Origin of the sequence: Glaciimonas sp. Gout2, assembly GCF_035018905.1 — a bacterium.
Taxonomy (GTDB): Bacteria; Pseudomonadota; Gammaproteobacteria; order Burkholderiales; family Burkholderiaceae_D; genus Glaciimonas.
In genome coordinates this window covers 1-57,671 of record NZ_JASJXA010000012.1, presented here as the reverse complement: position 1 = coordinate 57,671, position 57,671 = coordinate 1, and the positions used below count along the sequence as shown (strand labels likewise).

At 50.0% G+C, this 57,671-nt stretch carries 46 protein-coding genes (1 of these 46 running past the window's edge); 21 read left to right on the top strand and 25 right to left on the bottom strand.

Annotation, left to right across the window (positions count from 1 at the left end; genetic code table 11):
* On the top strand, positions 1-678 hold the 3' end of the coding sequence (gene glp / locus QN379_RS10690) for a gephyrin-like molybdotransferase Glp (protein WP_323506638.1). The gene continues 705 nt to the left of window position 1, outside the view; the window shows 678 of its 1,383 coding nt (coding positions 706-1,383); its start codon lies beyond the left edge, outside the window; its stop codon occupies positions 676-678.
* A 211-nt stretch (positions 679-889) separates the two neighbouring features.
* On the opposite strand, the gene QN379_RS10685 is transcribed toward glp, so the two are convergent.
* The 11 genes from QN379_RS10685 to QN379_RS10635 all read right to left on the bottom strand — a co-directional run bounded on the left by QN379_RS10685 (position 890) and on the right by QN379_RS10635 (position 14,008).
* Positions 890-2,365, bottom strand: coding sequence for a DNA recombination protein RmuC (locus QN379_RS10685; RefSeq protein WP_323506637.1), 1,476 nt, complete (start codon positions 2,363-2,365; stop codon positions 890-892).
* A gap of 63 nt (positions 2,366-2,428) precedes the next feature.
* On the bottom strand, positions 2,429-2,863 hold the full coding sequence (locus QN379_RS10680) for a group II truncated hemoglobin (RefSeq protein WP_323506636.1): 435 nt from the start codon (positions 2,861-2,863) through the stop codon (positions 2,429-2,431).
* Positions 2,864-2,896: 33 nt separating this feature from the next.
* A complete protein-coding gene (locus QN379_RS10675) occupies positions 2,897-5,398 on the bottom strand; it encodes an ABC transporter permease (RefSeq protein WP_323506635.1) in 2,502 nt (833 codons plus the stop codon).
* A complete protein-coding gene (locus QN379_RS10670) occupies positions 5,395-5,979 on the bottom strand; it encodes a DUF4126 domain-containing protein (RefSeq protein ID WP_322232549.1) in 585 nt (194 codons plus the stop codon). Before QN379_RS10670 ends, QN379_RS10675 begins: the two co-directional genes overlap by 4 nt.
* A gap of 171 nt (positions 5,980-6,150) precedes the next feature.
* Complete coding sequence (locus tag QN379_RS10665) at positions 6,151-6,912, bottom strand: sulfite exporter TauE/SafE family protein (RefSeq protein WP_322232550.1); 762 nt, start codon at positions 6,910-6,912, stop codon at positions 6,151-6,153.
* A 392-nt stretch (positions 6,913-7,304) separates the two neighbouring features.
* On the bottom strand, positions 7,305-8,396 hold the full coding sequence (aroC, locus tag QN379_RS10660; RefSeq protein WP_323506634.1) for a chorismate synthase: 1,092 nt from the start codon (positions 8,394-8,396) through the stop codon (positions 7,305-7,307).
* 70 nt (positions 8,397-8,466) lie between these two features.
* The gene (locus QN379_RS10655) at positions 8,467-9,039 is read right to left on the bottom strand and encodes a GDYXXLXY domain-containing protein (RefSeq protein ID WP_322232552.1); all 573 of its coding nucleotides are present in this window, start codon (positions 9,037-9,039) and stop codon (positions 8,467-8,469) included.
* On the bottom strand, positions 9,032-10,162 hold the full coding sequence (locus QN379_RS10650) for a DUF4401 domain-containing protein (protein WP_323506633.1): 1,131 nt from the start codon (positions 10,160-10,162) through the stop codon (positions 9,032-9,034). The genes QN379_RS10655 and QN379_RS10650 overlap by 8 nt, the downstream gene beginning before the upstream one ends.
* Positions 10,159-11,259 (bottom strand): DUF2157 domain-containing protein, encoded by a 1,101-nt coding sequence (locus QN379_RS10645; RefSeq protein ID WP_322232554.1) that lies wholly within the window; start codon positions 11,257-11,259, stop codon positions 10,159-10,161. The genes QN379_RS10650 and QN379_RS10645 overlap by 4 nt, the downstream gene beginning before the upstream one ends.
* Before the next feature lie 2 nt (positions 11,260-11,261).
* Positions 11,262-13,157: an MFS transporter gene (locus QN379_RS10640; protein ID WP_323506632.1), complete on the bottom strand. Its 1,896-nt coding sequence runs from the start codon at positions 13,155-13,157 to the stop codon at positions 11,262-11,264.
* A gap of 395 nt (positions 13,158-13,552) precedes the next feature.
* Positions 13,553-14,008: a CBS domain-containing protein gene (locus QN379_RS10635; RefSeq protein ID WP_322232556.1), complete on the bottom strand. Its 456-nt coding sequence runs from the start codon at positions 14,006-14,008 to the stop codon at positions 13,553-13,555.
* Positions 14,009-14,332: 324 nt separating this feature from the next.
* On the opposite strand from QN379_RS10635, the gene QN379_RS10630 reads away from it, so the two are divergent.
* From QN379_RS10630 to QN379_RS10615, 4 genes are all read left to right on the top strand, one after another.
* Positions 14,333-15,664, top strand: a complete 1,332-nt coding sequence (locus QN379_RS10630) for an O-acetylhomoserine aminocarboxypropyltransferase (RefSeq protein WP_322232557.1) — start codon at positions 14,333-14,335, stop codon at positions 15,662-15,664.
* A 1-nt stretch (position 15,665) separates the two neighbouring features.
* On the top strand, positions 15,666-16,544 hold the full coding sequence (locus QN379_RS10625; protein ID WP_323506631.1) for an alpha/beta hydrolase: 879 nt from the start codon (positions 15,666-15,668) through the stop codon (positions 16,542-16,544).
* A 101-nt stretch (positions 16,545-16,645) separates the two neighbouring features.
* Positions 16,646-16,981 carry a DUF962 domain-containing protein gene (locus tag QN379_RS10620; protein WP_323506630.1) on the top strand — a complete coding sequence of 112 codons (336 nt, stop codon included), beginning with the start codon at positions 16,646-16,648 and terminating at the stop codon, positions 16,979-16,981.
* Between the two features lie 302 nt (positions 16,982-17,283).
* Positions 17,284-17,751: a DUF3761 domain-containing protein gene (locus QN379_RS10615; protein WP_323506629.1), complete on the top strand. Its 468-nt coding sequence runs from the start codon at positions 17,284-17,286 to the stop codon at positions 17,749-17,751.
* A gap of 138 nt (positions 17,752-17,889) precedes the next feature.
* Here the strand turns inward: QN379_RS10615 and QN379_RS10610 are convergent, their stop codons facing one another.
* A complete protein-coding gene (locus QN379_RS10610; RefSeq protein ID WP_322232561.1) occupies positions 17,890-19,173 on the bottom strand; it encodes a YihY family inner membrane protein in 1,284 nt (427 codons plus the stop codon).
* Between the two features lie 112 nt (positions 19,174-19,285).
* Here QN379_RS10610 and wrbA point away from each other — a divergent pair, with 112 nt between their 5' ends.
* The 6 genes from wrbA to QN379_RS10580 all read left to right on the top strand — a co-directional run bounded on the left by wrbA (position 19,286) and on the right by QN379_RS10580 (position 27,956).
* On the top strand, positions 19,286-19,918 hold the full coding sequence (gene wrbA / locus QN379_RS10605; protein ID WP_322232562.1) for an NAD(P)H:quinone oxidoreductase: 633 nt from the start codon (positions 19,286-19,288) through the stop codon (positions 19,916-19,918).
* Positions 19,919-20,006: 88 nt separating this feature from the next.
* The gene (locus QN379_RS10600; RefSeq protein WP_322240165.1) at positions 20,007-20,435 is read left to right on the top strand and encodes a DUF2069 domain-containing protein; all 429 of its coding nucleotides are present in this window, start codon (positions 20,007-20,009) and stop codon (positions 20,433-20,435) included.
* 36 nt (positions 20,436-20,471) lie between these two features.
* Complete coding sequence (locus tag QN379_RS10595) at positions 20,472-21,887, top strand: FAD-binding oxidoreductase (protein ID WP_322232563.1); 1,416 nt, start codon at positions 20,472-20,474, stop codon at positions 21,885-21,887.
* Positions 21,888-22,113: 226 nt separating this feature from the next.
* Positions 22,114-23,775: a DUF1800 domain-containing protein gene (locus QN379_RS10590; RefSeq protein WP_323506628.1), complete on the top strand. Its 1,662-nt coding sequence runs from the start codon at positions 22,114-22,116 to the stop codon at positions 23,773-23,775.
* A 3-nt stretch (positions 23,776-23,778) separates the two neighbouring features.
* Complete coding sequence (locus QN379_RS10585) at positions 23,779-25,116, top strand: DUF1501 domain-containing protein (RefSeq protein ID WP_322232565.1); 1,338 nt, start codon at positions 23,779-23,781, stop codon at positions 25,114-25,116.
* A gap of 410 nt (positions 25,117-25,526) precedes the next feature.
* Positions 25,527-27,956 (top strand): catalase, encoded by a 2,430-nt coding sequence (locus QN379_RS10580; protein WP_323506627.1) that lies wholly within the window; start codon positions 25,527-25,529, stop codon positions 27,954-27,956.
* Positions 27,957-28,491: 535 nt separating this feature from the next.
* Here QN379_RS10580 and QN379_RS10575 read toward each other — a convergent pair.
* Positions 28,492-29,412, bottom strand: a complete 921-nt coding sequence (locus QN379_RS10575) for a LytTR family DNA-binding domain-containing protein (protein WP_322232567.1) — start codon at positions 29,410-29,412, stop codon at positions 28,492-28,494.
* A 138-nt stretch (positions 29,413-29,550) separates the two neighbouring features.
* Positions 29,551-30,696 (bottom strand): sensor histidine kinase, encoded by a 1,146-nt coding sequence (locus tag QN379_RS10570; RefSeq protein ID WP_322232568.1) that lies wholly within the window; start codon positions 30,694-30,696, stop codon positions 29,551-29,553.
* Positions 30,697-30,991: 295 nt separating this feature from the next.
* Between QN379_RS10570 and argH the strand changes: the two genes are divergently transcribed.
* The 6 genes from argH to QN379_RS10540 all read left to right on the top strand — a co-directional run bounded on the left by argH (position 30,992) and on the right by QN379_RS10540 (position 37,436).
* Entirely contained in the window at positions 30,992-32,386 is a 1,395-nt protein-coding gene (argH, locus tag QN379_RS10565) for an argininosuccinate lyase (protein WP_322232569.1), read from the top strand.
* A gap of 334 nt (positions 32,387-32,720) precedes the next feature.
* Entirely contained in the window at positions 32,721-33,878 is a 1,158-nt protein-coding gene (locus tag QN379_RS10560; RefSeq protein ID WP_322232570.1) for an ABC transporter substrate-binding protein, read from the top strand.
* Between the two features lie 311 nt (positions 33,879-34,189).
* Positions 34,190-35,071 (top strand): branched-chain amino acid ABC transporter permease, encoded by an 882-nt coding sequence (locus tag QN379_RS10555; protein ID WP_322232571.1) that lies wholly within the window; start codon positions 34,190-34,192, stop codon positions 35,069-35,071.
* Between the two features lie 3 nt (positions 35,072-35,074).
* Positions 35,075-35,965 (top strand): branched-chain amino acid ABC transporter permease, encoded by an 891-nt coding sequence (locus QN379_RS10550; RefSeq protein ID WP_416348543.1) that lies wholly within the window; start codon positions 35,075-35,077, stop codon positions 35,963-35,965.
* Positions 35,965-36,726 (top strand): ABC transporter ATP-binding protein, encoded by a 762-nt coding sequence (locus QN379_RS10545; protein ID WP_322232572.1) that lies wholly within the window; start codon positions 35,965-35,967, stop codon positions 36,724-36,726. The genes QN379_RS10550 and QN379_RS10545 overlap by 1 nt, the downstream gene beginning before the upstream one ends.
* The gene (locus QN379_RS10540) at positions 36,723-37,436 is read left to right on the top strand and encodes an ABC transporter ATP-binding protein (RefSeq protein WP_322232573.1); all 714 of its coding nucleotides are present in this window, start codon (positions 36,723-36,725) and stop codon (positions 37,434-37,436) included. Before QN379_RS10545 ends, QN379_RS10540 begins: the two co-directional genes overlap by 4 nt.
* A gap of 100 nt (positions 37,437-37,536) precedes the next feature.
* Here the strand turns inward: QN379_RS10540 and lpdA are convergent, their stop codons facing one another.
* From lpdA to QN379_RS10490, 10 genes are all read right to left on the bottom strand, one after another.
* Positions 37,537-39,318 carry a dihydrolipoyl dehydrogenase gene (gene lpdA, locus QN379_RS10535; protein ID WP_323506626.1) on the bottom strand — a complete coding sequence of 594 codons (1,782 nt, stop codon included), beginning with the start codon at positions 39,316-39,318 and terminating at the stop codon, positions 37,537-37,539.
* A gap of 257 nt (positions 39,319-39,575) precedes the next feature.
* Complete coding sequence (locus QN379_RS10530) at positions 39,576-40,145, bottom strand: MFS transporter (protein WP_323506625.1); 570 nt, start codon at positions 40,143-40,145, stop codon at positions 39,576-39,578.
* Positions 40,146-40,343: 198 nt separating this feature from the next.
* Positions 40,344-41,996 carry a dihydrolipoyllysine-residue acetyltransferase gene (gene aceF / locus QN379_RS10525; protein WP_323506624.1) on the bottom strand — a complete coding sequence of 551 codons (1,653 nt, stop codon included), beginning with the start codon at positions 41,994-41,996 and terminating at the stop codon, positions 40,344-40,346.
* 203 nt (positions 41,997-42,199) lie between these two features.
* Positions 42,200-44,896 carry a pyruvate dehydrogenase (acetyl-transferring), homodimeric type gene (aceE, locus tag QN379_RS10520; RefSeq protein ID WP_323506623.1) on the bottom strand — a complete coding sequence of 899 codons (2,697 nt, stop codon included), beginning with the start codon at positions 44,894-44,896 and terminating at the stop codon, positions 42,200-42,202.
* A gap of 409 nt (positions 44,897-45,305) precedes the next feature.
* Complete coding sequence (plsY, locus tag QN379_RS10515) at positions 45,306-45,932, bottom strand: glycerol-3-phosphate 1-O-acyltransferase PlsY (protein ID WP_322232578.1); 627 nt, start codon at positions 45,930-45,932, stop codon at positions 45,306-45,308.
* Between the two features lie 123 nt (positions 45,933-46,055).
* Complete coding sequence (locus tag QN379_RS10510; RefSeq protein ID WP_323506622.1) at positions 46,056-46,547, bottom strand: aminoacyl-tRNA deacylase; 492 nt, start codon at positions 46,545-46,547, stop codon at positions 46,056-46,058.
* A 386-nt stretch (positions 46,548-46,933) separates the two neighbouring features.
* The gene (locus tag QN379_RS10505; RefSeq protein WP_322232580.1) at positions 46,934-47,143 is read right to left on the bottom strand and encodes a hypothetical protein; all 210 of its coding nucleotides are present in this window, start codon (positions 47,141-47,143) and stop codon (positions 46,934-46,936) included.
* Positions 47,144-47,323: 180 nt separating this feature from the next.
* Positions 47,324-48,250: a site-specific tyrosine recombinase XerD gene (gene xerD / locus QN379_RS10500; RefSeq protein ID WP_323506667.1), complete on the bottom strand. Its 927-nt coding sequence runs from the start codon at positions 48,248-48,250 to the stop codon at positions 47,324-47,326.
* Between the two features lie 5 nt (positions 48,251-48,255).
* The gene (locus QN379_RS10495; protein ID WP_322232581.1) at positions 48,256-48,777 is read right to left on the bottom strand and encodes a methylated-DNA--[protein]-cysteine S-methyltransferase; all 522 of its coding nucleotides are present in this window, start codon (positions 48,775-48,777) and stop codon (positions 48,256-48,258) included.
* Positions 48,778-49,579: 802 nt separating this feature from the next.
* Positions 49,580-50,605, bottom strand: coding sequence for a TRAP transporter substrate-binding protein (locus tag QN379_RS10490; RefSeq protein ID WP_323506621.1), 1,026 nt, complete (start codon positions 50,603-50,605; stop codon positions 49,580-49,582).
* A 226-nt stretch (positions 50,606-50,831) separates the two neighbouring features.
* Between QN379_RS10490 and QN379_RS10485 the strand changes: the two genes are divergently transcribed.
* The 4 genes from QN379_RS10485 to QN379_RS10470 all read left to right on the top strand — a co-directional run bounded on the left by QN379_RS10485 (position 50,832) and on the right by QN379_RS10470 (position 54,363).
* Positions 50,832-52,841 carry a PAS domain S-box protein gene (locus tag QN379_RS10485; RefSeq protein WP_322232583.1) on the top strand — a complete coding sequence of 670 codons (2,010 nt, stop codon included), beginning with the start codon at positions 50,832-50,834 and terminating at the stop codon, positions 52,839-52,841.
* 169 nt (positions 52,842-53,010) lie between these two features.
* Positions 53,011-53,289, top strand: coding sequence for a type II toxin-antitoxin system RelE/ParE family toxin (locus tag QN379_RS10480; protein ID WP_323506620.1), 279 nt, complete (start codon positions 53,011-53,013; stop codon positions 53,287-53,289).
* A gap of 17 nt (positions 53,290-53,306) precedes the next feature.
* Positions 53,307-53,582 (top strand): HigA family addiction module antitoxin, encoded by a 276-nt coding sequence (locus QN379_RS10475; RefSeq protein WP_322232585.1) that lies wholly within the window; start codon positions 53,307-53,309, stop codon positions 53,580-53,582.
* Between the two features lie 109 nt (positions 53,583-53,691).
* Positions 53,692-54,363 carry a response regulator transcription factor gene (locus QN379_RS10470; protein WP_322232586.1) on the top strand — a complete coding sequence of 224 codons (672 nt, stop codon included), beginning with the start codon at positions 53,692-53,694 and terminating at the stop codon, positions 54,361-54,363.
* Positions 54,364-54,425: 62 nt separating this feature from the next.
* Here QN379_RS10470 and QN379_RS10465 read toward each other — a convergent pair.
* Positions 54,426-57,671, bottom strand: a 3,246-nt coding sequence (locus tag QN379_RS10465) for a calcium-binding protein (protein WP_323506619.1), incomplete at its 5' end; no start/stop codon positions are given.

The following is a 57,671-nucleotide window of genomic DNA, read 5'->3' as shown; positions in this document are numbered from 1 at the left end:
GATGAATTACGTTCAGTTGGAGAGGCGCTTGATCCCGGCTGCGTTTATGACTCCAATCGCTACACACTATATGGCATGTTACGCCGACTAGGTTGCGACATCATCGATCTCGGCGTGGTTGCCGACGATCCCGCAGCATTAGAAATCGCGTTCAAAAGTGCGGCAGAAAATGCAGACGCCATTATCACTTCCGGCGGTGTGTCTGTCGGTGACGCTGACCATACACGACAGATGATGGCGCAGTTAGGCGAGGTAGCGTTCTGGAAACTCGGGATGCGCCCAGGTCGCCCCCTCGCATTCGGTACAATTAACAGCTCCAACAAACCGGCCGTCTTTTTTGGACTTCCTGGCAATCCGGTAGCCGTCATGGTGTCGTTTTATTTTTTTGCGCGTGATGCGCTTTTGCACATGATGGGAGCACAACCAGCACCGCTTCCTCTTATGCAGGTAACGTCCGCATCGATCATTCGAAAAAAACCGGGACGCACCGAATATCAGCGCGGCATATTGATCCGTCACGAAAGTGGCGGATGGTCGGTGCGGCCAACTGGTGCGCAGGGTTCTGGGATCCTGCGTTCGATGACTGAAGCCGATTGCATGATCGTTTTAGCACACGATCAAAGGGACGTCGCCATCGGCGATCAGGTTGAGGTCATTCTATTTAATGGCCTGATTTAAAGCGACTTCCAGACGGTGCCTGCCCGAATCAATTTCGCATTGCCGATGCACCGCACCGTCGTACAAATTCGTATTCTCAAGCCCGCTGGCTAAGATTTTTAGAGCTTGCCTGAGCGGTCGCATTACGTGGTTAAGCGGATAACCCAGGTAGCGTACCGATAGAGGTATCGGTGCTTCCGACAGTCTTATATCTCGTCAACAATTGATAAAATCAACTTTCTTCGTCTTGTAATTGTTCTGGCTCCTTCCCCAGCACCAATTGCGCTGCCTCGCTAGGTAGCGCCTCAACCGACTTCAATTTACGCGCCATCTGCCGACTACGAACCTCGGCCTGATCGATGTTTTTTGCTGCCCGCTCAAGAGCCAACTTGGTCGCTGCCAACACGTCACCAAACTTGGTGAACTCGGTCTTCACTGCGCCCAGGACTTGCCAGACTTCGGAAGAGCGTTTCTCAAGCGCTAAGGTTCTGAAACCCATTTGTAGGCTGTTTAATAATGCCGACAAGGTCGATGGGCCAGCGATGCTGATGCGATGGAGTCGTTGCAAGTCATCGGCCAAACCTGGACGCCGCATCACTTCTGAGTACAGACCTTCAGTAGGCAAAAAGAGAATCGCAAAATCGGTAGTAAGCGGTGGTGATAAATATTTTTCCGCGATGGTTTTCGCCTCGCCCCGCACGGCACGCTCCAACTCACGGCCTGCCAAGGCAACGCCATCGGCATCTGCGCGATCAGCGGCCTCGGACAATCTTTCATACTGCTCTTTAGGAAACTTTGCATCAATCGGCATCCACACCGGCGTATTACCGTCATCATGGCCTGGCAACTTAATCGCAAACTCAACACGCTCGCCACTACCGGGAACCGTCTCCACATTTTTAGCATATTGTTCGGGCGTCAAAACTTGCTCCAACAACATTTCCAGCTGCACTTCGCCCCAAGTACCACGCGTTTTAACGTTGGTAAGAACGCGTTTCAAGTCGCCGACGCCAATTGCCAGTTGCTGCATCTCACCCAAACCTTGATGCACTTTTTCCAGCCGGTCCGAGACAATCTGGAAGGACTCACCCAAACGTTTTTCTAACGTTGCGTGCAGTTTTTCATCCACGGTCTTGCGCATCTCTTCAAGGCGCAGACCATTATCATTTTGCAGATCCTTAATTTTTGCTTCCAGCGTGGTACGAATTTCTGTCATCCGCTGCGCGTTCGACTCAGTCAGCGTGGCCAGGGTCTGATTAAGTGTATCGCCAAAACGTTGCAGAGAAAGTGCCTGCTCTTCACGACTGGTCTGCGCCTGTTGATTCATGGCCAGGCGCATGCTGTCGAGTTGCTGTGCATTGGTCTCATTGAGTCGCACCAATTGTTGGGCAAACGCATCGATCTGACTATTCTGCAATGTCGCCACACTGGTCATTTGGGCTAATACGGTCTGTTGCAATTGCCCAAAACTCGCACCGATTTCCTGACGCGTACTCTGGGCACTACCTTGCACCTGATCGCGAAGCTCTCGCTCATTACGATCACCGATATCTTGTTGACTACGCAACAAATCGTCTTTGATTTGCGTCAATTGCGCCTGCTGCGCATCACCTTTTCCAGAGTGACCGGACCGCCAGATCGACACAACCTGAAGCGCTATGATGATCGCGGCAATAATGAGCAAAACAAATAATTCAGATAACGTCATGATGTCAGTTCAAAAAAAAGGGGCTGCATCCGCAACCCAGTAAAAAAATCCACGTCTGATAAACTACGCTTGCGTATCCACGTTATCGGGCTTATTACGCATCCAGTCAGCGGTATCAAAGAAAGAACTCATCAAACGCTCCTGCAATTGTTCCTCTAACCCGACATCCTGCATCGCCAGCGCCATACACCGCAGCCATTGATCCCGCTCCGGCGTCGAAATCGCATACGGCAAGTGCCGTGCGCGCAAGCGCGGATGACCAAATCGCTCAACAAACAAGTCCGGGCCACCACTCCAACCCGACAAGAACCAATAGAATTTGTCCCGCGACCCATCCAGCGAAGTGGGATGCAAAATCCGCACACCAGAAAATGCAGGCTCCAGATCCATCAAATCATAAAAGCGATCAACCAATTCACGCAAACGCTCAGCGCCACCAATCAATTCAAAGGTAGAAGGGGGCGTCAGTTCAACAGAAGAATTTTTATCAATAGTCATAGATCGGAATGATAACGCAAACACCCCCTAAATTCATGCCTCTCGCAAAGTCTCCAAAGGTGGCCGAGACAAAACCCCTCTCAACCCAATCCACCCACCCACAAACGTACAAACCGCCCCAATCACCATCCCGGCAACCCAAATCAACGGACTAAACGCCCAGGTAAAACTAAACACATAATGCGCTAACGCCCATCCTGTGGCCGCCGCGCCGGTTGCCGCCAAAAATCCCGCCAAACTGCCAATCAATGCAAATTCAATCCACTGCGCATGCGACAACTGCGTGCGCGTAGCGCCCAAAGCCCGCAATAAACCCGCCTCCCGCGTGCGCTCCCCTTGCGAACTCAACAACGCTGCATACAAGACCAAGCCACCGGACGCCAACGTAAACAGGAACAAAAATTCAACCGCCGCCACGACCTGATCGACCACGTCCTGCAATTGCTGAATAATACTGCCAATATCAACAATGGTCAGATTCGGGAAGTCACGCGTCAACTGGTTACCAAGATTGCTGTGCGCAGGCGGTAAGCGGAACGCCGTAATCCAGGTTTGCGGTGTATTCACCATGGCCTTCGGATTTAAAATGACAAAGAAATTGACCTGCATCGAGCCCCATTCCAACTTACGCAAGCTGGTAATCGGTGCACTGACGGTCTGACCAGCGATATCAAATGTGAGTTTGTCACCTAACTTCAGGTTCAACGTTTTTGCCAGCCCTTCTTCAACCGAGGCTTCCGGCTGATCGTCTTTATACCAATTACCGGCGACTATCTCATTTTTCAGTGGCACAGCCACCATGGTCGACAAATTGAATTCGCGCTCTACCAATCGTTTAGCACGGTCTTCCTGATACGTTTCCGGCTTGATAACATTGCCATTAATTTCAGTCAAGCGACCACGAATCATCGGATAGAGGTTCGGTTGCGTAATACCAGCTGCAACAAGTCGTCGATTGATATCGGCAAGTTGGTCGGGCTGAATATTAATCACAAACCGGTTTGGCGCATCGGCAGGCGTCGATTGCCGCCATGCGCCGATAAGGTCACCGCGGATCACCGTTAGCAATAGTAACGCCATCAAACCAAGCGCCAACGCGACAATCTGCACAATTGTGGCTCCTGGTCGGCGTTGCAATCCGGTCAGGGCAAAGCGCCAACTTGGATGTTTGAAAGCGCCGCGCACGGTCCGCAACGACTTCAGTGCTAACCACGAGATCAGCCCAAACATCGCAAAACAACCCAAAAATCCAAGCGCCGTCAGCAAACCCAACTTAACGTCACCAGCTTGCCAGAGCAACAAGCCGATAAAGGTGAACGTTCCCAAACCATAGGTTGCCACGACCGCCACCTGCGGTGCATCTTGCTCGCGTCGTATGACCCGATTATGTGGCACGTTGCGCAGCTGCAAGATCGGTGGCAGGGCAAATCCAACTAATAATAGCAATCCGGTCACAATTCCCTGCAAGCCAGGGATAACACTCGGAGGTGGCAAATCATGGGCGACGAACTTACCAAGTGTCTCAAGCAACACAAAATGTGCGCCAAATCCGACTAAGGCACCGAGTACACTTCCAATCAGGCCAATCATTAAGAATTCGTATAGATATAGCTGTGTGACCTGATTTTGGGTCAAGCCGAGACAACGCAACATCGCACACGCATCAAGATGACGTAACATGAAGCGCCGCGCTGCCATCGCTACAGCCACAGCGGCCAACATCGCTGACAACAGACCCACCAACGATAAAAACTGCTGCGCCCGATCCAGCGTAGCGCGCATTTCGGGGCGTCCGGTCTCTAACGACTCTATGCGCACGCCCTTAACGTTATCCCGCGCAATCTCAGCTTCTACCCACCCCTGAAATGCCTGAACTTGCGGGGCCGCGCCGGCCAATAATAAACGGTAAGTAACGCGAGAACCGTCTTGCACTAAATGCGTCGATGCCAGATCAGCGAGTGACAGCATCACGCGCGGCGAAAAGTTGACAAAGCCACTACCGCGATCCGGCTCGACCGAGAGAATGTGTGCAATCGTGAAGGTGCGATCACCGAGCTTAAGCGGTGCGCCGACGCTGATGTTTAATGCGGTCAGGATATTCGGATCAACCCAGACCGTACCGGCAGCGGGAACGGCGCGGGTGATGGTGTCTGGCGTTCCTGGCTTATCGGTAATACTTAAATTGCCACGCAAAGGATAGGCGGCGGAGACGGCTTTTAACGAGGCTAACTGAGATTTGGAATCATCGCCCTCGCCTGATAATGCCATGCTAGGGAATACTACGGTGTCGGCAATGGTCAATCCACGCCGCTGTGCCTCGGCGCGCCAATTCGGGTTGACCGGTTGGTCAGCTCCGATCAATAAGTCGGCACCCAACAATTGGTGGGCATCACGCGCTAATCCCGCGCGCATCCGATCAACAAAAAATCCGACCGAAGACAATGCCGCCACCGCCACAATTAACGCCACCAACAAGAATCGTAACTCACCCGCCCGCCAATCGCGTTGGGTCATGCGCAGAGACTGCAAAATCATGTACTAAGCCTTTGAAAAACCCAGCGCAGACTACGCCACAACTTGGGCAACAACCAGATTGCAAAAATAAAGAATACCAGCAAAAATCCGAATAGGACCCAAGGGTGGTAAAACGCTGCCCATAAAGCGCCCAATACGGTGACATCTTCGGAAAATGAGGCCGCCCAATTACTTAATGGTTCTGGTGAAGTATTGATCATGGCGCGACTACCCGCCTTGGTAGCATGGGCACTGGCGGCAAAAGTGCCACCGACCAGCGCGGCAGCCGTCGTCACTGCAGGGTCCATATGTCCCATCGCGGCGGCGCTTAATACAGCACCGGCAGGAATGCGGATAAACGTCTGGACCGCATCCCAGATTGAATCGAGACCCGGTATTTTATCGGCTAAAAATTCGACCAGCATCAACAAGCCGGTAATACCCAAAATCCAGGGAGACTGCAATACTTCAAGCGTGTGCGGAAGGGTGATCCAACCCAAGCGTCCGAATAGTCCGGCGACGAATAACGCCATATACAGGCGAATGCCGCTGGCCCAGGAAAGGCCTGCTGCCATCGCGGCAGTCGAAAGTGTATCCACCATATCGGCTCCCCACAGGATTCTGCTTCACCATCAATCAAGTCGATCGAGAAGCTAATTACATCGGTTAAATGAGAAAAACCTCGCTAAAACAACGTTTTTATACGATATTCCAACTTTGAAAGGTCGGCAAGCATTGCGTGAGCCGTCCGATAGCGCCAACGGCAATCACTATCAACCACGCAACATTAACCGTCCAGCCAACACAATCAAAGCCAGGCTGAAGCACAATCTCAAGCGACGTTCAGGCAACTGATGCGCCAGCGCCACGCCGGATGACACACTCACTATCCCGCCAATAGCCAGCGGAATTCCCACAATCCAGTTGACATGACTGGCGTAGGCAAACGTGCATAAAGCCACCACCGCGCCAGGCGACACCAGGGCGAGGGCCATTCCCTGAGCCGCGGTTTGCGTCGTACCGAAAAAGGCCACCAGTGCAGGCGGAGCAACGACACCGCCGCCTACGCCAAAAAATCCGGAGACCGCTCCGCCGACAACACCGACCACGGGTAAATAATTCAAACCCAAGACCTTTTTCGTACGGGCCAACGATTTTTTACGCAACAAATTCCATAACAAATAGCAACCCAACACTTCCATAAACACCGCAAATGCAAAATGCAACGTATTAGCGGCAATCACGGTGGCGTACCATGCAGTCGCATACGTCACTAAAACGGCTGAACCACCAAGCATGCTTGCCGCCCGCAAATCCAGGCTATTGCGCTGGCGGTAACGCCAAAATCCAATCAAAACGTTCGGCACCACCATGACCAACGCCGTGCCTTGCGACAATTGTTGATCCATACCGTAAAACATACCGAGGACGGGAATCGCTATAAGGCCGCCGCCTATTCCAAATAACCCGCCCACGCCGCCCAAAACAGCACCTAACAGGAGGTTTCCACAAAAATATATCAATACGTCGCACATACTTTAGTGCTAATAAGCAACAATATAATAGTGAACTTGAAGAAATTTTAAAAATATACTTATACAACTACAGTAGATATCAATAAAACACTGAACTCACACTGTATTTGGTGGCCCACCTTGGTTCTCAACAAAATGAAAAAGCACAACACGTTAACATTACAACGCTGAAAAAATAATCGAAGCCCGAAAAAGATGTAAGTGAAGCGATATTATTTACAGGTAAAACAATGGAGCGTTGCGGGTGGTTAAGCGATTAATCCGTGACGCCGAATCCAAAAAACCGAGACGTAGCCCGGTTTTGGTGGTGTACATCACAATCCAACACGACTTACAACTAAAAAATATATCGACCGCAATTTCGCGCTAACGAGAATAATTAATCAGAGTAGTTATTCCGGATTGACCAGACGCGGAACTTTTACATCACCACACTGAGCACGGTCACGCAAAGCATGATCCATCAATACTAGCGCCAACATCGCCTCAGCAATCGGCGTGGCGCGAATCCCAACGCAAGGATCGTGACGTCCGAACGTTTCCACAATTGTTGGCACACCTTGTTTGTCAATCGACTGACGTGGCGTGCGAATACTCGATGTCGGCTTAATCGCAATGGTCACGGTAATATCCTGGCCGGTTGAAATCCCGCCCAGAATACCGCCGGCGTTATTTGTCAGGAATCCTGTTGGTGTGATTTCGTCACCATGGACTGAACCTTTTTGTACGACGGACGCAAACCCCGCACCAATTTCAACCGCTTTGACGGCATTGATACCCATCATCGCGTATGCAATATCAGCATCGAGCCGGTCATACAATGGTTCGCCCAAGCCGACCGGGACATTGGAAGCAACAACGTTGATGCGCGCTCCGCAAGAATCGCCATCTTTGCGTAAAGCATCCATGTACGCTTCCAGCTCAGGAATCTGCGTCGTGTTCGGCGCAAAAAAAGGATTTTGGGGAACATGTTCCAAGGACTCGAAAATAATCGGAATCTCGCCCAATTGGCTCATATAGCCCTTAATGACAGTACCGTATTTCTGCATTAACCATTTCTTGGCAATCGCCGCGGCCGCTACCGATGGCGCGGTCAACCGGGCAGACGAACGGCCACCGCCACGAGGATCACGGATGCCGTATTTTTGCCAATAAGTGTAATCTGCGTGACCAGGGCGAAAGGTTTCGACAATGTTGCCGTAATCTTTGCTGCGCTGATCTTGATTGCGAATCAACAACATGATTGGAGTGCCAGTCGTTTTACCCTCGTACACACCAGAGAGAATTTCAACGGTATCCGGCTCTTGTCGCTGAGTAACGTGACGCGACGTGCCCGGTTTGCGTCGGTCCAAATCCGTTTGCAGGTCGGCTTCCGATAATTCCAGACCCGGAGGACAACCATCCACGACGCAGCCAATGGCTGGGCCATGAGATTCACCAAAATTGGTAACGGTAAATAATGAACCGAAGGTATTGCCGGGCATGGTGATCCTGATTAATTAAACGTTAAAGGATAATTTTACCAGTGCCAATGACACAGCAGTTATTCCGGTGTCAGTTCTGAGGGTTTTTCACGGTTTCTGAAGGTTTTTGGGCCGGTCTTTGCACAGAAGGGTGGATGAGGCGCATCTGGTCGTCCTGCAAACCGACTAATAAAGCCTGTCCGTCCGAAGCGACGCGGAATTGCCCATACCGTGCGTTCGCAAAAGCCGCACCTTGTCCTTCCTGAAAAAAATAAGCATCAGAAACTACTCTCACCCGTCCATTGCGCAGCCGATATTCAATCAGTGCCTCATTCGCCGCTAACGGCTTGCCGTTGTCGATCCGAACAAATTTTGCCGGTATTTGACCCGACTCATCCGGTACGGATATAACTGCCTTGCCAGTGATTGGCAGAGACAAGGAGGATGCCATGATATCTCTGGATAATTGCCAATCCAGCGCCATGTAATCGCCTTGCATCAACGAGCGCGGATCCACCGGCGCCATCGCCAACGATACACTCCGGCCGTATTTGAGCACCTCTTCTTTATGCCAGATAGCTTGATTGATCGCCGCCAGAATCAGCATTAATCCAATCAATATCAATCCTCCCCGATTACTTTTTACGATGCTGCGATCAAACATTCTTCATCTCCGCAGGCAGGCGACTTAAAAAGAAATAGCCAAGTAATAAGAGGCCGCCGGTGACTATTAGACCAATCGATTTCACCAACAAAGTAAAGTCCAAAGAATAATAAAACCATGACAAATAGCACAGCGAGGCGACAATTCCGAGGGTAATTAACCACCGTCGCCCTCTCGCAAAGCCTAGCAATATCAACATCCCACCCAGTACGAGACCAACCACCCAAACGCCGAGAATGGAAAACACCAATCCGCATGTAAGCGCGACACGCCGCCACGCTACCGATAAGGTAGAGGACAACCGGACAACCAGCTCAAAAAATACAATGCCAACAATCGCCGGATCGAGCAGATATAACCATCGATACAAACTGTCACCCAATCCATCATTGCGGTGTCCGTCGGCAACTTGCGTTAACAACCAGGCAGGGAACCATACCGATGTTAGTCCCAGACACAACAGCGCAACCGTCAGTCCCACGGCGATTGGTAGAAATGTATGTCGCAATCGCATCAGCCAATAAGACTCATCCAACCAAAGTAGCGCAACCAACGCGGCACAAATCGGCAGAATAGGGCTTGGCCCCAGCCACATCAAGAATCCCATATGCAATGCCAGCACAGACAATATGGTGCACAGCAAACGATGTAAAAAATCAGGGTTCAGCACGAACAACAAACATTGGACCAATGCAATACAAAACAACGGCCATGCAACATCCACACCATAAGTCGCAAATAACCAAAATCCCGCCATGCCCTGCCCCGCCAAACTCAAGGCCAGCGCTAACTGTTGCCATAGTTCCGTATGGCCAATTCTATTAATGCCGCATGCCATGCCAATCAGTACCAGCCCCACGACAAGTAACGCGCCATCCTCATGCTGTAACTGATCGATTAAGAAAAAGCCACAAAACGCCATGAGGAACAAACCACCCAACCAGCCGCAAACGCCGAGCATCAAACGTATAAACCAAGGAGCGGACGGTTCTGGGTTCAACCAGACTGGTGTTTCGTTTGTCGTTACTTGACCTTCTGCATGCAGTTGCTGCCAGAGGCGCGAACATCCTACTGAAGAATTATCGGAGTCTTGCATTTCAGCTAAAGGCGCGCCAATTTTCATTGCCGTTCCTGAATCCAGCCACGCTGCACCCTACGCAGCCAAAGCGCTGCCATGCTTGAAGCAATCACTAAAAATAATCCTATCACTATCAAGCCAACCAGCCATGTAGGTCTATGCCCGAAAAAAAGTATCCCAACCAATTGCCCCGTCCCTCCCGCTATCAGCGCAAAACAGCATCCAGTTAATATGACCACCTCGCGACGTCGACGATAAAGTACAAAAAATCCCGACAATACGATCAGCATGACAATAGAACTTAACTGAATCCAATCTGGATGAGCAATGAGGCGACCCGGTAAAAATATAATATGGTAAGTGGCTGAGGCCAATGTCAGCAATGCGGCAAAGCGGATAAAGAATCTGTATCTATACACATTGTCGGCAGCTGCAGATTGAGGATGACTACGATGCAAAACAATTTCAGTGCAAGCCCATATCAAACCATTCAGCCAAAATAACGACACGGATAAAGTATTACCGCCTTCATTACCACCGAACAGGCTAAACAATGCACTACCGGGATACAGCGTCAAGGCCACGTTCAATAAACCCAACCAAAGACACCATGCAATATTTAACCGTGAGACCAACACCCAAGGAAATATCAAAATACTCCAGGTTAAAAATAATTGATAAGGATCTGCACCGGTTTGATAAGTCTGCCCAAAGTAGGCCAGCAGCGCTCCGCATAGCAACATCGCCGCCAGCAATGCCGTTTGCCCCTTTAAAGTATCTAGCGTAAAACGCCTGGCAAGTAACGCAGCGCTAATCAATAGTCCCTGCAATAAAATGAATTTAGCAAATCGTGGCAACGCTTCCCAATTAAATGCAAAGAAGAAAATAACGCCAACAGTCAAAAACAAAATGCCGCCAAACAAACAAACATTCTTCAGAAAATATTTCCAATCGGACCGGCCCGGCAACTCGCCAGACAACTGCCAAGCACGCTCAGCCGCCATCGGGGTTATTTGTTTTTCTTGTAGCCAATGCGTGATGGCAGGACGTACTGAATATGTTTGACATGTCCGTACGAAATCGGATTCAGAATGTAATTTCGGGCTGAGTGGTGTTGGTGGTGTTAATGGGATTGGTGGCATCGTCACTTCCACGCACCCCGCAAATTCTGGACTTGTTGCTGAAGATATTCAGGTGTCGCATCAGCTGGCATAACGGCCTTTCCTACTGCCAGCTCAAGCACCGACAACGGGCCACGTTTAAACGAGCGCCCAAAAGGATTACCGTTGCCATGTGTCCACATACTGCCCCACAATCCGCGCAAAGCCATCGGAATGACAGGAACAGGCGTGCGTTCGATAATTTTACTGATCCCACCGCGAAACGCATTGATATGGCCGTCAGTCGTCAATTTACCTTCAGGGAAGATACAGATCAGGTCGCCATCCTCAAGTGCCCTGGCAATATCGGCAAAGCCTTTTTCCATCAACACCGAATCTTCTTTCGCAGATGCGATTGGGATCGCTTTACTATTTCTAAACAGCCACGCGAGAACCGGCATTTTAAAAATTCGATGATCCATCACAAACCGAATCGGCCGCGGGCTGGCTGCCATGATCACAATGGCATCCACAAAACTAACATGGTTGCAGACCAATACCGCTGCGCCGTCCTCTGGAATTCTACTGATATCAACAGTGCGTACGCGATGTATCGTATGGATCAATATCCACGCCAGGAAACGCACCAGATATTCTGGTACTACCGAAAAAATGTAGCCAGCAACGACAGCGTTAAGAATCGCTGTGACCATAAAAATTCGCGGAATCGTGAGTCCCATTTTTAGCAGCACCATCGCCAGTAAAGCGGCGACCACCATAAACAAAGCGTTCATGATATTCATCCCGGCTATCGTGCGCGATAAATGCGCTGGATCACACCGCGTCTGAATCACCGCAAACAGCGGGACGATATAAAAACCGCCAAACAATCCTATCATCAGGCAATCAAACAAGATGCGTATGCTGCTCTGCTGTGCGAAAAACCCAATGAAATCAACCGAACTCGTATTCGTATATCCCTGACTGGCAAGAAACAGATCAAAACCAAACACCGATAATCCAATCGACCCGAAGGGGACCAACCCGATTTCGACCTTGTGGCCGGAAAGCCGTTCACACAGCAGCGAGCCACCACCGACGCCGAGCGAAAATACTGTCAGCAATAAAACAAAAACACTATGATCTCCGTGCAAATAATTTTTGGCATACAGCGGAAATTGCGCCAACATAATCGCACCGTAAAACCAGAACCATGAGTTGCCCATCATCGCCAGAAATACAGGACGATTTTGATGGGAAAAACGCAAATTCCGAACTGTTTCGGTAATTGGATTCCAATTAATGATCAGGTCCGGTTCTGGTGCTGGCGTGAGTGGAATCCGGCGACTAAAAAGCCAACCGACGATTGCAATCAAAATTGTGCCGCCCGCTACGAGCTCGATGCCCCAGGATTGATGAACAACCAGCACCGCGCCAAGAATTTCGCCGACAAGAATACCCACAAAGGTACCCATCTCAATGACGCCATTACCGCCGACTAGCTCGTCTTTTTTTAATTGTTGTGGCAAATAAGCGTATTTGACGGGACCAAATACCGTCGAATGTAATCCCATACCAACTATCGCGCCGACTAAAATCCATAGGTTACGCGTCATCCAGCCGTATGCTGCCAACGCCATAATGGCGATTTCAAACACTTTTACAAGGCGTGCGATACGGGACTTTTCAAATTTGTCTGCGAACTGGCCGGAGGTAGCCGAAAACAGCAAAAACGGCAAAATAAACAATCCAGGGATGAGATTATTTAAAAACCCGGGATCCACGCTAGTCCAGCTTAGTGCGTCATAAGTCAGAATCGTCAGCAACGCTGTCTTAAAGACATTATCATTGAAAGCACCAAAAAACTGCGTCCAGAAAAACGGTGCAAAACGGCTTTGGCGCAGCAGAGAAAATTGATTTGGTCGGTTTGATGGTTGCATGGGCGATCAATAAGCGAAAATTACACTATGAAAATGATGACGTCGACAATTGTACGTGGGCTCCATTAGATTGAGAAATAGGCGCTTTCTCTAAGTTTGGATTTACGTTTGAATTTACGTTTGAATCAACGTTCTAATTGATGTTTTTTTGCCTTAGCTTTACCTTCCAGACGTATCGCCTGTTGATGGTGCAAGGCGTTTAATATTCGTCACCAATTCTTAGTGACTCTCCAGCGCTCCCAGTATATTCAGAATCCCGGCAACCCATCATAGATACAAAAAAACCGTCAGCAGCGAATGTTTGCCACTAACGGTTTTTTTCTCATGCTCGACCATTCTTAACTGAAATAGGCACATAAGTGCGGCAATGTCATATTAAGAACCATGCTGACCGATCAATCATCCGGTGACGGCGTACTGATTGGCCAATCCCGAATGTAAGCTTTGAGCATCTTGTTTTCAAAACCTTGCGCATCCAGCACCGCCTTTGCGACATCATAAAATGACATAACACCCAGCAATGTATTCGCATCCATTACGGGAACATAGCGCGCATGACGCTCTAGCATAATACGGCGCACTTCATTCACCTCCGTGTCGGGTGTGATCGTGATCGGGCTGTCATCCATGTGCTTTCGCACGGTATTGGTCCCAACTTCGCCGCCATTTTCATGGATTGCTTTCAGCACTTCGCGAAACGTCAGCATCCCCACCAACGTGCCGAATTCCATCACCACGAGCGAACCGATGTCCTTTTCGGCCATCGTGTTAGTCGCCTCTAGTAGCGGTGTCTCCGGTGTCACCGTATAGAGGATGTTGCCTTTGACTTTGAGTATTTCAGAAACTTTCATTGGGTCATCCTGCCTTTGCTTGTTATGCTTGTATTGAGAAACCTGCGAATCTCTGCAGCCGGTAGAAAAAGCCTCCGAAAGTTTCATTTTTGACTGATCTTATTATCAAATAGTCCCAATATTGGGGCAATTGACACAAAAAAATCAAAAAATGTATTCGCTTAGCTACTTTTTGCTTCGACTCACTAAAACCTTCAGATGCCTTGAATGTAGCGTAAGCCCGTCGAAAAATCTAGCACTGACTGAAGCACTGGAAATACGCCTTAAGAAAAACGTTCCGGGTTCAATAATAAAACAAACAGATTAATAGGAGAAATCGTCGTCATGAGCAAGCCAACATCCCCTGGTTTTGATACCTTATCACTCCACGCGGGCGCTATCCCGGATCCCACTACCGGGGCTAGAGCGACACCGATTTATCTCAGCTCCGCCTTCGTCTTCAAAGACTCAGATCACGCTGCCTCATTATTTAATATGGAACGTGCAGGACACGTTTATTCACGCATTTCGAACCCTACCAATGCCGTTTTGGAAGAGCGCATCGCAGCGCTCGAAGGTGGAGTTGCAGGAATTGCGGTCGCCAGCGGTCAGGCAGCACTACACCTTGGACTAGCAACCATTGCTGGCGCAGGATCACACGTCGTCGCATCCCGTGCCCTGTACGGCGGTTCGCATAACCTGCTGGCATACACCATGAAACGTTTCGGCATCGATACCACCTTCGTCGATCCACGCGATCTGGATGCCTGGCGCGCCGCGATCCAACCAAATACAAAGGTATTATTTGGTGAGACTCTGGGTAATCCAGGCCTAGACGTACTCGATATTGGGCGAGTAGCCGCAATCGCACACGAGCACTATCTGCCATTGTTGGTCGATTCAACCTTCACCACACCCTATTTGCTGCGCCCGTTCGACCATGGAGCCGATCTGGTTTTTCACTCGGCGACCAAATTTCTTTGCGGTCATGGCACCGCTATTGGCGGTCTGCTGGTAGATGGGGGCACCTTTGACTGGCAACAAGCATACGAAAAGACTGGCCATTTCGCCGAACTTTGCGCACCCTACGACGGTTTTCACGGCATGGTATTTTCGGAAGAGTCAACGGTCGCGCCGTTCTCTCTGCGCGCCCGCCGCGAAGGTTTGCGTGACTTCGGCGCAGCCATGAGTCCGCACAATGCTTTTGCCATATTGCAAGGCGTAGAGACGCTCGCCTTAAGAATGGAAAAGCATGTCGCAAACACGCGCAAAGTGGTCGAATTTTTAACACGGCAAGACGCCGTAGAGTCGGTCGCCTATCCCGAACTTTCATCCCATCCCGATTATGCGCTGGCGAAAGAACTTCTCCCGAAAGGCTGCGGCGCAGTATTTTCCTTCAACCTGAAGGGTGATCGCGCTGCGGGTCGCCGCATGGTGGAGTCATTAAAAATATTTTCCCACCTGGCCAACGTCGGTGATGCCAAGTCATTGGTAATCCATCCTGCATCAACCACCCATTTCCGCGTACCAAGTGACCAGCTGGCCGCATCCGGGATTGGCGAAGGCACACTCAGATTATCTGTCGGACTAGAGAATGTCGACGATCTGATAGAGGATCTGGCTTACGGCTTGAAAGCCGCGCACCGAACCTCAATTCAACCGAATACGGGAGCTTGAAATGCTGATAAATGTTCAGGGGCATGATGCTTATTGCTACACGGGCGGCAAACCGTTTGACGCTACATTACCGACCGCGGTGTTCATTCACGGGGCACAAAACGATCATTCGGTCTGGATTTTACAAACCCGCTATTTTGCTCACCACGGATTTAGCGTGCTTGCGGTTGATTTGCCAGGACACGGACGAAGTCAGGGCGCGCCACTAACAACCGTTGAGTCGATGTCCGACTGGCTTTTGGCTCTGCTCAAGGCCGCCAATGTCACCAAGGCGCTATTAGTCGGACACAGCATGGGTTCGCTCATTGCATTGGAAACCGCCGGCCGAACACCTTCGTCGGTCTTGATCGGCGGCATCGCCATGGTCGCAAGCGCCTATCCGATGAAAGTATCCGAAGTGTTGCTGGAAGCGGCGAATAGTGACCAGCCGACAGCCATCGCAATGGTCAACAAGTGGTCGCATGCGAGTTTTGTCCAGAAACCGTCCAACCCCGGTCCCGGTTTCTATGTTTTGGGCGGCAGCCAGCGCTTAATGGAACACATCGCAACACGCGATGAACGCAATGTCGCCAAAGCGACGGATCTGCCGAGCACAGAAAATATACGCAGCGGAGACACCGTTTTTTATACTGATTTCATGACCTGCAATACTTATCAGCATGGCGATGCTGCAGCTTCGGCAATCCGCTGTCCAGCCCTGTTTCTATTAGGAAAACGCGATGCCATGACGCCGCCCAAAGCGGCGAAAACCATCATCAGCAACATTCCGCATGCGAAAGTCGCGCTGATAGACAGCGGACATGCGCTAATGGCAGAGCAACCGGATGCCGTGCTCGATGAATTATTTCATTTCGCAACTGGCATCGACTGGCTAGAATAAATTTCTGCCCCCCTAACAAGCTGTATCAAAACTGAGTTGATGTATTTTGTTATGGCATTGAAAACATTTCACGCCCATAAGGCTTCTGAAGGGAGTTCTACATGCCTAAATATATAAAGGATACGGAGGGCAAGAAAGAAAATTTTGCCTCCTTTGCGCAGTTCTATCCCATGTATCTTAACCAACACGCTAACCGCATTTGTCGCCGATTGCACTTTATTGGATCGACCTTCGCCCTTTTATCGTTCATCGCCCTCCTGTTTACCGGAAATGGATGGTGGCTATTGAGCGGCGTTCTGAGTGGATATGGCTTTGCGTGGATCGGCCACTTCTTCATCGAAAAGAACCGGCCAGCGACGTTTCGCTATCCGCTCTATTCATTCATTGGTGATTGGGTGATGTACGGTCAAATGCTGACTGGCAAAGTAACTTTCTAAATATATTTATTTTATTTCAACATTCCCTGCAAGAAAGGATTATTATTTCTCCGGTAAAAGAATACATTTTACTTTTTAGCAGTATCGGTCCTCGAAAAAACGTAATCAAGCGTTAATGGTCAGGCACACAACGCTATCGACATCAAAGCTGCACGCCACGTTATACGTTGGTCAGTTAATACGCGTTAATGACACATTCGACGTCTAAGCACTAAGAAAACAAGCAGGTAGCACGACTCTCAATGTAATCCATGTGGAAATTGTATTTTGAATGATATTCAAACATCTTTTGGAGAAACACGATGAAAATTACGCTCGCGATGATCACTTTGACCGCAGGATTAACCTTTGCTGCCAGTGGGTTCGCCCAAACTGCGCCTGCTGCCGCGCCAGCCGGTACTTCTGGAATGTGCAAAGATGGCTCCTACTCTTCGGGCGCCACAAAAAAGGGCGCTTGCTCAAAACATGGGGGAGTCAAAGATTGGTATGTGAAGGCTGCTGACAGCCCTGCCGCAATGGCTGCCGCACCTGCCGCACCAGCGCCCGCCGTCGCAGCCGCTGCAGCATCTCCCATGAAAACGCCCGCCCTTCCGGCGGCGACCCCAGCCGCAGGTGGTGGCGCTGGTAAAGTCTGGGTAAATGCCAGCTCCAAGACCTATCATTGCTCCGGTTCCAAATGGTACGGAACAACTAAAGCAGGTTCGTATATGACGGAAGCCGCAGCGAAAGCCGCCGGTAACCACGCTGATCATGGCAAAGCATGTACTTAAGATGATTTTGTAGATAATTTTTTTGGTTGACCTTTTTGGCCGAATGCAAAAGCGCCCCTTTTTTGGGGCGCTTTTTCTTTCATGCGGTTACTTTTAGACGTCTTTTTAGAATATCTGGGTAAGTTCTGTAGGAAGGAGTTACAACGACTCTTGCGAGGATTGACCAAAATAACGCGCCAAAGACTGGTCCAATCCCAACTCAATCGTTTCTTCTACCCGCTTCGCCAACGGTGGCGCATCAACGGCATACGAAGCAGTATTGAAGACGAACAGGCGATAGATCTCCGCTAATTTTAAGCTATCAGGATTAGCCAGTAAGGTCCACTGATCCAGGTGCGACAACGCATGACGGTTCCAGCGCAAGCGTTTTGGCAGCGCTTTGCTAATCCGCCCGACCCATCCTGCCTCGAGCATTTGTTGCAACAAATTTTCCGACTCATCAAAACCTAATCGCGTCGCACGTCGAATCTGAGTTGCACTCACTGCAGAAGAGCTATTCGCTATTCTAGCCTCATGCAATACCTGCAAAACCGCCATGGCATCAACAAACGCGCTGCCGGGCGTCGGCACGTGCCACCATCGTTCGTGCTTGATCACCGGTAGCGCCGCCACTACCAGCGCGCCGACCAGCGTGATCATCCATAGCATATAAATCCATAGCAGAAAAATTGGCAATGCTGCCAACGCACCGTAAATGATCGTATAAGTCGGGAATTTGATCACATATGCAGCAAAAATCCGTTTAGCAACTTCAATGGCTATCCCCGCGAAGAGTCCGCCCCACACCGCATCGCGCCAATTGACGAACCGATTCGGTACAACTACATACAATAAGGTGAATGCCGCTGTCGTCAAAGAAACCGATACCACTGTGTAAAACCATTTTCCTAACCAGCTGATGACCAGACCGTTGGTGGCTTCTGTCAGATAGGAGGTAGCCGTAATCGAGATACCGATCAGCAATGGTCCTAATGTTACTAGCGCCCAATATACAAGCGCCCGTTGAATAAAGGGACGCTGGGTTTTGACCCTCCAGATGCTATTGAAAACCTGATCTACGGTCGACATCGTCATACCGGTTGTCACAATAAGGGCAACACCACCGACTGCCGACAGGCTTGCAGATTTGCTGGCAAACTGATTCAGGTTACTCAAAATTGTATTGGCAATCCCCTTAGGCATCAGGTTATGCACGAAGTATGCTTCCAGCGATGCACGGAAGGTACTAAAGAGCGGAAAAGCGGTGAAAATTGCCAACGCAATGGTCAGCATGGGAACCAACGCCAAAATAGTCATAAACGTCAAACTACTGGCAACTTGCGGTAAACGCTCCTCGCTCAGGCGGCGACCCGCAAAACGAAATAAGTCGCGCAACTCATCCAATGACAAACCGCGCAAGTGGGAAAATTTAAATGGAAACATATTTTTGTTGTGACCTTTACAGCACGACAGCAAAGTCGGACGCATTTTTAGATGCTTACAAGCGCTATCGGTCAGCGTAAAGTATTGATAAAGCGCCCTATAATACCAACCTATGAGCTCAACCCACACATCCCACAGTATCAACCGCAAAATCGTCATTCTGGTTTTGTATTACTCGCGCCATGGCGCAACCAGAAAACTTGCCGAATTAATCGCGCAAGGTATTGACGCAACACCGGGCTGCGAAGCCCGTTTGCGCACGGTACCAGCGGTGTCCACTGTCACCGAAGCGACCGAATCAAGCATTCCGGAGCAAGGTGCGCCTTACGTTGAATTAATGGATCTGGAGCAATGCGCCGGATTGGCACTAGGCTCACCAACACGGTTTGGCAACATGGCGTCGGCCATGAAATATTTTTGGGATGGTACCAGCGCCCAATGGCTCGGCGGTGCTTTAGCCGGCAAACCGGGTTGCGTATTCACGTCCACAGGCAGTCTGCATGGTGGCCAGGAAACCACATTGATGTCCATGATGACACCGCTATTTCATCACGGTATGTTGATGATGGGTCTGCCTTATACGCTGCCGGAATTGATGACCACCAGTAGCGGCGGCACACCTTACGGTGCCAGCCACTGGGCGGGAATGAATGGCAATCAGCCCATTTCGGCGGAAAGCCGTATTTTGGCAATCGCGCAAGGTAGTCGCCTGGCTGAGACCGCGCGCAAACTGCAAGGAGCATGACATGACAAAAGACGCGAGGAAAGAAGTCAAAAAAGACGTCAAAAAAGACGCCGAAAATAACCTCATCACCAACCCAGCCGGGGCAACCATGGTCGAAGCCCAAACTTCTGCACAACTACGTCCATGCCAGTGGTTTTACTTCGGCACTTCCGGTACGTTGCTGATTCTGATCGCTCTGTGTGTTGCCTGGGAATTATTTTTAGCACCGTTGCGCCCGGGTGGATCATGGATGGTATTGAAGGTTATCCCACTTTTGCTCCCCTTACGTGGCATTCTGAAGCGCGATATCTACACGATGCAATGGTCGTCCATGCTCATTCTGATTTACTTTGCAGAGGGCATCGTGCGCGCTACCAGCGACAGCAATCATCTCTCGGCGATGCTGGGATGGGCCGAAGTGGCGTTGACCTGCCTCTTTTTTGTTTGCTCGATCATGTATTTGCAGCCCTACAAAAAAGTGGCGAAAGCGCTCGCCAAAGCAGCCATCGAAAAAGCTTCCCGATCCCGATCGACGTAACTTCATTCCCACACGCGGTTTCACAATCATCCAGACATGACCAACTCAGCTGACTTTATAAACGCCTGTAAAAAAACCATCGGTGACGCTTACGTGCTGACCGCCAACGATGACAAGGCGTCTTATTTGACAGACCAGCGTCAACGCTTCACAGGTCAGGCAATAGCGGTAGTCAAGCCGGGTAATACTGCCGAGGTCGCGGCAATTGTGCGCCTGTGCAATCAATACAACGTACCGCTCGTTCCGCAAGGCGGCAATACCGGACTCGTTTTAGGCAGTGTTCCCGACACCAGCGGCGTCGCGATTGTGTTATCGCTGACGCGCCTTAGCCGGATTCGATCAGTCGATCCGGTCAACCATACCATCACCGTAGAAGCGGGTTGCATCTTGCAGCACGTGCAAGATGCCGCATTCGCAGCCGAGCGTTTGCTCCCCTTATCGTTAGCTGCCGAAGGCAGTTGCACCATTGGCGGCAATCTCGCAACGAATGCAGGCGGCACGGCTGTTTTGCGCTATGGCAACACGCGTGAGTTATGCCTGGGACTCGAAGTCGTGACCGCACAGGGCGACATCATGGAGGGGCTACGCGGCTTGCGTAAAGATAACACCGGCTATGATTTACGTGACCTATTTATAGGAGCTGAAGGCACACTTGGGATTATTACTGCTGCAGTAATGAAAATATTTCCATTGCCAAAATCGCAATTAACCGCACTGGTTGCGTTACAAACGCCAGTTCAAGCTTTACGTCTGCTGACCTTAGCGCAAGGCCATTGCGGAGCCACGCTAACCGGTTTCGAATTAATGTCCGATCTGTGTTTACAATTGGTAGCCAAACACATGCCGCACCTGACTTTTCCATTCTCGATGCACCATCCGCACTATGTACTGCTTGAACTATCCGACAGCGAATCAGAAGCCCATGCCAGCGCCTTGCTGGAATCCTTACTGGCGAGCGCTCTGGAACACGACATTTGTCAGGATGCTGTCCTGGCGTCCTCTTCCGCGCAGTCAAAAACATTATGGAACTGGCGAGAAAGTATCTCATCGGCGCAAGCTAAAGAAGGCAAAAACATCAAACATGACATCTCTTTGCCGATTTCGCGTATTGCTGAATTCATTACGGTCACCGACGCCCTGTTACAGCAACATTTTCCCGCATGCCGCAATGTCACTTTCGGCCATTTGGGCGACGGAAATTTACATTACAACGTTTCACCAGCCATCGGCTATTCCGCTGACCTGTTCCTCGCGCAACAATCCAATATCAATCTTGTCGTACACGACAGCGTACACAAATTTGGGGGTTCAATTTCAGCGGAACATGGCATCGGCGTCCTAAAGCGTGAGGAGTTACTACGTTACAAATCACCGGTAGAAATTTCCTTGATGAAAACAATTAAACAAGCATTAGACCCACTCAATCTAATGAATCCCGGGAAAGTCATCTAGGACCGCTCAGTTACAAAGCGCGAACCTCTTAATTATTTACGTTCTTTGTCTCTGGTTTCATACTTCGTGGTTCGCACAACCCATTCTACAAACCTTGGCTTACACACTGTTACACAGAGTTTGTCTACCAAAAAGCAATCGCCACGTTATCCTCTGAAGAACCACGGTCACCATCGCAATTAGCTGGTGTAGTCACAACGAGCTTCTTCACCTTAAGCGGAATAAGATGTTGCCGACCATTCAAAAATCTCGCTTCAACTTGCCATTGGTTACGATCTCATTTTTGTTCAGCGTAGGACTCGGCACACTGAATCCGCTCAGCGCGATTGCTGCGCCAGCATCACCGACACGCACTCCCGACTTCACTCCCCCACTCGCTCCAACCATTGCTCCCACGCCGTCGTCCACCGCACCGTTATGGGAAAACGAAAAAGCACTGCATGTGTTGAATCGTCTGGCGTATGGTCCACGTCCGGGTGATGTGGATGCAATCAAAAAAATGGGCGTAAAACGCTACATTGACCTGCAATTAAATCCCGAACGTATTCCGCTTCCCCAAACGCTAATCGACCAGTTGGCTAGCCTTCCTACCTATCAACTCAGCACCACGCAGCTTTATCAACAATACGGCCCGCCCTCTTTCCCCCCCAATACTGCAACCCCGGAAGAGAAAAATCAGGCACGTCAGCGCGCCAACAAAGAAATCACATTGCAAGCGCATCAGGCCCGATTATGGGAGGCGACTGAAAGCCCGCGTCAGTTGCAGGAAATCATGACCGAATTCTGGTTCAACCACTTCAATGTTTTTGAAGGTAAAGAATGGGTTCGCTACTGGAACGGCGAGTATGAAAAAAATGTGTTGCGTCCCAATGCATTGGGTAATTTCAGGCAATTGTTAGGATCGGTGGCGCATCATCCAGCCATGCTGTATTACCTCGATAACTGGTTGAGTAGTGGCGTCAATACGCCGGAGGCCCGCGGTCGATTTAAAGGTTTAAACGAAAACTATGGACGTGAATTACTCGAACTGCATACACTAGGTATCAATGGTGGCTATACCCAAGCCGACGTGATTGCATTAGCACGCATTTTGAGTGGCTGGACTATTGATGTAAAAGACATGAAAAATGGAGCCAATAACAGCTCCAGTGGCGGCTACAGTTCAGACCAGCCCACCTTCATTTTCAATCCACGCCGCCATGACACCGGTGACAAAATTTTTCTCGGTCAGACCATCAAAGGACTCGCCGGTCAGGACGGTGAACAGGAAGGTGAGCAAGCGCTTGACATCGTAGCGCGGCAACCTGCCACGGCACGGTTTATTTCCACCAAATTAGTCCAATATTTTGTTAGCGACAAACCCGATCCGGCATTAGTTGAAAAGCTGGCGCAGCGGTTCCTGAGCACCAATGGGGATATCAAAGCGGTGCTGCACACCTTATTTGATAGCCAGCAATTTTGGTCTCGTGCCAATTATCAAACCCAGTTCAAGACACCTTATCAGTACATCGTTTCCGCTTTGCGGGCCAGTGACATTCCGGTCATGAATGTCAGGCCGGTTGATAACGCGTTGAATCAATTGGGTCAACCTTTATATGGTTGGCTGACGCCGGAAGGGTATAAATTTTCCGAAGAAGCGTGGCTCAATCCGGATGCGCTATTACGCCGAATCAATTTTGTCAGCAGCCTTGGTAATGGCAAATCGCCGATTGGATTTCCGCCACCGCCGCCCGGACCACCTTCTAATGCAGTCCCATTAGACCCGCAGCAGTTGATAAAAACACTGTCGCCGTTACTCGATCAACGCAGCATCGATACCATCACAACCGCACCCGCCAACTTGCAAGCCAGCATGATTCTGGGTAGCCCCGATTTTATGAGGAGGTAAATCATGAAACGCCGCGATTTTATCCGCAGCATTAGTCAACTTGGCATCGTCGGCAGCGGTGCGATTCTGATTCCGATCGGATTGTCCGGTTGTGTCGTTGCGCCGCCCAACAAGCCAAATACCGCTAACCTGCAAAAGAGCAATCGAGAACCGGCACCACTCGCCTACGGCACACCGCCGAAGCGTGACCGTCTGGCGGGTGACGGCACGCCGCGCATGGTTGTAGTTTTTTTACGCGGAGCGGTGGATGGCCTTAATGTTGTTGTACCGCATGGCGACCAGCATTATTATCAGGCCCGCCCTACCATCGCAGTGGCACGTCCTGGCGACAACAATGGTGCAATCGATTTAACCGGATATTTCGGGCTTCATCCGGCATTGCAACCGCTCAAGCCTTATTGGGATAACGGCCAACTGGCGTTCATTCATGCATCCGGCTCGCCCGATATGTCGCGTTCGCATTTTGAGGCGCAGGACTATATGGAAACCGGTACACCCGGTCAACACAACACACACGACGGCTGGATGAATCGCCTGCTGGGCACTATGCCGCCCAAAGAAGCGCCCATGCAAGCACTGACACTAGGCGAGTCGATACCACGCATCCTGACCGGCCGTGCCGTCGTCGCCAATATGCCGACCGGGCGCGATGCCACCCGACCAACGCAGATCGACAAACCGGACGTCAATCTTGCCTTCAACGCGTTATATCAACAGGATCCAACGTTAGGAAAAGCATTTCGGGATGGCCTTGCAGCGCGTAAGGAAATGATGATGGACCTGAATAGCACGGAACAACGCGCCGCCAATAACGGTGCGCCACTTCCAAACGGACTCTCCATTGATACGACAAGACTAGGCCGTCTTATGCGCAGCAACCCCGCGATCCGGCTTGGCTTTGTCGCCGTGGGCGGATGGGATACGCACGCCAATCAAGGTAACGGTACGGGCCAGTTAGCCAACAGACTGCGCCCTTTGGCCGATGGCTTAACCACGCTCGCGACAGAACTCGGTCCAGCCTTTAACGACACCGTGATCGTCGTCATGTCGGAATTTGGCCGAACCTTCCGCGAGAACGGCAATGGTGGAACCGACCATGGACACGGCAATGTGATGTGGCTGCTCGGCGGCAATGTACGTGGCCGCACGATATACGGCAACTGGCCTGGCATCGATGACAAATCTCTCAACGAAGGTCGCGACCTGGCAATCACCACAGACTTTCGCACCGTATTAGCGACGCTGGCAGAAAAGCACATGCGCGTCGGAGATACCGCGCTCCAACGTGTCTTCCCGCAATTTCCTGGCGCTAATAATCAAAAATTAAACTTCCTGATATAACAAAATTTTTGGGCTCAAGGACGGGCCTCAAAACCAACATAAAAAGGCTCCGTCATCTGCTGTAACATCTCCGTCTATTGCCTATCATCATCTTCAATCGCGTTCACTTTCGACATCAATTCGACATAAATTCGTCATGCGTTGACGGAAACGCCGCCACGCGCATCTGTGCGCGTGGCTATTTCCTACACAAAAATCAGGTTTCTTCCTATACCAATTTCGGCCCGGAAGTCTAAGCTACTTCAATCGGGCAACATCTTGCGCGCGCGTTTTTGCGCCTTTCCAGAATCGAAAAGTCCGCTGCACAAGGTGAGTAACTGTGCCGCTTCACCCCAGGGTGGTCGTTTAATTGACGTACTTTTTCCTATGCCTACTTCTATTTCCCTACTTTTTATTGCGAGGTAAAACTAATGGTGACGCGCAAAAAAAATCCGTCTTCAGTGGACGGTGCCGGATCGATTTTCAGTACAATTTCAGGGCCATCAGACGCCGCACCGCCGAGCAGCGTTGGTAGTAAAGATGGTTTACCGAATAAATTACGCGAAAAGGTGATTAGCGGACAAGCTCTATCCGCGCAAATGCCCTACAACGATAGCAAGCCAGGCGAATATGGAACCGGCGAAAGTGGCGCACCCGACCCGCAAACCGGTTCAGTTGGCAAGCCTGCGGGCGAACTAGCTACCGCGAGCACCACAACCGAAAACACTGTATCGCCCAAGGTGGGAGAGGGTCACCCACAAATCGGCGGTAATCCGACCTCCGGTCCTCTCGATCGCGTCCGCGTCGACGCGGGCAATCAAGCGCTCACCACCAATCAGGGCGTGCCGGTTGCGGACAACCAAAGCTCTCTTAAAATTGGATTGCGTGGCCCGACTGCATTAGAAGATTTTATTTTGCGCGAGAAAATTACCCATTTTGACCATGAGCGGATTCCTGAAAGAGTCGTCCACGCACGCGGCACGGCGGCGCATGGCTATTTTGAATCTTATAATGACTTAAGTGATTTAACTCGCGCCGCACCTTTTGCGCAAGCCGGTAAACGCACGCCGGTTTTCGTCCGCTTTTCGACTGTCGCTGGCGAACGTGGCTCCGCGGATACGGCCCGTGACGTGCGTGGATTCGCAGTCAAATTTTATACAGATGAAGGCAACTGGGATCTGGTCGGCAATAACATGCCGGTCTTTTTTATCCAGGACGCGATGAAATTTCCGGATCTGGTTCACGCGGTGAAGCCCGAGGCGCACAACGGCATTCCGCAAGCATCAAGCGCTCACGATACCTTTTGGGATTTTGTGTCGTTAATGCCCGAATCAACACATATGTTGATGTGGGTTATGTCAGACCGGGCGATTCCGCGCAGTTTGCGCATGATGCAAGGCTTTGGCGTGCATACATTCAGGTTGGTGAATGTTGAAGGTGAATCAGTATTCTGCAAGTTTCATTGGGAACCCGTTGCTGGGACGCATTCCCTGGCATGGGACGAAGCGGTAAAGATTGCTGGTGCTGACGCCGATTTTCATCGCCGTGATTTGTGGGAAGCAATCGAAGCTGGCGCCTATCCCGAATGGGAGCTTGGCCTGCAAGTATTCACTGAGGAAGAAGCCGAACAGTTTGGGTTTGACGTACTCGATCCAACCAAGCTTATTCCTGAAGAAATGGTCAAAGTCATTCCCGTCGGAAAAATGACGCTCAATCGCAATCCTGATAATTTTTTCGCTGAAACTGAGCAAGTGGCCTTCTGCACTGCGCACGTCGTGCCTGGAATTGACTTCAGCAACGACCCATTATTGCAAGGTCGCATTCACTCCTATATTGATACACAAATCAGTCGCCTTGGCGGCCCCAACTTTCATGAAATCCCCATCAACGCACCGCTAGCGCCGGTCTATAATAATCAGCGTGACGGAATGCATCGCCAGGCAATACATCGTGGTCGCGCCAGTTACGAACCCAACTCTTTAGGCGGCGGTTGCCCGTTCCAGGCCGGGGCACGTGGCTTTACAAGCTTCCCGCAGCCGGTCGCCGCCGATAAAGTGCGCGGAAAAGCGGAGCTGTTTGCTGACCACTATTCCCAAGCCCGATTATTCTGGAATAGTCAGACACCAGCCGAACAAGCACACATTGCCTCAGCTTTCCGCTTCGAATTGACGCGCGTACAAACACCCGCAGTGCGCGTGCGCGTGATATCGATGCTAGTGAACGTTGATCCAATACTTGCGGACGCAGTCGCACATGGCTTGGGTTTAGAATTGCCACCAGCAATGCCGCTGGCGTCTGATTTGCCGATACCTGAGTATGCGCTTTCTCCAGCTTTATCTCTGACGTTTCGGCCCGGTGAACTTGGCATCAAAACACGCAGAGTCGCCATCCTGATTACCACAGGCGTAGAAGGTGCAACTGTGAGAACAATCTACGCCTCATTACTTGCTGACGGCGCAGTACCAAGGCTGGTTGGAGCACAACTAGGCAAAGTGGCGACTAGTGATGGCGATTTTCTAAACGTGGAAATTTCACTGGAAGCCGCACCGTCAGTGCTTTACGACGCCGTGGTCATCGACGCCAATAGCACTGATATCGCCGCAAAATGGACGAAGAACATGCAAGCGATGGATTTCCTTCGGGACCAATATCGCCATTGCAAACAAATAATGGTAGTGGGTAACGGCGCTGCTTTATTTGAGGCCGCAGGTGTCACGTTGGCACCAGTACCGCAACACGATCCTTCTTTCATCGATACCAACGCGCACACTTTAACGCAGGCAATTGACGCCTTTAAACTGGCATTAGCTAGCCCACGTGAATTGATGCGGGAATCCGAATCACTACCTATTGCAAATTAAAAATAGGCTCATCTCCCCGACTAGATAGCTCGTGTCAGGGGAGATGGGTTACGTCCTTTTATTTCGTCCGACGTTTTTCATGACGCCGCCACCTTGCTCAGATCAAGTCCGAAGGGGAATGTGTTGGCCGCCTGGAACAGGATCGCCAACCGGCGGTGGAGATGTGGGAACGGGTTGTGTGGGTGGAATTTCCACCGGTGGTGGCTCTTGATGCATCAGCATATTTACTCCTTCGCGATTGTGATTTCAATGAACAGCTGCAGCTGGTCTTTACCAAGACACCTTTACGGCATTCCTGATCAACCATGAATGTAGTAACGAAATAGCTGGAGTAAAGATATCCCACATCAAGCTATAAGATTTTGCCGCCATACACAATTTAAAATCCAGGCAAATAGATGCCTATCAGCGGAACGCTGATTCAAGTGTAGGGAAGAAGGCGCTTTGAAGTTGGCCGATGAAGTTAGCTTACGAAATTAGCTTATTAAGCGATGTCGTAAAGGGCGTTTTACGATGATGAAAATTGATTTATCTTTTAGCATCGTACCAACGCCCGAATAATGCTCCACTGCCGTCGGGATATCGGCAGTTTTTGCTCTACATCGCGCAAAATAACATTCCACGTTTGCTGCAATACCGGCAACAATTTTTTCTCTGATCCATCGTCGTCATTTTTATCAAACGTAAGGCTGCCACGCTCCACACCGACGATCGCGTTTCTCGCGACCAAAGTATTCCGATGAACCCGAACGAACTGCGCACGTAATTCTTCCTCTATCGACATCAACGAATCTTCGATTAAATATTCCTTCGATTTGGTACGCAAGATAACGTACTTCAATTCTGCTTTTAAAAATCGTACTTCATCTATCGGAACAAGTAATACCCGACCGCGCTCCTGAACCGAAAAATGCGTCCGCACCGCTGCTGATCGGGTTACCGGATCGGAACCTGGAAGAGAAATGTTTTCCTGTATTTTTGTTGCACTCGGAAAGCGCAATTGCGTCGCGCGCAGCAGCGCCTGTTGCAGCCGCACTGCGCGCACAGGCTTCAACAGATAATCAAACGCGTGCACATCGAAGGCGTTCACGGCATAGTGTTCATACGCCGTGACAAAAATAATGATCGGCATTTCCGCCGCGATAGAAAAATTCGCGTTACCGTCCTTAACAAGACCTGCATAACCGGCATAGCCCTGCTTCAGTTGCTGCACCAATTGCAACCCCGTTACTTCTGGCATCTGAACATCCACTAACACCACATCAGGTGCCGTCGCCGCAATACCTTCCAACGCAGCTTGCGCATGCTCGGCCTCGCCAACAAGAATATGTGGACAAGCTTCGGCGATGTCAGACAATACAGTGCGCAGACGCGCACGCGCTGGCGCTTCGTCATCAACTATATAAATGCGAGGAATCATGCCATTGATGGTCTGGTAATCCAGCAGTGTAGTCATGCCTGTTAATAAAAAATGTTAACTTCCATCGAGAATCAAACCCGTTACTTCAACCTGCTTAGGACATTTTGTAAGGACTAATCCTCACTCTCCACTCACTTCGTAAGATCGTAGCGTCGTGAAAACTACCCTCACATTTCAAACAATTTTTTTATCCAACTTCCCTGTTGCGGCGTCGCTTATAGACGTTTTCACATAAGGGAATCGCACACGCACCTCAAACTGTCCATTAACGACCGCTGTTGTCAACTGTCCCTCAACGTCATATAACAATGCAAGGCGCTCACGAATATTATTTAACGCCATTTGATTGCCATCCGACAACACCAATCCAGTCTGCGCATAATAAGGATTAATCACCGCGATCTCGATCCGCTCCACGGTCTTCTTTAATTGAATACGTATGATCGATTCTGTGGTGCTTGGCTCGACCCCATAATGCACCGCGTTTTCTACCAGCGGCTGCAATAACAAGGTAGGGATTTGCGTCCTATGCACCACTTCATCGTCAATTCCTTCGCGCTCCCATTGCACCTTCAAACGGTCACCGAGACGAATTTTTTCAATTGATAGGTATTGCCGACATAACTGGCATTCGTTTTCCAGCGTCGTCATTGCGCGAGGATCACGCATCAACACGCGAATTAAATCGGCCAGATCCTCCAGCGCCGTTTCTGCACGCCTCGGCTCGGTACGAATGAGCGCCAGGACCGCATTTAAACTATTAAACAGAAAATGCGGCCGTATCCGCGCCTGTAACGCCTGCAATCGCGCCTCAACCAACACTGGTGAAAAAGCACGTCCGCGCAACTCAAAATAGTGCTGCAAAGAAATGCCGAATAATGCGGCAATTAACATCGGACCGATGATCGACAAATCCACAAAGCTTTGAAGAAACCAATCATAACTCGACAGCAAAAGTATCACCAGACCGGTGACGCCAGCGGGAATCACTGCGCACAACAAACGCTGCCCCCAAAACGGAAATCGATAACTAATCCTTCGCATCCCGCACAAAAAAAACAGTGACAAAAAACACGTCAATTCAACCAGCATGGATGACTCAACAAATTTCATCACCATGGATATCAGTCCATCCACCCGCAGTAAAGTCGTCGCCAACAAAGCGACATTGACCACAATTAAGGTCCGCGCTACCACACCCAAATTACAGCAATCGGGAATAACAGACTGACCGGATAGGTCTTTGGCAACTTGCTGCATGCTATCGATTGGACTGATTGGGTTATTTTTACGCATTCTCAGTACTGGGTTGGATGCCATGAAAAATGGACCGGTACGCGCGAACCCGGACAATTACATAAAGGCCAGAATAAATGTTCAGGCAACAAATAATAACTAAATCAACAACAAAATAGACGTTTGATCACATAAATGCACGTAAAACTACCCTGATTGAAGGTCAATCGGGGTAAAAATGCAGGCTTGTTTTATAATCGTGCACTAATTAAAGTCGTTAAAGTCGTAAGCTTCACGCAATGGCCACGCATTAGCCACTTATTAACCAGTTTTGTACGCGATTTATACCTATTATTTCTTACCGAATTTACCCGATACCATGACAGAACAATTCTCCAAGAAGGCCGAAGCCTGGTCAGCGCGCTTTTCCGAACCGGTTTCCGACCTGGTCAAACGTTACACCGCCTCGGTATTTTTCGATAAGCGTCTGGCAGAAGTCGACATTCAAGGCTCTTTAGCCCATGCCGATATGCTGGCACACCAAAAAATTATCACTGCCGATGATTATGCCGCGATTCAAAAGGGCATGACACAAATTCAAGAGGAAATAGCTGCCGGCAAGTTTGAATGGCTGCTCGACCTTGAAGATGTCCATTTGAATATTGAAAAGCGACTGACCGAACTGGTCGGCGACGCGGGCAAGCGCTTGCACACCGGACGCTCCCGCAACGATCAGGTCGCCACCGATATTCGCCTCTATTTGCGCGGCGCTATCGATGATATCTGTGGTTTGTTGCGTGATTTGCGCCTGGCATTGCTGACATTGGCAGAACAACATGCCGATACCATTTTGCCGGGCTTTACCCACATGCAGGTCGCGCAACCGATTACTTTCGGCCACCACGTTCTGGCTTATGTAGAAATGTTTGGTCGCGACACTGAGCGTATGCAAGACTGCCGCAAACGTGTTAATCGGTTACCGCTTGGCGCAGCGGCGCTCGCTGGCACTACTTTCCCGATTGACCGTCATCGTGTGGCCGCAACGCTAGGCTTTGACGACGTGTGCCGCAACTCTCTGGATGCGGTCTCGGACCGTGATTTCGCCATTGAGTTTTGCGCTGCTGCTGCGCTGGTGATGACGCACATCTCCCGCATGTCAGAAGAATTGGTCATCTGGATGAGCCCAAGAGTCGGCTTTATCGATATTGCTGACCGATTTTGTACTGGTTCGTCGATCATGCCGCAAAAGAAAAATCCGGACGTTCCAGAACTGGCCCGCGGCAAAACCGGTCGCGTAAATGGACATCTGATCGCTCTATTGACTTTGATGAAAGGCCAGCCGCTGGCCTATAACAAGGATAATCAGGAAGATAAAGAACCATTGTTCGATACCGTCGATACCCTGACAGATACGCTGCGCATCTTCGCTGATATGGCCGGCGGCATCACCGTCAAGCCCGATGCGATGCGTGCCGCTGCGTTGCAAGGTTATGCCACAGCAACGGATTTGGCCGATTACCTGGTCAAAAAGGGCCTGCCGTTCCGCGATGCACACGAAGCGGTCGCCTTGACGGTACGCCATTGCGTCGATCAGGGATACGATTTGAGCGACATGTCATTAGAGCAACTACAAGCATTCTCCAGCTTGATTCAAGCGGACGTGTTTGATGTGTTGACGCTAGAAGGATCAGTCGCAGCACGGGATCATATCGGCGGCACAGCACCTCGCCAGGTACGTTTAGCAATTGCGCATTTGCGTGAGCAATTGGGCTAAAACCTGCCGTAAAGTCCTTTATACTTCTTGCACAGTTGATACGCCCAATTTACGCGTATCAACTTAACGAATGAGTAAAAATACAAAATGAGACGTTGGCTAAACAACATTAGATACACATTAAAAAAATACTAGCAATGCCAAACAACAATAATCGTGACTGAATGGCTAGACCGAATCACCAAAATCGCCAATTTGCTATTCTATTCCGTTAATTAAGCGCCAACTGAATGAATGCATGGCCAAACACGTGATTGGCGTCAAATACGTCCATAACAGCCATTACATTGTTTGCGTGTCATCGCTACAAAAATTAACCCCGGAGAGTTCACCTATGAAACTGAATACTTTTTTAAAAACACTGACCGTGCTGGTACTCGGCGCGACATTGGCACAATCTGCACTAGCCGCTGAAGTCAAACTTGGTTTGGCTGCTGCATTAACAGGTCCGGCAGCAAAATATGGCGTCGCCATCAGAAACGGTTTCACGCTGGCTACAGAAGAAGTCAATGCCAAGGGCGGCGTTAACGGCAATAAACTGCTATTGGTCATAGAAGATGAGCAAGGCAAAAAAGAAGACGCTATCAACGCGTTCAAAAAACTGATTTTCCAAGACAAGGCGTTGCTGGTATTCGGCCCAACTCTGTCCAACTCGGCTTTCGCTGCTGATCCGATCGCCAATGCTGCAAAGGTCGTCGCCTTCGGTACCAGCAATACCGCAGATGGCATCACGGCAATGGGCCCTTTCACATTTCGTAACTCAGTCATGGAAGCCGACGTATTGCCAGTGACAACACGCGCCGCGGTCAAGCATTTCGGCATCAAAAAAGTGGCAGTCATTTATGGCAACGACGACGCATTCACCAAAAGTGGTTACGACGTTTTCAAAGCAACCCTGGCCGAGCAAAAAATTCCTGTCACGACGACTGAATCGTATGCCAAAGGCGACGTTGACTTCAAAGCGCAATTAACCAAAATCAAAGCATCGAATCCCGACGCTATTGTTTGCTCTTGCCTGACTGAAGAAGCCGCCAATATCATCTTGCAAACCCGTACACTCGGCATGAAGCAACCGTTCATCGGCGGCAATGGGTTGAACTCTCCAAAGCTTTTTGAAATTGCCAAGGGTGCAGGCGACGGCACTATTATGGGTAGTCCGTGGTCGGCAGAAAATATGACGCCAGCCAACAAAGCATTCATGGCCGCGTACAAAGCTAAATTTGGTACTGAGCCGGATCAATTTGCGGCACAAGCTTACGATGCGCTGTATATCGTCGCGGCGGCACTAAAAAATGTCAAATTGACTGGCGCACTGCCAGCGGACCGCATCGCTTTGCGTGATGCGCTGCCAGCGGTCAAGATCGCAGGCGCAACCGGCAACTTTGCGTTCCGCAAAGCACCGGAAGCCGGTGGCAAAGCTGTCGGCTATGACGCGCAACAGGAAGCAATTGTGAATATTGCTGAAGGTGGAAAATTCGTCCTAATGAAGTGATCCGTTATTGCAGAACCGGTGTGGCAGCGATCAGATTGACATGAAGGTCTGATGAAGATTTATCCGGTTTTGCCATAGCAACAGGAAATAGAATTGGGTCTCAAAGAATCACCGCAATATCGAAGCAATACCAATCAATTGAATTAACGACAGGGCACACCGATAAAGCATCGGCGTGCCTTTCGCTTTAGATTTTAGATTTTAGATTTTAGATTTTAGATTTTAGATTTTAGATTTTAGATTTTAGATTTCCATTTTACTTTGCATTAATTTTGGTTTTTTGGCTGTCCGGTTTATAAAGAGTTTCCCCTATGCTTGAACAACAACTTATTAACGCCCTGTCACTCGGCAGTGTCTATGCGCTGTTTGCGCTCGGTTTCACGCTGGTCTTTGGCGTGCTCGGTGTCATCAATTTGTCGCATGGCGCGATTTTTATGTTGGGTAGCTATGTCGCGTTAATGCTGGTCGAACAGCTCGCGCTACCGCTATGGCTGGCAATGTTATTGGCGATGCTGGCTTCGGGCCTGATCGGCCTGATCGTCGACTATATCGTGCTGCGACCACTGCGCAAACGTAATGCACCCCATTTAGCGCCCATGATTGCGACGATTGGCGTCGCCATTATTCTGACCAATCTGGCGCAAGGCTTATTCGGCGCCGAAAATAAGCGCTTCCCAATGGGGATTATCCCCGAAGACAGTTTTACCTTCGGTAGCGTGCATGTCACTGCGGTGCAAATTGGTATCGTCGTTGTTTCGTTTGTGTTGATGCTGGTTTTACTGGGCGTCATGCGTCGCACTCAGTTGGGACGCGCATTGCGTGCGATTGCCGAATCGCCAAAGGCCGCCTATTTGCTCGGCATCAATGTCGAAGGTTTGTTCTATCTGACCTCATTCGCGGCAGCGGCGCTGGGTGGCGCGGCAGGCGTATTGGTCGGCTTATCGTTCAATGCGATTACACCATTCATGGGCCAACCGATGCTACACAAAGGCATCGCCGTCATCATTTTGGGTGGCATGGGTGATATTCGCGGCGCAATGATCGCTGGCCTGTTTCTCGGATTTGCAGAAGTGTTGACGGTAGCGTACTTATCAAGCGATTTCCGCGATGCAGTCGGATTTGGTTTACTGTTTTTGATCTTGCTCGTCAGGCCGTCAGGCATGTTTGGCAAAGTGTTGGAAAGAAAGGCGTAACAGATGGGATTCATGGAATGGTGGGACGGATTTTGGGCAACCTATAACACCGTCGTCTTCAGCATCGGCGTCAACGCGATGTTGGCCTTATCAATTTACGTCACGCTGTCATGCGGATTACTATCGCTGGCGAACGCCGCGTTCATGGGCATCGGCGCGTATTCTGCGGCCCTGATCAGCATGAACACCGGACTACCATTTCCGGTAGCGCTTGCCGTCGGCGGCGCATTACCAGCGTTGGTAGCACTCATTATTGGCATCCCGACTCTGCGCTTATCTGGCGTTTATCTGGCGATGGCGACTCTCGGCTTCGGCGAAGTGGTGCGAGTCGTCGTGTTAAATATGAATATCACCGGCGGTCCGATGGGGCTCAACGGCATTCCGCCAACCACTGAATGGTGGCATATCGTATTGCTGCTCGGGATTACTTTGTACGTGCTGGCGCGCATCAGACGCTCTAAGATCGGCCGAGCGTTTGAAGCGATTAAAGAAGATGAAATCGCAGCCCGTCTGATGGGCGTCAATGTGGCTGGATACAAGTTGCTTGCGTTTGTCATCGGCGCGACCATCGCCGGTGTGGCGGGTGCCCTGAACGCGCATTACACCTTTACGATCGGACCGGGAAATTATGCTTTTGAAAATGCCGTCGACATCCTCACAATGGCAGTTTTCGGTGGCACTAGCAGTCTGATCGGCCCGACTATCGGCGCAACATTATTGACCTTGTTGCCGGAAGTTCTGCGCCACTTTAAGGACTTCCGATTAGCGGCCAATGGCGTCATTCTAGTGTTGGTGATTTTGTATCTACCAAAAGGCATTTGGGATCCACGCCGGATGCGTCACTTATTCTCTAAACCGAATAAAAAAACCCAGCCGACAGGAAAGGTGAGCTGATGCTTCAACTCAACAATATCAGCAAAAACTTTGGCGGTTTGCAAGTTTTACAAGACGTTAATTTGAACGTTCCGCAAGGCGGCATTTTCGGTTTAATTGGCCCCAATGGCGCAGGAAAAACCACCGTTTTCAATTTAATCACCGGTCTATTGCGTGCTTCCGGTGGTGACATCGCATTTGATGGTCAGGATATCGGTAAAGTAGCACCGCATAAAATCACTGAACGGGGCATCGCCCGCACCTTTCAGAATATCCGCGTGTTCAAGGAAATGACGCTGCTGGAAAACGTCGTCGTCGGCATGCATGATCATATGGATTACGGCTTCGCCGGTTTGCTATTAAATCTGCCTGGCTATCGCAAAACTGAAGCAAAAGCACGTGAAAGAGCGCTGGAATTATTGTCTTGGGTGCGCCTCGATCACAAAGCGCAATTGCTGGCAGATAGCTTGTCATACGGCGAGCAACGCAAGCTGGAATTCGCCCGTGCGCTCGCCACCAAGCCAAAATTATTATTGCTTGATGAACCGGTCGCTGGCATGAATCCCTCCGAAAAAACGGAACTGATGCGAGAGATTCTGAACATCAAGGAACGCGGTTTCAGTATCTTCATGATCGAGCATGACATGCGTTTTGTGATGGGCTTGTGCGACCGAATAGCGGTTCTCAATTTCGGCCGCATCATCGCCGAAGGCACACCGGATCAGATCAAGAATAACCAGGAAGTCATTGAGGCTTATCTGGGCAAGGAAGAAGCAGAATGAAGCCAATCTTAAGTGTTCGGGACCTGGCGGTTTCTTACGGTCATATCGAAGCTGTAAAAGGGATTAATCTCACCCTCAATGAGGGTGAGATTACGGCCCTGGTCGGTGCAAACGGCGCTGGAAAAAGCACTGCCCTATTAGCGATATCGGGCTTGTTAAAACCAACGCGGGGACAGGTATTACTGGAAGACCGCGACCTTACTCGACTATCTCCTCACAAGATCGTCCAAAGTGGCGTGGTGCAAGTGGCAGAAGGCCGCGCCATTTTAACCACGCTCACCATCGCAGAAAACTTGGCTTTAGGTGCCTACACCCGCAACGACAAGACGCAGGTTGCGACAGATCTGGAATGGATTTATTCCCTATTCCCTGTCCTGCAAAAACGCAAAGAAGGTCTCGCTGGCAATCTCTCCGGCGGTGAACAGCAAATGCTGGCCATTGGCCGCGCATTGATGGCAAAGCCCCGCGTGCTGCTACTGGACGAACCATCGATGGGACTAGCACCGCTGATGATTCAAGAAATTTTCCGCATCGTTAAGGAAATCAACCGCACCGGCCTCACCATCCTCTTGGTGGAACAAAACGTGCGGCAAGCGCTACGCATTGCGCAACGTGGTTACGTGCTGGAAACCGGACAGATTGTATTGGCCGATAGCGGCGTCAACTTGCTGAACAACCCGAAGGTACTAGAAGCGTATTTAGGCGGCTGACCGTCAATGACCAAAACCGCTCGCCCAATGCAAAACGTGACACCTTATCCTTCGATAAGATGTCACGCCATGTTCAACCAAACTCAACCAAACCAGCTAATTACTTCTTCTTTGGCGGAATAAACAAATCCGTAATCGTACCCAGACCCATCTCAGCAGCAAACATCGGCGTCTCAGATAAAGTCGGATGCGCATGAATCGTCAGTGCCAGATCTTCCAGATCGGCTCCCATTTCCATTGCCAGCACCGTCTCGGCCAATAATTCACCAGCATTCACGCCAACAATCCCGGCGCCAATAATGCGTTTCGTTTTTGGGTCCCATAACAATTTAGTCATCCCATCATCACGCCCCATCGCCAATGCGCGGCCGCTTGCTGCCCATGGGAAATTGGCTTTTTCGAACGGAATGCCTTTGGCTTTGGCCTCTGTTTCCGTCAACCCCATCCATGCAATTTCTGGATCGGTGTAGGCGACCGATGGAATTGTCATAGCGTCAAATGCGACTTTATGGCCGCCAATGACTTCGGCCGCCACTTTCGCTTCGTTGGTCGCTTTATGTGCCAGCATAGGTTCGCCACACACATCGCCGATTGCAAAGATATGGGCAACGTTGGTACGTTGTTGCTTGTCTGCAGGAATATAACCACGGTCAGTGACAATAACGCCCGCTTTTTCGGCGGCAATTTCTCTGCCGTTAGGACGACGGCCGACTGCCACCAGCACCATGTCAAACAATTGTGGCTCAGGTGGCGCGCTGGCGTTGCCGTCAGCGCCTTCAAACGTAGCGCGTAAACCTTCTGGCAACGCTTCCAGTTTGGTGACTTTGGTTTTTAGGTAAATCGCTTCATAGCGTTTTTCGATACGCTTTTGCAACGGTTTCACGAGGTCGCGATCAGCGGCAGGAATCAAACCGTCAGCAAACTCAACGACCGTCACTTTGGAACCTAGCGCATCGTATACACAGGCCATTTCCAACCCGATAATACCGCCACCAATGACCAGCAATGTCTTCGGAATTTGACTTAGTTGAAGCGCACCGGTCGAGTCGATCAGTCGTGGATCATCGTAAGGAAAACCAGGAATTTTGGCAACCGATGATCCCGCTGCAATGATTGCACTTTTAAATGCGACAACTTTTGGACCTTCCGCCGTTTGCACAACGATGGTATTGGCTGAACTGAACTCGCCCTTACCCGTAACAACCTGGACTTTGCGTGCTTTGGACAAACCGCTAAGACCGCCCGTCAGTTTTTTAATGATACTTTCTTTCCAGCCGCGCAATGCATCGATATCGATCTCAGGAGCTGACATCTTGACGCCAAAATGCGCCATTTCTTCTGCTTCAGTAATCACCTTGGCAGCATGCAGCAAAGCCTTTGACGGAATACAACCGACGTTCAGGCAAACACCGCCAAGATCAGCATAGCGCTCAATCAGCACGACTTTTTGACCAAGATCGGCAGCGCGAAAAGCTGCTGTATAACCACCAGGCCCAGCACCCAACACCACGGTATCGCATGCAATATCAGCAGTACCGGAGAAGCTAGCAGCCGCAGGCGCATTAGTAGGAGATGCTGTGGCAGCCGTTGCTGCGGCAGCCGGCGCTGCAGCAGATGCAGCCGAGGCTGGTTCAGCACCTGCGCCACTTGCTTCTACGCTCAAAATGACCGAACCTTCGGCAATTTTTTCGCCGACCTTAACTTTGATCTCCTTGACGACACCGGCGTGGCTCGATGGAATTTCCATACTGGCCTTGTCCGACTCAACCGTAATCAGCGACTGATCAACTTTAACGGTGTCGCCGACTTTGACCAATAATTCAATGATTTCGACTTCCTTGAAGTCGCCGATATCCGGGACCTTGACTTCGACCATACTCATAGGGTTTGCTCCGTTTTATCTTCCCACATAGGGATTGGGTGGTGTCGCTCCGCTGCTTTTATAGCCGAGCATGTTCGCTACTATTGGTCCGTTGCCATAACCCGCAACGTGACGCCTTATGCTATTTTCGTGACATCATCGGGCGGCCTCAGCGGATAACAAACATCATTTATCCGCCCATTTTTCTTGAGTCCCGCATGTTGATCCAGCATCTTGCATTTTTTAAAAGACACGCCGTAGAAGCTTTTTCAAGACCGCTATGGCATCGTCAAAAAACTATGAATTCTCAACGGAGCGGCTGAACTTTTATCGAACTCAACGCCAGCCTGTACGCCAATCTCGGCAATTTGGTGAGCGCTGAGATCCTGATCATAGACTGCATACATTCCGCCGAGCGCAAAATTTCGCCCGCTGCCGATACCCCAGAAACGTTCAAAACTAAACACTTCACGATACGAATAGATGCCGAAAATCCCATGAGGATTAGCGACCAGCGCGGTGATTTGCGATGACTCATACGGATCGTCGTCGTCTTCTTTGGTATTTAAAAAATACTGATCTTTAAGAATCGTATGGATGCTGGAAAACGTTTCAAAAATATCTTCTCTGGTATCCAGCTTGCATCCGTCGCCCATCCCTAGCATCAGCTTTCGCATCACTGGAAAATGGGCCGCAGTACCGGCCAAAGTGATAAAGGAACTGCCGACCTGAAAAATCTTATTGTTGGCTTCATAGGCATGTGACAAGCGGGTATCGCCGAAGGTAACGAGCGAATCCGACGCAATCGCGATCTGGTTATTTTTTTTAACCACAACACAGGTAGTCATGACTATTCTCCGACATATCAACGCGCAGGATGAACGTTTAGTAACAAATACCAGCCCGCACTATTAGACCGCAGGTGACCGGACGATGAGGAAACGTCTCCGCTCCTCACCCCGCTTTTACATCGTCCTAAAAAACCCCAATCCCAGCACAGTAAATGCCTGAAACATACCTTCAATGCGCCAAAATTCGACTGCACTTTACAGCAATGTTTTACGCATATCTGCCAACACTTCGCCTAGATACACGCTAAACCGTGCACCCATCGCACCGTCAACGACACGATGATCGTAAGACAGCGACATAGGCATCATCAGACGCGGCACAAATTGTTTACCATCCCAGACCGGCTTGATGGCCGCCTTGGATAGACCAAGAATCGCCACTTCAGGGGCGTTGATGATCGGCGTAAATGCTGTGCCGCCGATACCACCCAATGAAGAGATGGTGAAGCTGGCACCTTGCATATCGGGGCCTTTTAATTTGCCATCACGGGCCAGCGCCGACAGATCGCCCATTTCCTGCGCGATTTGTGCGATACCTTTTTGATCGGCATTTTTGATAACCGGCACAACCAGACCATTCGGCGTGTCAGCGGCAAAACCGATGTTGTAATATTGTTTCAGAATCAGATTTTCACCGGCGGCATCCAACGATGCATTGAAAGCTGGAAATTTCTTCAGAGCCGCGATGCTGGCCTTGATCACAAACGCCAACATGGTCAATTTAACGGTCGACTTCGATTTCGCGTAAGCCGCGTTAGCGTCTTTGCGGAACTCTTCCAAATCCGTCACATCGGCTTCGTCGAATTGTGTCACATGCGGAATCATGACCCAGTTGCGGTGCAGATTTGGACCACTGATTTTCTTGATACGCGACAACGGCAATAATTCGGTGGTGCCGAATTTGGCGAAGTCAAGCGATGGCCATGGCAACAAATCGAGTCCGACGCCCGTGCCTTTGCCGGCTGCGCCTGATGCGCCGCCCGGATTGGCAACAGCGTTAGCAACAACGCCCTTGACGTAGTTCTGCACGTCTTCTTGCACAATACGTGCCTTCGGACCAGTACCATTCACGCGGCTCAAATCTACACCGAGTTCACGTGCAAATTTACGTACTGATGGAGATGCATGTGGCAATACGCCATTTGCCGCTACTGGAGCGGCAGCGACTGGGGTTGGCGCGGGCGCAGATGCGACTGTCGCCGCTGGTGCGGCCGTAGCGGCCGGTACACTCGCTGGCGCAGATACCGCAGGAGCCGTCCCGCCAGCGGTTTCCACCACCAGAATCAACGTGCCTTGGCTAACTTTGTCGCCGACCTTTATTTTGACTTCCTTAACGACGCCAGCCTGAGTCGAAGGAATCTCCATGCTTGCTTTGTCGGTTTCCAGCGTCGCCAAAGACTGATCGATCGTGATCGTATCGCCGACCTTAACCATTACTTCAATGACTTCAACGTCTTTCACATCGCCGATGTCCGGCACGTTGACCTCTACCAATCCGGCGGGTGCAGCGCTTGCGGCTGGAGCAGCGGCTTGCGCTGGGGCCGGTGCTGCGGCAGCCGATGCTGCGGCAGCCGATGCGGGCGCGGCTGGAGCCGGTGCTGCGCCAGCACCTTCAGCTTCCAATATCAAAATCAGCGTGCCTTCACTGACCTTATCACCCACCTTGATTTTCAATTCTTTTACTACTCCCGCCTGCGTGGATGGAATTTCCATACTGGCTTTATCGGTTTCCAGAGTCGCAAGCGACTGGTCGACCTTGATCGTATCGCCGACCTTTACCATCACCTCAATGACCTCAACGTCTTTGACGTCGCCAATATCAGGGACTTTAATTTCCACCATACTCATCGCTTAGCTCCATTCGTTCTACTCGCTACGCATCGCATCGCCATTCACAAAGGGTGACGACTACGATGCATGCAAGGTGTTTTAGTTTGTCTGGTATTTCCAGAGCGCCTGCAAAAGACAACTCTTAGCAAGGTCAAGGGGGTTGCATGCGTGCCACCGGGACCTTGCTATGACGTTATCGCCCGCAGGCACAACGGAAGTGCTTATTGTGTGACCGGATTAAGCTTTTCTGGATTAATACCATACTTGGTAATGGCTTCAGCGACAACTGCTGGTTTAATCTTGCCTTCATCAGCCAACGCCTTCAAAGCAGAAATCACGACAAAATAGCGATTTACTTCGAAGAACTCACGCAACTTGGCGCGGGTGTCGGAACGACCAAAACCATCAGTACCCAAAACCTTGTAAGTACGACCGTTTGGAACAAACGCCCGCACTTGCTCAGCATAAGTGCGCATATAGTCTGTAGAAACAATGATCGGGCCGCTGGTATCTTGCAGGCACGCAGTGATGTGCGCTACACGTGGTGTATCAGTCGGATGCAACATATTCCAACGCTCAACATCCTGACCATCACGCGCCAACAGGGTGAACGACGGCGCTGACCAGACATCGGCATCAATGCCCCAGTCTTGTTGCAGCAAGGCAGCACCTTCAATGACTTCGCGCAGAATGGTGCCCGAACCCATCAATTGAACGCACTGCTTGTTTTTCTTGCCGCCTTCCTGGAGCAGATACAAACCTTTGATGATGCCCTCTTCACTACCTGGCTTCAAACCAGGATGGCTATAGTTTTCATTCATCAACGTCAGGTAATAAAACACATCTTCCTGATTGGTGACCATGCGACGCAAACCGTCGTGCATGATGACCGCAACTTCATGCGAGAAAGTAGGATCGTAAGGCACGCAGTTTGGAATCGTCGAAGCAATCACATGACTATGTCCATCTTCATGTTGCAAGCCTTCGCCGTTCAAGGTGGTACGCCCAGCAGTACCGCCGATAAGGAAACCACGGGCACGCATATCGCCTGCCGCCCATGCCAGATCGCCGATACGCTGGAAACCAAACATCGAATAGTAGGTGTAGAACGGAATCATGACGCGATTGTTGGTCGAGTAAGAAGTCGCCGCTGCGATCCACGAACTCATACCGCCCGCTTCGTTAATGCCTTCTTGCAAAATCTGTCCGGCTTTATCTTCACGGTAGTACATCACCTGATCTTTATCGACCGGTTCATACAACTGACCAACCTGGCTGAAAATACCGATTTGGCGGAACAAACCTTCCATACCGAAGGTGCGGGATTCATCCACCATGATCGGGACGATCCGCTGACCCAAACTAGAATCGCGCAGCAGCGTTGTCAATATCCGCACATAAGCTTGTGTCGTCGAGATTTCACGGCCTTCTGCGGTCGGTTCTAATACGGCTTTGAACGTTTCCAGCGGCGGTACGATCAACTCTTCATCGGCTTTCATACGGCGCTGCGGCAGAAAGCCGCCGAGCGCTTTGCGGCGCTCATGCAGATAAATCATTTCCGGCGTGTCGTCGGCGGGCTTGAAGAATGGCACATCGGCCAACTGATCGTCGGCGATTGGCAATTGGAAACGGTCGCGCATCGCTTTGATGGCTTCGTCGTCCAGTTTCTTGGTGTTATGCGCCGTGTTGCGCGCTTCGCCAGATTTGCCGAAACCGTAACCCTTAATACTCTTGACCAGCAACACTGTCGGCTGACCTTTATGCTCTTGCGCAACTTTAAACGCAGCATAAATCTTGTGCGGATCGTGACCGCCACGGGTTAGATGCCAGATGTCGTCGTCGGACATTTTGCTGACAAGTTCCAGCAATTTCGGATGTTTACCGAAGAAATTTTTACGCACAAAGGCGCCGTCTTTGGCTTTGTAGTTCTGGTATTCGCCATCGACGGTATCCATCATGACTTGCTGCAAGATACCTTCTTTATCACGTGCCAGCAGATCATCCCAACCAGCACCCCAAATAACTTTGACGACGTTCCAGCCAGCACCGCGGAAATCGGATTCCAGTTCCTGGATGATCTTGCCGTTGCCACGTACCGGACCGTCCAGACGTTGCAGATTGCAGTTGACGACGATCACCAGATTGTCGAGCTTCTCACGACCGGCCATACCGATGGCACCCATCGATTCCGGCTCATCCATTTCACCATCGCCGCAGAATGCCCATACTTTGCGATTGGCGGTGTCTGCAATGCTGCGTGCGTGCAAATATTTTAAAAAGCGCGCTTGATAGATCGCCATCAGCGGACCCAAGCCCATCGATACCGTCGGGAACTGCCAGAAATTCGGCATCAGTTTAGGATGCGGATACGAAGACAAGCCCTTGCCATCGACTTCGCGACGGAAATGCAGCATTTGCTCTTCGGTCAGACGACCTTCAAGAAAAGCGCGAGCATACACACCAGGCGATGAATGGCCTTGGATGTAGAGCAAATCGCCGCCGTGACCTTCAGAAGGTGCGTGCCAAAAATGGTTAAAACCAATACCCAACATGTTTGCCAGCGACGCAAAACTCGACAAATGGCCACCCAGATCGCCGTCCAGACGATTGGCTTTGACCACCATCGCCATAGCGTTCCAACGCATCCATGAGCGCAAGCGCTCTTCAATTTCGAGATTCCCCGGACAATGTTCGCCGAGATGAGCCGGAATAGTATTGACGTAGGCAGTATTGCTGGAAAAAGGTATTTGCGCTCCGCGACGACGCGCCAGATCAAGCATGCGCTCCATCAGGTAGTGCGCGCGTTCAGGCCCTTCAGTTTCAATAACGGCTTCGAGTGCATCTAGCCATTCTTTGGTTTCAATGACATCGGGATCGTTGGTGGCTTGCGCCAAAACCTGGTCGAGCTGGGCTGACATACAGAGTCTCCTTAGTTATTTAAGCGCTTTGCACCGATATCTTTTGGCATCGGATGGAAGGGTGAGGCTTACATCAATACGGTAAAAAATCTCACCTATGAATTGTAAATATAGGCGATGCCGGAATTCTAACAGAGACTTTTTACACTTTCAAATGGTGATACACGTTTTCACAATGCGAAATTATGCGGCATGGCAGCATAATTAAGCTTGACAAATAAACATTCAATCACACCGTGAGATGGCCATCCTGCTAACTTAGGGTTCAACTTGGATAAAAAAGAGAAACAATTCAATGCGGCAATGCAGCAAACTCGCGTATTTCCACCATTTCAGACCAGAAACGCAGTTATAAAAAAACAATAAAAATAACAAATAACAACAACCGATAACAACACCGTATAAAAAACTAATTCATCTTTGGCTTACTATCGCTTTTCTTGGCCCCGATGCGACTTTCCTTCCCCGCCAACAAATTACCGATATTTTTGGCATGCCGATAAACCAGTAATGCGCTCATGACCACGATGGCTAACAAAATGACATCAGGACCTTTCATCAACGTATAAAAAAACGGTGCAAACAAACAGGTGACCAACGCTGCCAGCGACGAGTAACGAAACGCATACGCAATAATCGCCCATGTCACCAATGCACCCAGTCCCAGCAATGGATTGATCCCGATCAGGATACCAAACATGGTCGCTACGCCCTTGCCACCAACAAACCGAAAGAATATAGGCCACAAATGGCCCAAAAACACGGCCAGCGTGACCAATGCAATTCCCCCGTCGTCTATGCCATATTGTGGTCCAAATTTTTGTGTCAACCACACAGCGAGCCAACCTTTAAAACCGTCCCCGAGCAGGGTCACCACTGCCGCCGCTTTATTTCCACTACGCAATACGTTAGTAGCCCCGGGATTTTTTGATCCGTACGTACGCGGATCGCCCAATCCAAATAACTTACTCACCACAACTGCGAACGAAACCGAGCCAATCAAATAAGCGGCAACGACAAATAAAACTATATTCATGCTTTTTCTTTCTTGTGAATTCGTATAAAAGCCAAGCAAAAATGATGTTTACCGATATAGACAACAACCTAAAAACACTTGATTGCATCAGCATGGTTACTTCACCTTATTTGCGTAATCCTATTAACCCTTTAGTGCACACGTCACCGATTGCGCCTTCAGCACATCCACGATGATCTGCGGCGTAATACCAATCAAAAAACCGCGACGACCACCATTAATATAAATAACCGGCAAAGATAAAATACTCTGCTCAATGTAAATTGGCATGGCCTTACGCACTCCAAACGGCGAGGTACCGCCGATCATATAACCGGAATGGCGCTGAGCGACTTCCGGCTTACACGATACCACTGACTTGCAGCCGATCTGCCGTGCCAGATTTTTAGTTGAAACCTGACAATCCCCATGCATCAGGACAATCATTGGCCGCGCCGTTTCGTCCTGCATGACAAGCGTCTTCACCACTTGATGCTCTTCAACGCCTAAAGCGACGGACGACGTCGCGGTCCCGCCATGCTCTTCGTAGGAATAGGGATGCTCTGAAAAGGATAGACCGTGCTGACGCAAGAATTGCGTCGCCGGGGTCTCCGAAATATGCTCTTTTTTTGCCATATAGGACTAAAAGCGCAAAAATGGCCCGAACCAGCAAGGCTCGGACCATCGTTTAAGAATAATCATTGATACGACTATGTCGACCATATTTTCCGCAATGCGAATCGTCTGAAAAGAGGTAGTAACAAAACCATCATCAGTCACCGCAAGGAACCGGAGTCCTTGCAAACAAACCGATTAACGTCATCGTTAGCTTATTACCTCGTTGCTTTTTTCACGTAATCATCGCGTACTTAAGTAACGCCTTAAGCGTCTGTAACCGCCTGAAAACTACATGTGAATGGGCGCTCAGCGTTACTTTACACTTAATCAACATACAATCAACACTCAATCACTCCAGATGAAACAACGCAGTTGCGTCAACACGCCGGAGTCAAAGTATTTGTTTATGACGGTGTCGCTTCCGTAGATCCTGGTGTAGCGCCATTCGATGAATCGGTAGATGTTTCTGATTCGTCCGCATCATCCTCAATTACTTCACCTGTGACCTCATCGACAGAACCTTTTTCGGCTTTGCGTTTCAGCTTTTCTTCTTTTTTCTTTTTCTTTTCAAGCTCTTTTTGACGCTTTTCGTATTGAAAATTCGTTTTTGCCAATTTGGCCCCCTTAAGTAGATACTGTAAATGCTTTAAATAGACTTTGTATGATGAACACAGGATACAGTAGAAACAAATGCCTTTGAAGGAATTCGGCCCAGTCTTCATTTCACTCTCATTCTAGAGGCGCTATATAGAAGCGCAATCAACGCGGATTTCCTCGGCGCAACCAGCAAATCCCTAACGACCTCGAGGATGATGTTCTGCATGCAAAATTTTCAGCCGCTCGCGGGCAACATGCGTATAAATCTGCGTTGTTGAAATATCGGCATGCCCTAGTAAAAGCTGGACAACGCGCAAATCCGCACCGTGATTCAGCAAATGCGTGGCAAACGCATGACGTAAAGTATGCGGTGATAAAGGTGCATTGATCGCCCCCAAGCGCGCATTTTTCTTGATCAGCGTCCAAAACATTTGGCGCGTCATGGGACCGCCCCGCGCAGTGACAAACAACGCGTCATTCACTTGCCCCGATAAAATAACCGGTCGCGCTTGCGCCAGATAGCGCACGATCCAACTACGCGCTTCCTCGCCAAACGGCACCAGTCGCGTCTTGTCGCCTTTGCCAGTAATCCGCAGCACGCCTTCATTCATGCCGACTTCTATCGATTTCAATAACACCAGTTCGGACACGCGCAAACCGCTGGCATACATCAGCTCGAGCATGGTGCGGTCACGCAAGCCTAAAGGCGTGTTGACGTCCGGTGTCGCCAGCAACGTTTCGACTTGTGACTCTGACAAACTATTCAGATTACGCGGTGGCGCTTTGGCAGACCGCAAATGCAAGCATGGATCGACAGCGATGCGATTCTGGCGCAACGCCAGCAAATAAAAGCGTTTAAGAACCGCCAGGCGTCGATTCGATGAGGTGGCCTTGCTGTCACATTTAAATTTAAGATAATCAACAAGGTCATTGGCCTCAATACCGAGCAATGGCTTTTTTCGCTCCGCTTGTAACCAATAGGCAAACAAGGTCATGTCGCGACGATAAGCCTCTAACGAATTTTTTGCCAAACCGTCCTCTAACCATAACGTATCGCAAAATTCATCGATAGCGGTTTGGTTATCAATGTTCAGTTGCGGCCTGGCATCGACCAAAACAGGCAAACTTTTCACAGATCGACAACTCCTTCGTGCGTCAGCAACCAGCGTTTTACTCCCACATGGAAACCATTGACCTCATCATCGTGCGAAAAACCGCCAAGACCGCCAGCGGCGGTAACACGATGGCATGGAATCACCAGCGGAAACCAATTGGCACCACAAGCTTGTCCTACGGCCCGTGGCGCCGACTGAACCAATCGGGCAACCTCTCCATAAGTTAGCACGTCACCACGTGGAATAGCCACGATTTGCGCCCATACCTTACGTTGAAATACAGTGCCGATGGCAGCCAATGGCAAATCGAAGCAAAAGTCGGGATTGTGCAAATAATGAATGATCTGTTGTGCAGCACGTTCGGTTAACGCATCCATCGGCGCTTTTTCCGCATACGACTTTGGCAAATATACCAACTCGCGCAGGACGCCGGAATCGGATCGAATTCCCACCGCACCAAATGGTGCCATAACGATGCCAGAAAAGAGTGCGGATGCGCCCGCATTGGTGAATTGCCGCTCAGAACTATTTTTCATGCGCTTATTTGGTCGCCAAAACAGGAATTTCTGAGTCAAATAAAGCCGGGGCCTCGATGCGAGAAGTAATCATTAAAATTCAATTAAGCATCAATTAAGCATCAATTAAGCATCAATTAAGCATCAATTAAGCATCAATTAAGCATCAATTAAGCATGAACTAAGCGTCAATTGAAACGCAATTTATAAGCATTAAAAATAAAAAAGGCGCATCTGACGATGCGCCCCAAATACTTCTCTATACGTTCCCGGCCGTTTAAACAGCTTCATTTGAAACGCACTGTCTCCTCAGTATCCCCGGTATCAATACCGTTTTTATGCACCACCACCTATAACCTAAAATTCTTACCCTTGATCCATCCTGTCACCACGATTTAGCAACTGTTGCCGCACAAAAAAAACACTGCTCGTGATTCAGAATGGGCCCCAAAAATAAAAGGGACCTTTTTCCGCTTCGCACCCTTTTGGGGCTAAAGCGCAAAATTCAATGGGTGACGAACTCTAACAGGAGTTAACTAATTTTTACAAATAATTTTAATGAATCAATGTGGTTATTCTAGATAGTTTTAGCCTAATTCAAATTAAAAACTATGGTTTTATTCGAATTAATGTTAATGGAGAAATTATCTTAAAAAATGCTCGTCAGGAACTATCAGGACTTAATTGATGTTGTCAAAAAATAGATAGCATTGGCATCATTTACATGAATTTGATCAAAATTGACTGCAATTGCAAAAAAATCGCTGGTCGGCGGTGAGTAACTTTATTGAAACACCCACTTTACTAAAAATTAAATACTTCGTTACTTATTAACATCAGCCATCGCAGATTCTTTTCTCACTGCATCAATTAAATCTTTACCAATTCGACCAGCCATCTGCGTTTGAAGCGGTAATAAGGCCGCACGCCATTCCGCATTTTCTTTAACATTCAGATGATAAATCGCCGTTTTTCCGGTTTTTTGTATCGCCGCCAACGCAGCCGCATTTTCCTCCTGAGCCCTGGCATTGCCGTACTTGGTTGCCTCCGCCATTGCCTGCGTTAACGCGGTACGAATATCCCACGGTAAGCTGTCCCAAAACTTTTTATTGACGATAACTGCGTAGCCAAGATATCCATGATTTGAGACCGTGATATTTTTTTGTACCTCGTACATTTTTTGGGTGTACAAGTTTGAAGGAGGATTTTCAGTGCCATCAACAACACCACTCCTCAACGCTTGCACCACGTCTGAAAAAGCCAGCGTCTGAGGATTGGCCCCGAGTGCACGCATCTGGACGTCCAAAACCTTTGACGATTGAATACGCATTTTCAGCATGTTGAAGTCAGCCGGAACACGCAACGGCTTATTCGCCGACATCACTTTAAAACCATTATCCCAATAGGCCAGACCAATAATCCCTTTGGACTCCAGCTTGTTCAAGAGTTGCTTACCAATGGGGCCTTGCGTCACCCGATGCACGGCCTCCAAGTTTGGAAACATATACGGTAAATCAAATACTTCAAACTCCTTCATCCCCAGCGGACCAAACTTCGCCAATGAAGGTGCCAGCATTTGAACAGCACCAAGCTGCAACGCTTCAAGTTCCTCTTTATCTTTATAGAGTGTGCTATTCGAATATAGCGCAATCCTGACACGCCCTTTGGTCGCTTTTTCGGCCAACTCTTTAAACCGCTGCGCAGCTTCCCCTTTAGGCGCATCGCTGGCAACCACGTGACTGAACTTGATAACGATTGGTTCTTGTGCAGCAACCTGGCAACTGACTAATGTCGCAGCCAACAATATTGCCACACGCACTATTTCTGCCACCAACGATTTTTGTTTCATGCTTACCCCAAGTGATCAACGGATGGATTGTTACCGGATCTGGCCGCAGTGTGCACAAGCTGCGCCGCACTCACAAGTGTGGATAACCGCAAAAATCCACCAAAAAATGCGCCTATCACACCTCGTCAGCTACACTAGTAGCTCAATCGCTCTGTTTCTTCAGCGAAAACCAACACAACCACACCGCCAACCCCGCTAAAACGCGTTTAGCTGTCATTATTCCCTTATGCCACAAACAACATTTAAGCGATTACCCAACATAACTACCGCGGGACTGCAGCGCACCTGGCGGTGGCTGATTCCGATTTTTTTGGTACTGCTATTTTTGGCTGTTCTCATATGGTTACCGTGGCAATCCCGACAAATGGAAGCCAATGACCGGCAAGACCAGTTGATCGCCGATACGCTCTGGGTTGAGCAAGCCATCACTTTTCAGCTCAACCGCGATGACGAGAGTGTCCGTCTGATCGCCAGCGAGATCATTAAACATCACTTGACCGTTGCGCAATTTGCCGACCGTCTGAAGCCGCTATTAAAAAACAGCCGCGAGCTACGCGGAATCGCCTGGCTCAATGCCGAAGACCATATCATCGCAGGAACCGACGCCTTGCAAATCACGAATCCTGACTATATAACCCACGCAACTAAATCAGCAAAACTGGTACGCGATGCCAAGATTCCGCAATACACGCCGCCCTATAAGCTGATCGACACGGCCAACGCCATGTACATCGATTACAGCGTCCCATTATTTATAAACAATCAATATCTCGGCAGCCTTGTCAGCACGTATTCTGTCAGCGGCATTCTCAATGAATTGGTGCCATGGTGGTTTGCACAAGATAACGAAATTTCACTCACTGACGCAGACGAGGTCACCATCGCCAAGCGCGCCGCTGGTGGCCGTGGCCATGACGTCTACACGCATCGTCGACCAATCGACCTGCCAGGGTTATCTCTAATATTACGTACCAACAGCGTCAAGAGCGCACCGCAATTTTTACCCAATTTATTGGTCGGATCAGTCATCGCCTTATCGCTTGGCCTAGTATGGAGTTTACTGGCGCTGTGGCGCGATATTCACCGCCGGCTAGCTGCAGAAAATGCACTACGCCAAGAAGTTGCATTTCGTAGCGCCATGGAGAACTCACTCGTCACCGGATTGCGTGCGCGTGATCTCAAAGGTCGTGTCACCTATGTCAATCCGGCATTCTGTGCCATGGTCGGCCTCGACGCAGACCGATTGGTAGGCAAAGTCCCGCCAATGCCCTATTGGGCGCCTGAGGCACTGGAAGAATTCCAGGAACGCTTTACAAAAGTGTTAGAAGGCGAAGGAACGCCGCAATATGAAGCTATTTTTCTGCGAGCCAATGGCGAACGGTTTCCGGTGCTGATATTCGAATCAGCATTGGTCGATGCGCAAGGCCAGCAAACAGGATGGATGGGATCGATACTAGATATTTCAGAACCACGCCGCGCCGAAGAATTAAATCGAAAACAGCAAGAAAAACTGGAATCCAGCGCCCGCCTCGCCAGCATGGGCGAGATCGCATCGACGCTGGCGCATGAACTGAACCAGCCGCTCGCCGCCATCTCCAGTTACACCACCGGCGCGATGAATATGCTGGAAAGTGGCAGCATCAATGCGCCCCAACTGAAACTGGCCCTAGGAAAAGTCAACACGCAAGCACAACGTGCCGGACAAATTATTCGTAGTGTGCACGAGTTCGTCAAAAATCGTGACCCCATCCGCGAGCCACTGGCAATCCGCACACTAGTCGACAACATCATGCCATTGGTCGAATTACAAGCGCAGACTTCTCAGGTCAATGTTCGGGTCGAGATTGCACCATCATTGCCATGGGTATCCGCAGACCGCATGATGCTGGAGCAAGTCCTTCTCAATCTGACCCGCAATGCCATTGAATCAATGTCAGAGAACAGTGCCACCCGTCGCATCTTGCGCATCAAAGCAGTAGCACTCGATCTCGACACAGAAACGCCACAAATCGTCATCTCTGTGATCGATCAGGGCCACGGCATTCCGGCGGACGTGGCAGCACGCTTGTTTTCACCGTTCTACTCAACTAAAGCCCACGGCATGGGCATGGGACTCAATATATGTCGCACCGCCATAGAATTTCATGGCGGCACACTGAACTACTCGGACAACGATGGCGGTGGGACAATTTTTCAGTTCTCGTTGCCGGCAAATTTTCCGCATAGTCAGCGATGACTACATTGAAGAGGGCGTAATGCGGTATTCTGTTTTCTCCCTCTCAATAGTTTAAATATCTTACTGGACGTGCCACCTTGAGAGATGTTTTCGGATGTACCGTGAGAAAGACGCTGTATTCGGGACCCAAAAACTTGAATTGTGTATCGATACACGATACAATAATTCTATGATAAAAAGCTTTCGACACAAGGAACTGCAACGCTTTTTTGAGCTGCGCAGCAAAGCGGGCATCCATGCTGGACACGCGACTAAATTGCGGCTTCAATTGGCTGCTCTGGATCAAGCGATAAAGCCGGAAGACTTATCAGCCCCTTCCTGGGGACTACACCCGTTGAAGGGGGATCTAAAAGGACATTGGGCGATCACGGTTAATGGGAACTGGCGAATGATTTTCGCTTTTGATGCTAGTGACGCGATTCTTGTAGATTATCGCGACTACCACTGATTTTTACGGAGGTTTATATGACGCGTATGCATAACCCGCCACATCCTGGCGAGGTATTAAGAGAGTATCTGGGCGACGTGACCGTGACGGACGCGGCCACCCGTCTTGGCGTTGGTCGCGTCACGCTTCAACGCATCGTTACCGGCGCTGCGGGAATTTCTCCTGACATGGCATATCGCCTGGGTTCGGCCTTCGGCACCAGTCCTGAACTGTGGGCAGGAATGCAATTGCAATATGATTTACACAAGGCAGGAAAGGTCAAACGACCAAAAATCGAGCGCATCGCAGCATAGCTAAAAGAAAATACGGCTATGGATAGGCATGCATAGACATACAGTTGACTGTGAGACACGACTGAACTAAGGCTATTTTGCGTAAATCCGACAATAACGAATAGATATTATGCTGCACATCATTGACGACGAAGAAGTAATCCGCGATGCCTTAAGCTGGCTTGCGCAATCACGCGCCATTCCCGCACTGAGTTATTCCAGCGCGCAACATTTTTTGGCATCACTCGACATCGCCACCAACGAAGCCGCCGCAATTGAAAAATTAACCAACGCTGCTGCCGCCATCGGCACGGCGAATTCCGGCTTACATAAAAGTGACGCACAGCCCCCCGAAGGCGATTGTCTGTTACTTGACGTTCGCATGCCTGGGATGAGCGGCCTGGCGTTGTTCGACGTATTGTCGGCCAGGAAACTCACGCAACGTTATCCAGTCATTTTTTTAACCGGCCACGGCGATGTTCCCATGGCAGTCGACACCCTCAAGCGCGGCGCTTTCGATTTTTTCGAAAAGCCCTTCAATGACAATAAATTGATGGACCGCGTACAAGAAGCTCTACAAACTTCACGCGCAGCAATCGCACGCAGCGTGATCGACAGCCGCCTCGCCAACCTATCCATCCGAGAGCGCGCAGTACTAGACTTAATCCTGATCGGCAAAATGAACAAAGTCATCGCCGACCAGCTTGGCATCAGCATGCGCACGGTAGAAGTCCACCGCGCCCATATTTTTGACAAAATGCATGTAAAGACAGCGGTGGAACTGGCGAGATTATTGAACTAGCTGGCTAACCTCATTACCAATTTCGAACTACCCACCACCGACCACCGACTCCTATAACAGCACTATCGTCGCCCGTGCAAATCAGTCGCACCGAAATGCGGCGGTGCCAACATTGCCTGCGCCGAATTGACTGCACTACCGACGTCATGGCCATTCTTTGCATATTGCCCGACCAGATCACAACCAAGACCCGCCGCATTACTCTTCTTGAGATGCAAATCGAGCAACGCAGCCGACTCCGCCCACAAATTGACCGCAGGAGGCCTGGCGCGCAGTTGTTCAAACTGCGCAACAACGGCATCAAAATTAAACTGCGGAATCTTCTGATTGAGCAGCGTATCAGTAGAACCGGCAGCATCAACGGTCGAATTGTCAGTCACCGTCTGCAAAGATAACGCGCGACGACCATCCACTTTCGTGAACCAATTATCAATAATTGCCTGCTGTTTCCGAGCCTTAGCCAACACCCGATCGCCCGCTTGTCCAAACAGCAAAGCAGCAGCAGCGATCCCCTCGCTAACATGCACAGCAACCACCTGCTTGCCTATGCTATCTGTTATCACTTTGTCGTCGTTATCTGCTTCGCTGCTAACGTCATCATTGTCAGCTTGACCGTTATCATCACTAACGTCAGCATGACTATGCTGATCTGCGTTCATAACGCCCATGCTATCGGCAGCTTCGGGTAGAGCAATCGGATTTGCTGAAAGTAATTCTGTTCCGGTCAATGTCTTGCCGTCGGCAAACTGGAATTGATTGATTTGATAACTAGCGCCATTAAAATAATTAGCCACCGTGATGCTGTCACCGTTGCCGTAGTCGATAATCAGATCGTTCTTGACCCGTCGCAACCCGCTTAAAGCATCAGAATTGACGTCTGTGAATCGGATCACATCCGTGCGACCGCCGCCCGAGTAATCAGTACCATAATCATAGTTATCAATCGTGTCGTGTCCGTCACCACGACTTAACATATAGGTGTCATTACCAAAGCCACCATTGAGCATATCGTCACCCTTGCCACCGGTCAGAATGTCATTACCAGCGCCGCCGCTTAACGTATCTTCGCCGCTACCGCTGGTCAGAATATCATTCCCATCGCCACCGCTTAACGTATCCTTGCCAGCGCCGGTGGTCAGCGTATCGTTACCACTTCCACCGTCTAATTGATTATTACCTTCCCCCCCTTCCAGCACGTCATCGCCCGATTCGCCAATCAATGTATCGTTGCCGTCGCCTGCGAATAGCCGGTCATTGCCGCTGCCACCATTCAGATAATTATTTCCAGTACCGCCGTCGATGACGTCATCACCGCCAAAGCTATAAATCGTGTCATTACCGCCGCCTGCATAAATCGTCTCGCCACTATCAGAAAATCGCAGATTGTCATTATTGTCGGTCAGCATCACCGGATGCGTAGCCAGTATTTGTGCGCCGGTCCACACCTGACCATCAGCAAACCGGAACTGGTTGATTTGATAGTTCACGCCATCAAAATAGTTGCTGATCGTGAGACTGTCACCGCTTCCAAATTCGATAATCAGATCTGTATTGACAGTACGCAGACCCTGAATATCGCTGGCATTCATATCAGTAAAAATCACGACATCCGTGCGACCACCGCCCGAGTAATCAGTACCATAATCATAATTGTTGATCGTGTCGTGGCCGTCACCACGACTTAACACATACGTATCATTGCCAGCGCCACCCTGCAGTTTGTCGTCGCCCTTGCCACCGGTCAGAATATCATTACCAGCGCCGCCGCTTAACGTATCTTCGCCGCTACCGCTGGTCAGAATATCATTCCCATCGCCACCGCTTAACGTATCCTTGCCAGCGCCGGTGGTCAGCGTATCGTTACCACTTCCACCGTCTAATTGATTATTACCTTCCCCCCCTTCCAGAACGTCATCGCCCGATTCGCCAATCAATGTATCGTTGCCGTCGCCTGCGAATAACCGGTCATTGCCGCTGCCACCATTCAGATAATTATTTCCAGTACCGCCGTCGATGACGTCATCACCGCCAAAGCTATAAATCGTGTCATTACCGCCGCCTGCATAAATCGTCTCGCCACTATCAGAAAATCGCAGATTGTCATTATTGTCGGTCAGCATCACCGGATGCGTAGCCAGTATTTGTGCGCCGGTCCACACCTGACCATCAGCAAACCGGAACTGGTTGATTTGATAGTTCACGCCATCAAAATAGTTGCTGATCGTGAGACTATCACCGCTTCCAAATTCGATAATCAGATCTGTATTGACAGTACGCAGACCCTGAATATCGCTGGCATTCATATCAGTAAAAATCACGACATCCGTGCGACCACCGCCCGAGTAATCAGTACCATAATCATAATTGTTGATCGTGTCGTGGCCGTCACCGCGACTTAACACATACGTATCATTGCCAGCGCCACCCTGCAGTTTGTCGTCGCCCTTGCCACCGGTCAGGATGTCATTGCCATCGCCACCAGTTAACGTATCGTTGCCAGCACCAGTGATCAGCGTGTCGTTGCCACTTCCACCGTCCAAGCGGTTATTACCTTCCCCGCCGTCCAGTACATCGTCGCCCGCTTCGCCATCCAACGTATCGTCGCCCGCGCACCCGGATAACCGGTCATTGCCGCTACCGCCATTCAGATAATTATTCCCGGTCCCGCCATCGATCACATCATCACCACCATATCCGTAAATAGTGTCATCACCGGCACCGGCATAAATTGTCTCGCCACTATTGGAAAATCCCAGATGGTCATTCTTGTCAGTCAGCACAATCGGATAAGCACCCAGTATTTGTGCGCCGGTCCACACCTGCCCATCAGCAAACCGGAACTGGTCAATTTGATAGCTTGCGTTATTAAAATAGTTGCTGATCGTGAGACTGTCACCGCTTCCAAATTCGATAATCAGATCTGTATTGACAGTACGCAGACCCTGAATATCGCTGGCATTCATATCAGTAAAAATCACGACATCCGTGCGACCGCCGCCCGAGTAATCAGTACCATAATCATAATTGTTGATCGTGTCGTGGCCGTCACCGCGACTTAACATATAGGTGTCATTACCAAAGCCACCATTGAGCATATCGTCACCCTTGCCACCGGTCAGAATGTCATTACCAGCGCCGCCGCTTAACGTATCTTCGCCAGCGCCACCTAGTAAAGTGTCATTACCTTCCCCACCGTTGAGACGATCGTCACCAGCATTACCACTTAGCGTATCATCGCCCTCACCCCCATCTAACGAATCATCGCCCCTCCCTCCCAGCATGACATCGTTACCTGCGTAGCCATTCAA

What these genes read in the sequence shown, in the direction of transcription:
- QN379_RS10685 (WP_323506637.1), bottom strand. Translation starts at nt 2,365, where the DNA reads ATGACGTTATCTGAATTATTTGTTTTGCTCATTATTGCCGCGATCATC.
- QN379_RS10680 (WP_323506636.1), bottom strand. Translation starts at nt 2,863, where the DNA reads ATGACTATTGATAAAAATTCTTCTGTTGAACTGACGCCCCCTTCTACC.
- QN379_RS10675 (WP_323506635.1), bottom strand. Translation starts at nt 5,398, where the DNA reads ATGATTTTGCAGTCTCTGCGCATGACCCAACGCGATTGGCGGGCGGGT.
- QN379_RS10670 (WP_322232549.1), bottom strand. Translation starts at nt 5,979, where the DNA reads ATGGTGGATACACTTTCGACTGCCGCGATGGCAGCAGGCCTTTCCTGG.
- QN379_RS10665 (WP_322232550.1), bottom strand. Translation starts at nt 6,912, where the DNA reads ATGTGCGACGTATTGATATATTTTTGTGGAAACCTCCTGTTAGGTGCT.
- aroC (WP_323506634.1), bottom strand. Translation starts at nt 8,396, where the DNA reads ATGCCCGGCAATACCTTCGGTTCATTATTTACCGTTACCAATTTTGGT.
- QN379_RS10655 (WP_322232552.1), bottom strand. Translation starts at nt 9,039, where the DNA reads ATGTTTGATCGCAGCATCGTAAAAAGTAATCGGGGAGGATTGATATTG.
- QN379_RS10650 (WP_323506633.1), bottom strand. Translation starts at nt 10,162, where the DNA reads ATGAAAATTGGCGCGCCTTTAGCTGAAATGCAAGACTCCGATAATTCT.
- QN379_RS10645 (WP_322232554.1), bottom strand. Translation starts at nt 11,259, where the DNA reads ATGCCACCAATCCCATTAACACCACCAACACCACTCAGCCCGAAATTA.
- QN379_RS10640 (WP_323506632.1), bottom strand. Translation starts at nt 13,157, where the DNA reads ATGCAACCATCAAACCGACCAAATCAATTTTCTCTGCTGCGCCAAAGC.
- QN379_RS10635 (WP_322232556.1), bottom strand. Translation starts at nt 14,008, where the DNA reads ATGAAAGTTTCTGAAATACTCAAAGTCAAAGGCAACATCCTCTATACG.
- QN379_RS10630 (WP_322232557.1), top strand. Translation starts at nt 14,333, where the DNA reads ATGAGCAAGCCAACATCCCCTGGTTTTGATACCTTATCACTCCACGCG.
- QN379_RS10625 (WP_323506631.1), top strand. Translation starts at nt 15,666, where the DNA reads ATGCTGATAAATGTTCAGGGGCATGATGCTTATTGCTACACGGGCGGC.
- QN379_RS10620 (WP_323506630.1), top strand. Translation starts at nt 16,646, where the DNA reads ATGCCTAAATATATAAAGGATACGGAGGGCAAGAAAGAAAATTTTGCC.
- QN379_RS10615 (WP_323506629.1), top strand. Translation starts at nt 17,284, where the DNA reads ATGAAAATTACGCTCGCGATGATCACTTTGACCGCAGGATTAACCTTT.
- QN379_RS10610 (WP_322232561.1), bottom strand. Translation starts at nt 19,173, where the DNA reads ATGTTTCCATTTAAATTTTCCCACTTGCGCGGTTTGTCATTGGATGAG.
- wrbA (WP_322232562.1), top strand. Translation starts at nt 19,286, where the DNA reads ATGAGCTCAACCCACACATCCCACAGTATCAACCGCAAAATCGTCATT.
- QN379_RS10600 (WP_322240165.1), top strand. Translation starts at nt 20,007, where the DNA reads ATGGTCGAAGCCCAAACTTCTGCACAACTACGTCCATGCCAGTGGTTT.
- QN379_RS10595 (WP_322232563.1), top strand. Translation starts at nt 20,472, where the DNA reads ATGACCAACTCAGCTGACTTTATAAACGCCTGTAAAAAAACCATCGGT.
- QN379_RS10590 (WP_323506628.1), top strand. Translation starts at nt 22,114, where the DNA reads ATGTTGCCGACCATTCAAAAATCTCGCTTCAACTTGCCATTGGTTACG.
- QN379_RS10585 (WP_322232565.1), top strand. Translation starts at nt 23,779, where the DNA reads ATGAAACGCCGCGATTTTATCCGCAGCATTAGTCAACTTGGCATCGTC.
- QN379_RS10580 (WP_323506627.1), top strand. Translation starts at nt 25,527, where the DNA reads ATGGTGACGCGCAAAAAAAATCCGTCTTCAGTGGACGGTGCCGGATCG.
- QN379_RS10575 (WP_322232567.1), bottom strand. Translation starts at nt 29,412, where the DNA reads ATGACTACACTGCTGGATTACCAGACCATCAATGGCATGATTCCTCGC.
- QN379_RS10570 (WP_322232568.1), bottom strand. Translation starts at nt 30,696, where the DNA reads ATGGCATCCAACCCAGTACTGAGAATGCGTAAAAATAACCCAATCAGT.
- argH (WP_322232569.1), top strand. Translation starts at nt 30,992, where the DNA reads ATGACAGAACAATTCTCCAAGAAGGCCGAAGCCTGGTCAGCGCGCTTT.
- QN379_RS10560 (WP_322232570.1), top strand. Translation starts at nt 32,721, where the DNA reads ATGAAACTGAATACTTTTTTAAAAACACTGACCGTGCTGGTACTCGGC.
- QN379_RS10555 (WP_322232571.1), top strand. Translation starts at nt 34,190, where the DNA reads ATGCTTGAACAACAACTTATTAACGCCCTGTCACTCGGCAGTGTCTAT.
- QN379_RS10550 (WP_416348543.1), top strand. Translation starts at nt 35,075, where the DNA reads ATGGGATTCATGGAATGGTGGGACGGATTTTGGGCAACCTATAACACC.
- QN379_RS10545 (WP_322232572.1), top strand. Translation starts at nt 35,965, where the DNA reads ATGCTTCAACTCAACAATATCAGCAAAAACTTTGGCGGTTTGCAAGTT.
- QN379_RS10540 (WP_322232573.1), top strand. Translation starts at nt 36,723, where the DNA reads ATGAAGCCAATCTTAAGTGTTCGGGACCTGGCGGTTTCTTACGGTCAT.
- lpdA (WP_323506626.1), bottom strand. Translation starts at nt 39,318, where the DNA reads ATGAGTATGGTCGAAGTCAAGGTCCCGGATATCGGCGACTTCAAGGAA.
- QN379_RS10530 (WP_323506625.1), bottom strand. Translation starts at nt 40,145, where the DNA reads ATGACTACCTGTGTTGTGGTTAAAAAAAATAACCAGATCGCGATTGCG.
- aceF (WP_323506624.1), bottom strand. Translation starts at nt 41,996, where the DNA reads ATGAGTATGGTGGAAATTAAAGTCCCTGATATTGGCGACGTCAAAGAC.
- aceE (WP_323506623.1), bottom strand. Translation starts at nt 44,896, where the DNA reads ATGTCAGCCCAGCTCGACCAGGTTTTGGCGCAAGCCACCAACGATCCC.
- plsY (WP_322232578.1), bottom strand. Translation starts at nt 45,932, where the DNA reads ATGAATATAGTTTTATTTGTCGTTGCCGCTTATTTGATTGGCTCGGTT.
- QN379_RS10510 (WP_323506622.1), bottom strand. Translation starts at nt 46,547, where the DNA reads ATGGCAAAAAAAGAGCATATTTCGGAGACCCCGGCGACGCAATTCTTG.
- QN379_RS10495 (WP_322232581.1), bottom strand. Translation starts at nt 48,777, where the DNA reads ATGAAAAATAGTTCTGAGCGGCAATTCACCAATGCGGGCGCATCCGCA.
- QN379_RS10490 (WP_323506621.1), bottom strand. Translation starts at nt 50,605, where the DNA reads ATGAAACAAAAATCGTTGGTGGCAGAAATAGTGCGTGTGGCAATATTG.
- QN379_RS10485 (WP_322232583.1), top strand. Translation starts at nt 50,832, where the DNA reads ATGCCACAAACAACATTTAAGCGATTACCCAACATAACTACCGCGGGA.
- QN379_RS10480 (WP_323506620.1), top strand. Translation starts at nt 53,011, where the DNA reads ATGATAAAAAGCTTTCGACACAAGGAACTGCAACGCTTTTTTGAGCTG.
- QN379_RS10475 (WP_322232585.1), top strand. Translation starts at nt 53,307, where the DNA reads ATGACGCGTATGCATAACCCGCCACATCCTGGCGAGGTATTAAGAGAG.
- QN379_RS10470 (WP_322232586.1), top strand. Translation starts at nt 53,692, where the DNA reads ATGCTGCACATCATTGACGACGAAGAAGTAATCCGCGATGCCTTAAGC.